This is a genomic window from uncultured Desulfovibrio sp., from assembly GCF_949282365.1.
Classification (GTDB): domain Bacteria; phylum Desulfobacterota; class Desulfovibrionia; order Desulfovibrionales; family Desulfovibrionaceae; genus Desulfovibrio.
The window spans coordinates 1-48,847 of record NZ_CASDOY010000008.1 but is presented as its reverse complement, the minus strand read 5'-3'; the positions used below and the strand labels follow the sequence as shown (position 1 = coordinate 48,847).

General features: G+C 66.8%; 42 protein-coding genes. 17 read left to right on the top strand and 25 right to left on the bottom strand.

The window, feature by feature from the left end; all coding sequences use genetic code 11:
- Positions 1-135: 135 nt before the first annotated feature.
- Positions 136-3,609 (top strand): DNA polymerase III subunit alpha, encoded by a 3,474-nt coding sequence (gene dnaE / locus Q1X76_RS03785; protein WP_300718196.1) that lies wholly within the window; start codon positions 136-138, stop codon positions 3,607-3,609.
- A 155-nt stretch (positions 3,610-3,764) separates the two neighbouring features.
- Positions 3,765-4,169 (top strand): 6-carboxytetrahydropterin synthase, encoded by a 405-nt coding sequence (locus Q1X76_RS03780; RefSeq protein WP_300718195.1) that lies wholly within the window; start codon positions 3,765-3,767, stop codon positions 4,167-4,169.
- 674 nt (positions 4,170-4,843) lie between these two features.
- Here the strand turns inward: Q1X76_RS03780 and Q1X76_RS03775 are convergent.
- The 3 genes from Q1X76_RS03775 to Q1X76_RS03765 all read right to left on the bottom strand — a co-directional run bounded on the left by Q1X76_RS03775 (position 4,844) and on the right by Q1X76_RS03765 (position 8,101).
- Positions 4,844-5,350, bottom strand: coding sequence for a HyaD/HybD family hydrogenase maturation endopeptidase (locus Q1X76_RS03775; RefSeq protein WP_300718194.1), 507 nt, complete (start codon positions 5,348-5,350; stop codon positions 4,844-4,846).
- A gap of 99 nt (positions 5,351-5,449) precedes the next feature.
- Positions 5,450-7,135 carry a nickel-dependent hydrogenase large subunit gene (locus tag Q1X76_RS03770; protein WP_300718193.1) on the bottom strand — a complete coding sequence of 562 codons (1,686 nt, stop codon included), beginning with the start codon at positions 7,133-7,135 and terminating at the stop codon, positions 5,450-5,452.
- Between the two features lie 12 nt (positions 7,136-7,147).
- Complete coding sequence (locus Q1X76_RS03765; protein WP_300718192.1) at positions 7,148-8,101, bottom strand: hydrogenase small subunit; 954 nt, start codon at positions 8,099-8,101, stop codon at positions 7,148-7,150.
- Between the two features lie 925 nt (positions 8,102-9,026).
- On the opposite strand from Q1X76_RS03765, the gene yedF reads away from it, so the two are divergent.
- Positions 9,027-9,635 carry a sulfurtransferase-like selenium metabolism protein YedF gene (gene yedF / locus Q1X76_RS03760; protein WP_300718191.1) on the top strand — a complete coding sequence of 203 codons (609 nt, stop codon included), beginning with the start codon at positions 9,027-9,029 and terminating at the stop codon, positions 9,633-9,635.
- Positions 9,636-10,046: 411 nt separating this feature from the next.
- Here yedF and Q1X76_RS03755 read toward each other — a convergent pair whose 3' ends face one another.
- From Q1X76_RS03755 to Q1X76_RS03720, 8 genes are all read right to left on the bottom strand, one after another.
- A complete protein-coding gene (locus tag Q1X76_RS03755) occupies positions 10,047-11,243 on the bottom strand; it encodes a pyridoxal phosphate-dependent aminotransferase family protein (RefSeq protein WP_300718190.1) in 1,197 nt (398 codons plus the stop codon).
- Positions 11,204-11,683, bottom strand: a complete 480-nt coding sequence (locus Q1X76_RS03750; protein ID WP_300718189.1) for a hypothetical protein — start codon at positions 11,681-11,683, stop codon at positions 11,204-11,206. The genes Q1X76_RS03755 and Q1X76_RS03750 overlap by 40 nt, the downstream gene beginning before the upstream one ends.
- Complete coding sequence (locus Q1X76_RS03745; RefSeq protein WP_300718188.1) at positions 11,680-12,894, bottom strand: beta-ketoacyl-[acyl-carrier-protein] synthase family protein; 1,215 nt, start codon at positions 12,892-12,894, stop codon at positions 11,680-11,682. Before Q1X76_RS03745 ends, Q1X76_RS03750 begins: the two co-directional genes overlap by 4 nt.
- Positions 12,894-13,292: a hypothetical protein gene (locus Q1X76_RS03740; RefSeq protein ID WP_300718187.1), complete on the bottom strand. Its 399-nt coding sequence runs from the start codon at positions 13,290-13,292 to the stop codon at positions 12,894-12,896. Before Q1X76_RS03740 ends, Q1X76_RS03745 begins: the two co-directional genes overlap by 1 nt.
- Positions 13,292-14,020, bottom strand: coding sequence for an SDR family oxidoreductase (locus tag Q1X76_RS03735; protein ID WP_300718186.1), 729 nt, complete (start codon positions 14,018-14,020; stop codon positions 13,292-13,294). Before Q1X76_RS03735 ends, Q1X76_RS03740 begins: the two co-directional genes overlap by 1 nt.
- 299 nt (positions 14,021-14,319) lie before the next feature.
- On the bottom strand, positions 14,320-14,631 hold the full coding sequence (locus tag Q1X76_RS03730; RefSeq protein WP_300718185.1) for a hypothetical protein: 312 nt from the start codon (positions 14,629-14,631) through the stop codon (positions 14,320-14,322).
- Entirely contained in the window at positions 14,631-15,443 is an 813-nt protein-coding gene (locus Q1X76_RS03725; protein ID WP_300718184.1) for a DUF3298 and DUF4163 domain-containing protein, read from the bottom strand. Before Q1X76_RS03725 ends, Q1X76_RS03730 begins: the two co-directional genes overlap by 1 nt.
- 175 nt (positions 15,444-15,618) lie before the next feature.
- Positions 15,619-16,860, bottom strand: coding sequence for a sodium:calcium antiporter (locus Q1X76_RS03720; protein ID WP_300718183.1), 1,242 nt, complete (start codon positions 16,858-16,860; stop codon positions 15,619-15,621).
- Between the two features lie 555 nt (positions 16,861-17,415).
- Between Q1X76_RS03720 and Q1X76_RS03715 the strand changes: the two genes are divergently transcribed.
- The 3 genes from Q1X76_RS03715 (at position 17,416) to Q1X76_RS03705 (ending at position 21,177) form a co-directional block, all read left to right on the top strand.
- Positions 17,416-18,417 (top strand): YIP1 family protein, encoded by a 1,002-nt coding sequence (locus Q1X76_RS03715; protein WP_300718182.1) that lies wholly within the window; start codon positions 17,416-17,418, stop codon positions 18,415-18,417.
- Positions 18,418-18,502: 85 nt separating this feature from the next.
- Positions 18,503-19,630, top strand: coding sequence for an ATP-binding protein (locus Q1X76_RS03710; RefSeq protein WP_300718181.1), 1,128 nt, complete (start codon positions 18,503-18,505; stop codon positions 19,628-19,630).
- Positions 19,612-21,177 carry a sigma-54 dependent transcriptional regulator gene (locus Q1X76_RS03705; RefSeq protein WP_300718180.1) on the top strand — a complete coding sequence of 522 codons (1,566 nt, stop codon included), beginning with the start codon at positions 19,612-19,614 and terminating at the stop codon, positions 21,175-21,177. Before Q1X76_RS03710 ends, Q1X76_RS03705 begins: the two co-directional genes overlap by 19 nt.
- Positions 21,178-21,454: 277 nt before the next feature.
- On the opposite strand, the gene Q1X76_RS03700 is transcribed toward Q1X76_RS03705, so the two are convergent.
- On the bottom strand, positions 21,455-21,967 hold the full coding sequence (locus tag Q1X76_RS03700) for a rubrerythrin family protein (RefSeq protein WP_300718179.1): 513 nt from the start codon (positions 21,965-21,967) through the stop codon (positions 21,455-21,457).
- Between the two features lie 260 nt (positions 21,968-22,227).
- Here Q1X76_RS03700 and Q1X76_RS03695 point away from each other — a divergent pair, with 260 nt between their 5' ends.
- Positions 22,228-22,794 (top strand): cupin domain-containing protein, encoded by a 567-nt coding sequence (locus Q1X76_RS03695; protein ID WP_300718178.1) that lies wholly within the window; start codon positions 22,228-22,230, stop codon positions 22,792-22,794.
- Positions 22,791-23,420, top strand: coding sequence for a YigZ family protein (locus Q1X76_RS03690; protein ID WP_300718177.1), 630 nt, complete (start codon positions 22,791-22,793; stop codon positions 23,418-23,420). The genes Q1X76_RS03695 and Q1X76_RS03690 overlap by 4 nt, the downstream gene beginning before the upstream one ends.
- Before the next feature lie 293 nt (positions 23,421-23,713).
- Here the strand turns inward: Q1X76_RS03690 and Q1X76_RS03685 are convergent, their stop codons facing one another.
- Positions 23,714-24,796: an efflux RND transporter periplasmic adaptor subunit gene (locus tag Q1X76_RS03685; protein ID WP_300718176.1), complete on the bottom strand. Its 1,083-nt coding sequence runs from the start codon at positions 24,794-24,796 to the stop codon at positions 23,714-23,716.
- A gap of 202 nt (positions 24,797-24,998) precedes the next feature.
- Here Q1X76_RS03685 and speA point away from each other — a divergent pair, with 202 nt between their 5' ends.
- On the top strand, positions 24,999-26,933 hold the full coding sequence (gene speA, locus Q1X76_RS03680) for a biosynthetic arginine decarboxylase (protein ID WP_300718175.1): 1,935 nt from the start codon (positions 24,999-25,001) through the stop codon (positions 26,931-26,933).
- Between the two features lie 550 nt (positions 26,934-27,483).
- Here the strand turns inward: speA and Q1X76_RS03675 are convergent.
- The 3 genes from Q1X76_RS03675 to cobT all read right to left on the bottom strand — a co-directional run bounded on the left by Q1X76_RS03675 (position 27,484) and on the right by cobT (position 30,406).
- Complete coding sequence (locus Q1X76_RS03675) at positions 27,484-27,792, bottom strand: hypothetical protein (protein WP_300718174.1); 309 nt, start codon at positions 27,790-27,792, stop codon at positions 27,484-27,486.
- Between the two features lie 536 nt (positions 27,793-28,328).
- Entirely contained in the window at positions 28,329-29,309 is a 981-nt protein-coding gene (locus Q1X76_RS03670) for an oligopeptide/dipeptide ABC transporter ATP-binding protein (RefSeq protein ID WP_300718173.1), read from the bottom strand.
- Positions 29,309-30,406, bottom strand: coding sequence for a nicotinate-nucleotide--dimethylbenzimidazole phosphoribosyltransferase (gene cobT / locus Q1X76_RS03665; protein ID WP_300718172.1), 1,098 nt, complete (start codon positions 30,404-30,406; stop codon positions 29,309-29,311). Before cobT ends, Q1X76_RS03670 begins: the two co-directional genes overlap by 1 nt.
- 531 nt (positions 30,407-30,937) lie before the next feature.
- Between cobT and Q1X76_RS03660 the strand changes: the two genes are divergently transcribed.
- The gene (locus Q1X76_RS03660; RefSeq protein WP_300718171.1) at positions 30,938-32,308 is read left to right on the top strand and encodes a trypsin-like peptidase domain-containing protein; all 1,371 of its coding nucleotides are present in this window, start codon (positions 30,938-30,940) and stop codon (positions 32,306-32,308) included.
- 53 nt (positions 32,309-32,361) lie between these two features.
- Here Q1X76_RS03660 and Q1X76_RS03655 read toward each other — a convergent pair whose 3' ends face one another.
- Positions 32,362-32,943: a DNA N-6-adenine-methyltransferase gene (locus Q1X76_RS03655; protein WP_300718170.1), complete on the bottom strand. Its 582-nt coding sequence runs from the start codon at positions 32,941-32,943 to the stop codon at positions 32,362-32,364.
- A 2-nt stretch (positions 32,944-32,945) separates the two neighbouring features.
- The gene (locus tag Q1X76_RS03650) at positions 32,946-34,049 is read right to left on the bottom strand and encodes a hypothetical protein (RefSeq protein WP_300718169.1); all 1,104 of its coding nucleotides are present in this window, start codon (positions 34,047-34,049) and stop codon (positions 32,946-32,948) included.
- Positions 34,050-34,303: 254 nt separating this feature from the next.
- Here Q1X76_RS03650 and Q1X76_RS03645 point away from each other — a divergent pair, with 254 nt between their 5' ends.
- The 4 genes from Q1X76_RS03645 to Q1X76_RS03630 all read left to right on the top strand — a co-directional run bounded on the left by Q1X76_RS03645 (position 34,304) and on the right by Q1X76_RS03630 (position 36,285).
- Positions 34,304-34,492, top strand: a complete 189-nt coding sequence (locus Q1X76_RS03645) for a ferredoxin (protein ID WP_366140974.1) — start codon at positions 34,304-34,306, stop codon at positions 34,490-34,492.
- A gap of 86 nt (positions 34,493-34,578) precedes the next feature.
- The gene (locus Q1X76_RS03640) at positions 34,579-35,247 is read left to right on the top strand and encodes a YkgJ family cysteine cluster protein (RefSeq protein WP_300718167.1); all 669 of its coding nucleotides are present in this window, start codon (positions 34,579-34,581) and stop codon (positions 35,245-35,247) included.
- A 10-nt stretch (positions 35,248-35,257) separates the two neighbouring features.
- Positions 35,258-35,662 carry a hypothetical protein gene (locus Q1X76_RS03635; RefSeq protein ID WP_300718166.1) on the top strand — a complete coding sequence of 135 codons (405 nt, stop codon included), beginning with the start codon at positions 35,258-35,260 and terminating at the stop codon, positions 35,660-35,662.
- Positions 35,659-36,285 carry a tetratricopeptide repeat protein gene (locus tag Q1X76_RS03630; RefSeq protein ID WP_300718165.1) on the top strand — a complete coding sequence of 209 codons (627 nt, stop codon included), beginning with the start codon at positions 35,659-35,661 and terminating at the stop codon, positions 36,283-36,285. Before Q1X76_RS03635 ends, Q1X76_RS03630 begins: the two co-directional genes overlap by 4 nt.
- 682 nt (positions 36,286-36,967) lie before the next feature.
- On the opposite strand, the gene Q1X76_RS03625 is transcribed toward Q1X76_RS03630, so the two are convergent.
- Positions 36,968-37,759 (bottom strand): tRNA 2-thiocytidine biosynthesis TtcA family protein, encoded by a 792-nt coding sequence (locus Q1X76_RS03625; protein WP_300718164.1) that lies wholly within the window; start codon positions 37,757-37,759, stop codon positions 36,968-36,970.
- A gap of 227 nt (positions 37,760-37,986) precedes the next feature.
- Between Q1X76_RS03625 and rpoZ the strand changes: the two genes are divergently transcribed.
- Entirely contained in the window at positions 37,987-38,226 is a 240-nt protein-coding gene (gene rpoZ / locus Q1X76_RS03620) for a DNA-directed RNA polymerase subunit omega (RefSeq protein WP_006008148.1), read from the top strand.
- 5 nt (positions 38,227-38,231) lie between these two features.
- Positions 38,232-39,353, top strand: a complete 1,122-nt coding sequence (gene dnaJ, locus Q1X76_RS03615; RefSeq protein WP_300718163.1) for a molecular chaperone DnaJ — start codon at positions 38,232-38,234, stop codon at positions 39,351-39,353.
- A 173-nt stretch (positions 39,354-39,526) separates the two neighbouring features.
- On the opposite strand, the gene Q1X76_RS03610 is transcribed toward dnaJ, so the two are convergent.
- The 6 genes from Q1X76_RS03610 to Q1X76_RS03585 form a co-directional block, all read right to left on the bottom strand.
- Positions 39,527-43,696 carry an MFS transporter gene (locus Q1X76_RS03610; RefSeq protein ID WP_300718162.1) on the bottom strand — a complete coding sequence of 1,390 codons (4,170 nt, stop codon included), beginning with the start codon at positions 43,694-43,696 and terminating at the stop codon, positions 39,527-39,529.
- 92 nt (positions 43,697-43,788) lie between these two features.
- Positions 43,789-44,124, bottom strand: coding sequence for a metalloregulator ArsR/SmtB family transcription factor (locus Q1X76_RS03605; protein WP_300718161.1), 336 nt, complete (start codon positions 44,122-44,124; stop codon positions 43,789-43,791).
- Between the two features lie 304 nt (positions 44,125-44,428).
- A complete protein-coding gene (locus tag Q1X76_RS03600) occupies positions 44,429-44,908 on the bottom strand; it encodes a hypothetical protein (RefSeq protein ID WP_300718160.1) in 480 nt (159 codons plus the stop codon).
- Positions 44,905-45,567, bottom strand: coding sequence for a flavodoxin family protein (locus Q1X76_RS03595; protein WP_300718159.1), 663 nt, complete (start codon positions 45,565-45,567; stop codon positions 44,905-44,907). The genes Q1X76_RS03600 and Q1X76_RS03595 overlap by 4 nt, the downstream gene beginning before the upstream one ends.
- 32 nt (positions 45,568-45,599) lie before the next feature.
- Complete coding sequence (locus Q1X76_RS03590) at positions 45,600-46,994, bottom strand: MFS transporter (protein WP_300718158.1); 1,395 nt, start codon at positions 46,992-46,994, stop codon at positions 45,600-45,602.
- Between the two features lie 566 nt (positions 46,995-47,560).
- Positions 47,561-48,433, bottom strand: a complete 873-nt coding sequence (locus Q1X76_RS03585) for a methylenetetrahydrofolate reductase (RefSeq protein WP_300718157.1) — start codon at positions 48,431-48,433, stop codon at positions 47,561-47,563.
- A 155-nt stretch (positions 48,434-48,588) separates the two neighbouring features.
- Between Q1X76_RS03585 and Q1X76_RS03580 the strand changes: the two genes are divergently transcribed.
- The coding region (locus tag Q1X76_RS03580) for a hypothetical protein (protein WP_300718156.1) at positions 48,589-48,847 on the top strand (259 nt) is incomplete at its 3' end.

The window sequence follows — 48,847 nt, the reverse complement described above, 5'->3', positions numbered from 1 at the left end:
CGACGACGCCCGACGGTGGACCGCCGCCCCTCGCGCCGCCGCAGGGCGCCGCCAGATCCCGGGCCCCGTCCTGCCGTCCTGTCCGCGCACGGTTCTTTTCCCCTTCACTGGCCGCCGACGGCCCGGAGTCCCCGCATGTCCGATTTCGTGCATCTGCACTGCCACACCGAATACAGCCTTCTCGACGGCGCCATCCGCGTCAAGGACCTCTGCTCGCGCGCCAAGGATTTCGGCATGCCCGCCTGCGCCATCACCGATCACGGCAACCTGTTCGGAGCGGCCAAATTCTTCCTGACCTGCAAGGACTTCGGCATCAAGCCCATCATCGGCTGCGAGGTCTACGTCTGCCACGACCATCTGGACAAGACCTCCGAGCTGGCCCGCAAGCGCAACCACCTGATCCTGCTCTCGGAGAACATCGAGGGCTACCACAATCTGGTCAAGCTGGTGAGCCGCAGCTATCTGGAGGGCTTCCACTACAAGCCGCGCGTGGACAAGGCCATGCTGCGCCAGTATTCCGAAGGCCTGATCTGCCTTTCGGCCTGCATCGCGGGCGAGATACCGCGCGCCCTCAACGCCGGCGACATGGACGGCGCCCTGGCCCTGGCCCGCGAATACGCCGACATCTACCCGGACCGCTTCTATCTGGAACTGCAGTCCAACAGCCTGCCCGAGCAGGAGGTCGCAAACAAGGGCCTTCTGGAGATCGCCGACCGGCTCAAACTTCCCATCGTGGCCACCAACGACTGCCACTACCTCAACGCCGACGACGCCGACGCCCACGAGGTGCTGCTCTGCATCCAGACCCAGACCACCATGGACGACCCCAAGCGCATGCGCTTCGGCACCCATGACCTCTATTACAAATCCGGCGAGGAGATGGAGGCCGTCTTCGGCCATCTGCCCCAGTCCCTGAGCAATACGGCCGAGATCGCCGAACGCTGCAACGTGGAACTGGACATGGGCCACCATTATTTCCCGGTCTACAAGCTGCCCGAGGGCGCCAGCCTGGATTCCGAGTTCCGCCGTCTGGCCGAGGAAGGCCTGGAACGCCGCCTGGAAAAGCACCCCAACCGCGCCAACATCGACCCGCAGGCCTACCGCGACCGTTTGCAGTACGAGCTCAAGGTCATCCTCGAGATGGGCTTCCCCGGCTATTTCCTCATCGTGCAGGAGTTCATCAACTGGGCCAAGGACCACGGCATCCCCGTGGGCCCGGGCCGCGGTTCGGCCGCCGGTTCGCTGGTGGCCTGGTCCCTGCGCATCACCAACCTGGACCCCCTGCCCTACAATCTGCTCTTCGAGCGCTTCCTCAATGCCGAGCGCGTCTCCCTGCCCGATATCGACGTGGACTTCTGCGAACGCCGCCGCACCGAGGTCATCCAGCATATGGTGGACACCTACGGCAAGGACAGCGTGGCCCAGATCACCACCTTCGGCACCATGAAGGCCAAGGGCGTGGTGCGCGACGTGGGCCGCGCCCTTGGCATGAGCTTTGCCGAGACCGACCGCATCGCCAAGCTGGTGCCCGACGACCTCAAGATGACCATCAACAAGGCCCTGGAAGCCGAGCCCGAGCTCCAGAACCTCTACGACACCGACCCGCAGGTCAAAAAGCTGCTGGATACGGCCCGCCGTCTGGAGGGCCTTTCGCGCCATGCCTCCACCCATGCCGCCGGTCTGGTGGTCTCGCCCCGGCCCATGGACGAGTTCCTGCCCCTCTACACCGGCAAACGCGGCGAACTCGTGACCCAGTTCGACGGCCCCATGACCGAGAAATCCGGTCTGGTGAAGTTCGACTTCCTGGGCCTCAAGACCATGACCCTGATCCAGGACACCCTGGACAACATCGCCCTGCAGGGCAAGACACCGCCCGATCTGGACAACCTGCCCCTCACCGACGCCGCCACCTACGACCTCTACGCCCGCGGCGATACCGACGGCATCTTCCAGGTGGAAAGCTCGGGCATGCGCCAGTACCTGCGCATGCTCCGCCCCTCCTGCTTCGAGGACGTCATCGCCATGCTGGCCCTCTACCGCCCCGGCCCGCTGGGCTCCGGCATGGTGGACGAGTTCATCAAGCGCAAGCACGGCCAGGTGCCCGTGGTCTATCCCCACGACTCCCTCAGCGACTGCCTGCGCGACACCTACGGCGTCATCGTCTATCAGGAACAGGTCATGCAGATCGCCCAGATCATCGCCAGCTACACCCTGGGCGGCGCCGACCTGCTGCGCCGCGCCATGGGCAAGAAAAAGCCCGAAGCCATGGCCAAGGAGCGCGTCAAGTTCGTGGAAGGCGCGCTGAAGAACGGCGTGGACAAGGCCAAGGCCGACGAGATCTTCGACCTGATGGAAAAATTCGCCGAATACGGCTTCAACAAGTCGCATTCCGCCGCCTATGCCCAGATCTCCTATTTCACGGCCTATCTCAAGGTCCACTACACCGTGGAGTTCATGGCCGCCCTGCTCACCTCGGAAATGGGCAATCAGGAAAAGCTGCTCAAGTACATCTCCTGCTGCAAGGACATGGGCATCGACGTGATCCAGCCCTCGGTCAATGCCAGCCAGCGTTCCTTCTCCGCCCGTGAAGGCCGGGTGGTCTTCGGCCTGGGCGGCATCAAGAACGTGGGCGACAGCGCCATCACCGAGATCATGGACGCCCGCAAGGACGGCGAATACGCCTCGCTCTTCGACCTCTGCTGCCGCGTGGACCTGCGCAAAGTCACCAAGCGCGTGCTCGAAGCCCTCATCAAGGGCGGCGCCTGCGACTGCTTCGGCGTCTCGCGCGCGGCCCTGCTGGCCGCCCTGGACATCGTGGTGGCCCGCGCCCAGAAAAAGGCCAAGGAGAAGAACTCCAACCAGATCTCCCTGCTGGCCATGGCCCCGCAGGTGGAAGCCAGGCCCCAGCCCGGCATCGGCTTCGACTGCCCCGAGTCCGGCATCCCGGAGATGGACGAGGACCAGCGCCTCAAGAACGAGAAGGAGGCCCTGGGCTTCTTCCTCACCAGCCATCCCCTGCAGCCCTTCAGCCGCGAGATGCGCCGCCTGCGCCTCACCACGCTGGAAGACGCCCGCGACCTCTTCCCCAAGGCCGAGCTGAGCACCGCCGTGCTGGTGGTCAGCCTCAAGGAAGTCATCACCAAGTCCAAAGGCGAGCGCATGGCCTTCGTGGGCGTGGAAGACCTCACCGGCCATGCCGAGGTCACCTTCTTCCCCCGCGCCTATGCCGAGGCCCGCGAGCTGCTCAGGAGCGAACAGCCCCTCTGCCTGCGCGCCACCGTGGACAGTCAGGTGGACGAGGCCCGCGACAGCGACGAGGACGGCGAAGAGACCGGCCGCGAAGTCAAGCTGCTGGGCCAGAGCGTGACCCTGCTGGCCGAGGCCTGCGGCCAGAGCGATACCCCCATCTGCGTGCAGATACCGGCCCATCGCCTGGGCGAGGAAGACATCCTGGCCCTCAAGGCCATCCTCGAAGCCTACCCCGGTCCCGTGGAAGCCGAAGCCATGGTCCTGCTGGACGGCGTGCGCTGCCACCTCAGCCTGGGGCCGCAGTTCCGCGTCAGCCCCGGCCCCGATCTGGACAGGGCCCTGGCCGCCTGGGCCGGATAGGGAAAAGCCTTCCCCCGGGGGAGGGGGCCCGCTATCCCTCCGCCCCTGCCCGCGGCCCGCGACAGCCCTTGCCGCAGCGCAGGGATGACGGCAGCGGCAAGGATTTTTTCAAGAACACCCCCCTGGCTGACCGCATGGCAGCCAAAGGAAAGCATATGTCCAAAAAAATCTGGCGCCTCACGGTGCGTGACGAGATATCCGCAGGTCACGCCCTGCGCCATTATGAAGGCAAATGCGAACGCCTGCACGGCCACAACTTCGCCGTGGAACTGACCGTGGAAGGCGACAGGCTCACCGAGAACGTGGAACTGCTGCTGGACTTCAAGGTCCTGAAACGCGCCCTCAAGGACGAGCTGGCCGGCCTCGACCACCAGATCATCAACGAGGTGCCGCCCTTCGACCGCCTCAATCCCTCGTCGGAAAACCTTTCCCGCCACATCTTCCAGAACGTGGCCCGCCGTCTGGCCGCTGACGAACATGCCCGCCATGTGCGCGTCCACAGCGTCAGCGTCAGCGAAAAAGGCACGCAGAGCGCCACCTATCTGGAGCTGGACGACTAGCCCCGCAGCGGGGCCGTTCCCGGCCGGAGCGGCAGGACGCCTGATCGTGGCGGCCGCAGGCTTTTTGGACGGGGGAGGCAGGGGCCCCTTTGGGAAAAGGGCGCCCTTCCTCCCCCGCACCCCCTCCTTCCCCCCGAAAACGTTTATCCGGGCCGCCATGGCAGGTCCCCGTCGCTGTCTCACGGACAGGGATCTTGTCCCCTGACCGGGGATGTGACCGGCGAAAGGGAAGGGCAGGCCTTTGCCTTTGCTGGACACTCCTTCCCCCTGACTGGAGATGCGACAGGAGAAAGACAAGGGCCGTCTGGAAGCAGGGACAGGCAGGAGAACAGGACGGACAAGGCTGCGGGCCCGCCCTTCCGCCACCTTCCCACTGTGGACGATATGCGCCTGTCTGCGGCGCGCCTGTCCCTGAACGCAAAAAGCTCCCTTTTTCGGGAGCTTTTTTTCATCTGTGGCCACTTCCGGCCTCCGCAGGGATGGGTGCGCCGCGACCACGCCGTGACTCACATCCGCCCGACAAAGCGCGCGGAGAAGGGATGGAGGGCTGGGAAGGGAAAACTTCTCGCGCGGGCAGCGACCCAAAGGGCGGCCGCAGGCCGTGCCCGTTGCGACGAAGGAAGCTGCGGGCATCGACAGCAGAGATGTAAGGCCCCTTCCGCCGGATGCTCCACTCAGGCCGACTCTCTGCGGCGGGCGACGATGCCGCGCCGGGCCAGCTCGGCCACCACTTTTTCCGCGAAGACGGGCAGCATGGCCTCGGCCTGGGACGAAAGGCCCACCTGCATGGTGCGCCAGTCAAAGGGCTGCAGGCCGAAGGCCAGGCACTGCGGGCGGCAGCCGGCCAGCTCGCAGACCTGCAGGGTCTGGAGCAGATCCGTCTGGTGCATGGATCCCTGGAAGCTCAGGCTGCGGCTCAGATCCTCGTTTTCCAGCAGATAGACCGTGCCCGGCTCCTTGCCGCCCAGCACCACGTCCAGCACCACCAGCAGATCGCAGTCTTCCAGCTCGGACATGAGCAAAAGGCCCTGGGTGGCCCCTTCCTGCAGGCGCACGTTTTCCGGCCACTGATAGCTGTCCGCAAGATACTGCACAGCAGCCACGCCGAAGCCCTCGTCACGCAGCAGGATATTGCCCACCCCCAGGATCAGCACCCGGGGGGCACTTGCGCTCTCGCTCATGGAGCCTCCTTGTCTTGAGGGACCCGCGCCGGTGACAGGCGCAGAAAAAAGGGGAAGGGCCCCCTCGCGGACAGCCCTTCCCCTGATGTACGAACGGGATTACAGGACCTTGAACTCGTGCACCTGATTGCTTTCGCCGTCGATGACGTGTACGGCGCAGGCGATGCAGGGGTCAAAGGAATGGATGGTGCGCAGGATCTCCACCGGGCGCTTGGGATCGGCCACAGGCGTGCCGATCAGGGCCTGTTCGGCGGCGCTCATCACATGCTTGGCGTCCCGCGGGCCCAGGTTCCAGGTGGTGGGCACCACCAGCTGGAAGTTGCCGATCTTGCCGTCTTCGATGCGCAGCCAGTGCGACAGGCCGCCGCGCGGCGCATTGACGAAGCCCGCGCCGCGCCCTTCCTTGGGCACGGAACATTCCATGGCGATCTTCTTGTCGCCGCCGGCGATGTTGGCTTCGTACGCGGCCAGCCACTTTTCCACCTGCTGGGCGATGACCAGGGTCTCGATACCGCGGGCGGCGGTACGGCCCAGGGTGGAGAACAGGGCTTCCGGTCCCACGCCCAGGGCGGACAGGACCGTGTCCACCACGGGCTTCACGGCCGCATGTCCCTGGGCATAGGCCACCAGCACCTGGGCCAGCGGGCCGGTTTCCACGACCAGGCCGTCGTAGCGCGGGGCCTTGAGCCAGGAGTAACGGTCCGTATCGCCCAGGCGGGTGAAGGCGGGCTTGGTCTCGCCGTCGTAGGGGGCGCGGGCCTTGTCGCCTTCATACCAGCTGTGGCGCACATGTTCGGCGATCTTGGCGGGATCGAAGGGCAGGGGCTTGTCGAGCTTGCCGTCCAGCAGCACGCCGGGCTTGAGCCAGCGTTTGGTCAGGTCGCGTTCGCCGCCCACTTCGGGGAATTCGCCGAAGGCCATGAAGTTGCGGCAACCGCAGCCCAGACCGGCCCAGTCCTTGTAGGCGCCGGCCACCAGCAGCAGGTCGGGGATGTAGACTTCTTCGATGAATTTGCGGGCCTGCAGGTACAGGTCACGGAATTCCTTGATGCGCGCCGGCGTCAGGGACTCGTAACAGGTCACGCCGCCGGGGATCAGGAACTGCGGGTGCGGGTTCTTGGCGCCGAACACGGCCATGGCCTTGGCGGCGTTGACCTGCACGCGCAGGGCTTCCAGGTAGTGGGCGGTGGCCACCAGGTTGGCTTCGGGATCCAGATAGTACGCCGGATGGCCGCCCAGGAAGTAGGCGTTGGTGAAGGGGCCCAGCTGGCCGCTGTCCACAAAGGCTTTCAGGCGGGCCTGCACGGCCTTGAAATCATCGGCGCTGGCCTTGCGCGGCGACACGGACGACGCCAGGGCCGCGGCCTTGGCCGGATCGGCCTTGAGGGCGGCGGTCACGTCCACGAAGTCCAGGGCATGCAGATGGTAGAAATGCACCATGTGGTCGTGCATGAACTGCAGGCCCAGCACCAGGTTGCGGATGTAGGTGGCGTTGGCGGGCAGGTTCAGGCCCATGGCGTCTTCCAGCGCACGGGTGGAGGCCAGGGCGTGGGTATAGGTGCACACGCCGCAGGTACGCTGGGTGAAGTGCTGGGCATCGCGGGGGTCGCGGCCCTTGAGGATCACTTCCAGGCCACGGTACAGGGTGCCGCAGCTGCGGGCGTCCTTGATGCGGCCGCCTTCCACTTCCACTTCGATGCGCAGGTGGCCTTCGATACGGGTCAGCGGGTCAACGACAATGGGACCGGAGAAATTGCTCTGGGGCGTTTTCTTGACTTGGCTCATGCTGGCAGCTCCCTAGTTCTGGTAAAAAGGCGACAGGTCATCCCAGAAACCGGGCTCACTGCAACCGATGCAGGGATGTCCGGCCCGCACGGGCCAGTTGGTCTCGTTGAACAGGGCCTTGGGGCAGTTGTTGAAGGTGCTGGGACCCTTGCAGCCCAGGTCGTACAGGCACCAGCCCTTGCGCGCTTCCTCGGAATCGAAGGAAGGCGCGAACTCGCCCGCGTCGAAATGGGCGCGGCGTTCGCACAGGTCGTGCACGGACTGGCCGTAGAACATGAGCGGCCGCCCCTGTTCGTCCAGCTTGATCTCCTTGTTCTGCAGGAAAGCCACCAGCGTGCCCACCAGATTGAGCGGGTTGGGCGGGCAGCCGGGGATGTTGATGGCCTTGACGTTCATGCCCAGATCGGCAAAGCAGGCATTGACGCCCTTGGCGGCGGTGGGATTGGGTTTGGCGGCCTGCACGCCGCCGTAGGCGGCACAGGTGCCCATGGTGACCACGGCCTTGGCCTTGGGCAGCACGCGCTTGCAGAGATCCAGCATGGTGTGCCCGCCCACATAGCCGTACTTGCCGTCCAGCGCCGTGGGGATGGCGCCTTCCACCACGCAGACGAAGCCGTCAGGATTGTTGATGGCCTGTTCCAGCGCGGCCTCGGCGGCCTCGCCGGCGGCGGCCATGATGGTTTCATGGTAATCCAGGGAGATGGTGTCCAGGATCAGACTGTCGATGAAGGGTTTGCAGGTGCGCAGCAGGGCTTCGGAACAGCCCGTGCACTCAGCGCAGTGCAGATAGACCACGGAAGCGCGGCGCCCGGTCAGCGCGGCAGCCACTTCCGAGGCCATGGAAGGCCCGAGGCCCATGGTCACGGCCACGGCCGTACAGAATTTCAGAAAATCACGACGGCTGACGCCATGCTGCGCCAGACGTTCCTCCCCACCTTTCTTGCCCAGACCAACGGCAATACGCATACGCGCCTCCTGTCTGCAGGATGAGATAAAACACGATCGCATGAGAGGAAATGGAAGGCTCCAGCCACGGAGCCTTCCCCCGACTGCCGTCCACTGCTGATGAGGTGCATGCCACAGCAAGGGACGACCAAGGCCATGCATGGTCGAATGGGGGGAGTTTGCGACGGAGGGAAGGATGGGTGGGATTATGCGAGGGCATGCCATCCATTGCCCTGCGCCGCAACCAGGAAAAAACGCGAACCCGCGTCGTTACCTGGCTACCTCACAAACGGACAATGAACATGATGCCTCCTTACGGCGGAAAATTCCGCCTTGAGGACTACTCTATCCTGCCGCGCGCATCAGGTCAACTGCCCCGGCTGATTTTCGGCAATGGACCCGCCCCCGCCAGCGCATGAAGGCCCGTCGCCACAGGAAAAAATTTTTTCTCCGCCCGGCCCGGCCCGGCGCGATCCCGCACGCTTCCCTGCCTGTCCGGTCCTGCTTTGCCCGCCTCCCGTCCCACCTGCCGCGCCCGTGCTGACCCTGCGCGCCGCCTCCTGTCCTGCCGGCCGGTCTGCCCGGGCATGCCGCCGGATGTCCCCGGGCGCTTTGCCCCGCCCCTCTCCGCCCTCTCCCGCGCCCTTTGCCTCGCCCCTCCGCCTGTCCGCGCCTTTCCCATGCCTTGTCCGCGGGCTCCCCGCAGGGAACAGGCGCTCCCGTTTTCCCGCATGAGGTGGTGAGCGGAGCGTCAGGCGAGTAGGCCCCTATGCCGGATGCCGCGCCGCAGGCGGCCTTCCGTCGAGCCCTGTTTCACGCCGTCCTGCCCGGAGCCGGGACGGTTCCCCTGTTTTGCTCCGCGTGAAGGCCCTCGACCCTGCCTGCCGCATCTGGCATACTGGGGCCGCCGGCATGTCGCCGGAGCGAAACCGCAAGGAGAAGACGGATGAAGACTCTGGATTGCCGGGGCCTGGCCTGCCCCCAGCCTGTGATGCGCACCCGTGACGCACTGGAACAGGAACATCCCCAGGAACTGCTGGTGCAGGTGGACAATGCCGCCGCCAGCGAGAACGTGAGCCGTTTCCTGCGCCGCAGCGGCTTTGAGGTCAGCGTCAGCCGGCCCGGGGACGCGCTGTGGGAAGTGCGCGGGCTGGCCCAGGGGGCCGCGCCCCAGGCCCCGGACGGCGAACAGGCCCCCGCGGCGGCGACGGAACAGGCGCGCAAGACCCTGGTGCTCATCACCACCGAGACCCTGGGCCGCGGCGACGACGAACTGGGCGCCCGCCTGATGGAAAACTTCCTGGCCAGCCTGCCCGAACTGGGCCCGTCCCTGTGGCGCATCGTGCTGCTCAACGGCGGCGTCAGGCTGGCCTCCCTGCCCGGCAAGTGCCTGGATACCCTGAAGCAGCTGGAAAGCAACGGCGTCAGCATCCTGGTCTGCGGCACCTGCCTCAACTTCTTCAACCTGCTGGAAGCCAGGCAGGTGGGCGAGACCACCAACATGATGGACGTGGTGACCAGCCTGGCGCTGGCCGACAAGGTCATCCGGCCCTGACCGCAACGCCTGCGGGCCGTGCGGGAAAGCACCTTTCCCTGCCCGCGCATGAGGCATGAAAAAAGAGGGACGCTCCACAGCGTTCCTCTTTTTTATGTCCTGCGTTCTGTCACTGCAGGACAGCCGGGACCTTCCCGGTCCCGCCGTCCTTTTCCCGCTCATGGCACGGGACTCCGCTCCTTTCCGTCCGCCTGCCGGTATCCCGGGGTGCAGGGAACGCAGCACCGTCCCCCCCCAGACGCCTCGCCCCCCTGAAGTCCATGCCCGCCAGTCCGGGCGAGAGGGCCCTGCCCGTGGTGCAAGGCCGGAGGCCCGCCGCCAGACCGGAGCAAAAGTTTCCGGCGGCATGGAGGGGGACGCTGAGGCAGGGGCCCCACCCCAACGGGGTCCTCCGCCTCCCCGTCCGTCTTCCTATCCTTCCCACAGCCCGGCCAGCACAGCGGCCGTGCGGGCCAGCAGATCTTCCGTATGCCGGACGGTGAGGCCGAAGCGCAGCAGGGCCTGACCACGCGGCACGGTGGGCCAGCGCGCGCCCAGCACCAGCACGCCGCTCCCGGCCAGACGGGCGGCCAGACGGTGGCAGCGCTCCTCATCGCCCACCGGCACGGACAGGATATGGGCATCGCCCATGACCGGCAGGCCCCGTTCCGTGAGCGCCTGACGGAAAAAGGCCACGCGCGCGGCCAGCGTGCGGCGGCGCGCCTCAAGGTGCGGCAGTTCCTCCACCAGCGCCAGCAGGCAGGCCGCATGGGCGGGCGGCAGGGCCGTGCTGTGCATGACGGCCGAGGCCAGATGCTCGAACAGGGGCGTGAAGCCTGCGGGCAGGAGCAAAAAAGCGCCCCACAGGCCCAGGGATTTGCCCAGCGTGCCCACCACCAGATCGGCCGGGGCCGCACCGCCGTCCCGTGCCGCCTGCGCGGCGCACAGGCCGCGCCCGCCGGGGCCCAGGGCCCCCAGAGCGTGGGCCTCGTCCACGCACAGGAAAAAGCCGTATTCCCGGCGCAGGGCCGCCATGCGGGAAAGATCGAGGGCCGCCCCGTCCATGCTGTACAGGGATTCGGCCATGACCACCGGCTGCGGCGCTTCCGGCGGCAGAGAGGCCAGCAGGCGTTCCAGATGTCCGTAATCCAGATGGTTCCAGGCGCGGACGCGCGCCCCGGCCAGCGGCAGGGCCCGCATGACGCTGGCATGGCAGCGGCGGTCCACGAAGGCTTCCTGCCCCTGCTGGAGCAGGGCCGTCACGCAGGCCAGATTGGCCTGGTAGCCGCTGGGCAGGAAAAGGCATTCCGCAAAGCCGAAATACCCGGCCACGGCCCGGCAGGCCCGGTCCACCAGCTCGCTGCGGCCCCCGGCCAAACGCGAGGCCGAAGCCGACGGCGCATGGGCGGCGAAGCAGGCGGCCACCCGCGCCTGCCACTGCGCGTCGGCGGCCAGGCCCAGCCCGTCATTGCTCATGAAGGAGATGTATTCCCGGCCATCCCGGCGCACCAGCGGTCCGGCGGCCCCGCCGGCCAGGGCGGCGCTGCTGCGGGCAAGGCCCAGACGGGCATCGGCCCGGACACGGCCGTTCAGACAGTCAAAAAGGCTTCGGCGTTGCGGGACAGGCATCGGTACAGCTCCCTGTAGCGGCGTTCCAGCAGCTCACGGGAAAAAGAAGCGTCATAGGGCAGCAGGCCCACGCGCAGTTCCAGCTCCAGCGGCGGCAGCGCCCCTTCAGGCCCGGCCAGCCCACGCACACGCACCAGCGAGGCCGCCACCCCGCTCCCCTGCGCCATGACGCGCACCTCCAGACAGGCCGTGCCGGACAAGGGGCCCGCGCACCACGGAGCGCGCTCCACGGACAGCAGGAAGGCATGGCAGGCAAAATCCCGCGCCACGCGCTGTTGCAGGGCCGCGGCCTGCGCGGCGGCCTCCAGCACCTGCCAGAAAGGCGCGGCCGCGCAGCGACGCCAGGCCACGAGGTGCGGCCCATCCGCTCCGGTCATGGTACGGGCCGCATCCAGCAGCACGAAGGGCGCGGGCGCCTCAAGGAGAAAATCACAGTTCATGGGCGCAGATCCACCACCAGCGCCGCGTTCTGGCCGCCGAAACCGAAGTTTTCCAGCAGGCCGGGGCCGGAAGGGAAAGGACGAGGCGCGCGCACGAAGTCCAGACGTGCGGAACAGGGCCGCTCCAGATGCCGGACGGGCGGCATCCGGCCGTCGCGCCAGGCCGCCAGCGCGCAGCACAGTTCCAGCGCGCCGCAGGCCGAGGAGCCGTGCCCCAGCCAGGATTTGAAGGCCATGACGGCCGGGCCGCCGGGACGATCCGCCAGCAGGCGTTCCCAGAGCAGGCTCTCGGCCTGGTCGTTGAGCTGCGTGCCCGTGCCGTGGGCCGAGAGCCAGCCCAGCTCCCCGGCGTCGAGCCCCGCTTCCCCGAGGGCGGCCCGCACGGCCAGCTCGGCCCAGGTGCCCCGGGCTTCGGGCGCGGTCAGGCTCCCGGCGTCCACGGACGCGCCGTAGCCCAGGATCCGCGCATGCACATGCGCCCCACGGGCCTGCGCCGAGGCCAGGCTCTCCAGCACGAAGGCCGCACCGCCCTCGCCGGGCACGAAGCCGTCCCGGCTGCCGTCAAAGGGACGCGGGCCCGCGCTGGGTGCGCACAGACTGAGGGCACGGGCCTTGTGATAGCCCAGCAGGCCGCCCAGGGACAGGCGGCTGTCCCCGGCCGTGACCAGCACGGCGTCGGCCAGGCCAAAACGTATGCGCCGCCAGCCTTCGCCCAGGGCCTGCAGGGCCGAGGCGCAGGCGGCATTGACGGTCAGGACCTCGCCGTGGCAGCCGCAGAAACGGGCCAGCGCCCCGGCGGCGGTATTGGGCAGCCAGCGCAGCAGCCAGAGGGCCGCCAGCGGCATGCTGTCCTGCGGCGGCAGGCCCGGTTCACCGCTGACGTCCAGCATGGGCCCCATGGCCGCAATGATCTGGCTGCGCGCGGGCAGGCCCTGTTCCAGTCCGGCATCCCGCACGGCGCGCAGGCCGGAAAGCACGGCCATCTGGCCGGCCCGGTTCAGGTAGTGGCGATGCCGCCAGCCCTCGAAGCGCTGCCGGGCCTCGTCCCGGCCCCAGTCCTGCACCGGACAGACGGCAAGGCCTTCCAGGGCCCCGGAGGCCCGGAAAGCGTCCCGTCCGTCGCGCAGGTTGCGGGCCATGCCGTCCAGGTCATGGCCCAGAGCCGTGCAGCAGCCCACGCCGCTGATGACCACCGTCGGCGACGCGGACATCAGGCCCCCTGCCGCGTGGCCCTGACGGCCTGTTCCACCCAGCGGGCGATATCGCCCAGGGTCAGGGGCGAGCGCAGCGTCGCGGCGTCGCCGCCGGCATAGAACTCGAGCAGCTGCCGCCGCCGGGCCTCGTCCAGATGGCCGTAATGCTCGCGCAGCAGGGCCGCCGCATCCGGGGCCTCCGCCAGCTGGTAGCGCAGGGAACGCAAAAAGGCGCGCTCCTCATCCACGAAGACATGGAAGGTGGCGCCCAGCTGCACGCTCACTTCCAGCAGGTCGATGGATTCGCAGGGCAGGTCCTGCATCAGCAGGGTCGCGTCGCTCAGGCTCGCGGGGTCGCGCTCGAACAGACGGGCCACGATCTCGCGGACCCTGAGGCTGATCTCGTCGTATGTCATCACAGCTCCGGGAGTTTGAGGGCCCCCAGGCCCCCGTCGAGGGTCACCACGCTGCCGTTGATGGCCGCAGCCTCCGCCGACAGCAAAAAACACAGGCCCGGCAGTACGTCGGCAACGTCCAGACAGCGCCCGGCGGGCATGGCGCGGGCCGCCTGTCCGTGGCCGGACAAAAATCCATGGCCGCGCCCGGCATCCAGCCAGCTCAGGCGCGCCGAACAGGCGCTGAGGCCGCGCCCGGCCAGTTCCACGCCCAGACTGCGGTACAGGGCCTCCCCTGCCAGTTTGGCCGCGGCGTACCAGCCCTGACCGGGAGAGGGGCGCTGGGCGGCGCTGGACGAGACGAAGACGCAGCGCCCGAAACGGCGGGCCAGCATGGCCCGGCTCACGGCGCGCAGGCAGCGGGCGCGCAGGACCAGGTCATTGTCCGCCCAGGCCCCGATGGCCTGCGGCGCGGCCATGCCCACCAGGCATTCGAAACGGGAGTGCAGCAGATCGGCCAGATGGCCCACAGGCAGGCCCAGCAGGGCCTCGCAGCGGGTGGGCAGGCTTTCGGGCTCGCCGAGCACGAGAGCGGGCAGGCCGTCCCGCGTGCAACGCGCGCAGCCCACGTCGTCACGGCAGACGCAGCAGACCTGGGCCCCCTCGGCCCGCAGGGCCAGGGCCAGGGCGCGGCCCAGCTCGCTGCTGCCGCCAAGGATGAGAACGGAACCGGAGAAGGTCAATCGCATGGCCGCATAGTGAAAAAAAAGCGGCCCGCATGCAAGAGGGGGCGCCACGCGCGGCAGCAGACCTGATCCCGCCGGGACCTGCGGACAGGTGACTGGCGGCGCATCAGGAGGCGCGACAGGGAGCATGAGAAAGGTGTTGCGGGAAAGCGGGACGCCGGGGGAGGAAGAAGGGCCATTTTTGCCCACGCGCCCTTTCTTTCCCCGCTGTCCGGGCCGGCCCGAAACGTCAGGCCCGGCAGGACCGCCCGGCAAGCTCCGGCCGGAAAGAGCCGGCCCGGGCCATCAGGCCCGCAGCCACCTCATGCCAGGACGAACACCGCCTCCGCCGCGCAGTCGTCCCCGCACAGCAGGCGGCAGCGCAGTTCCGCCGGCGCGGCCCCGTCGCTGTCATCGGTGCTGATGCGGCACAGCAGGGCCTCGTCCGGCAGGACGAAACGACGGAAACGCGCACGGCGCACGGCACGGACACGGCACGGCGCAAAGGCCTCCTCCACGCTCCGGCGCATGGCTTCCAGCAGGCAGGAACCGGGCACGCGGGGCGCGCCGGGGAAGTGATCGGCCAGCAGGGCCGCTCCGCCGGGAAAGCGCAGAGGCACGTCCCGCTGCGGCATCAGTCTTCCCAGAGCAGGCGCAGGGGACCGGCTTCGGCCAGTTCCTCCAGCGAGATGAAGACGCGCTGCGTACCGGCGGCCCAGGGGGCCACCTGATAGGGCTGGAAATAGACGCGCACCCCGCCGGGCACCAGGGCCAGGGCCGAGAAATTGTCGGTCACGGGCTCCGTGCCTTCCAGGATCATGCTGTCCACCCGGCCGCCGCCCAGGCGCACGGCCAGTTCCCGCCGTGATTTGGACGACATGATCTCCAGGGCCTTGTCCACATTCTCAAAGATGTCCACCAGTCCCAGGCGCTGGCCGGAGAGCAGGCTGTAATTGAGCGGGATGACATCCAGATTGCCGTGGGCGCCGCCGGTATAGGTCCAGATCTCGAAGACCAGGCTCAGGGCCCTGGCCGAGGGGCGCGTCAGGGTATAGGAGCCCATGAGTTCGCAGGGGGGGCGTTCCTCCTCCTGGAACTGCAGGGAAAGGGGGGCCAGTTCGGTCTCGAAGGTGGAGGCGATGCGTTCCACCCAGCCGGCCACGTCGCGGTCCACATCCTTGCGGCCCAGCATGGGATAGCTGATGGTGATGTCGGGCATGCCCGGGCGGGAGACGCGGCGCAGCTGGCAGTCCGTCACGGAGATGGGGGATGGGGACGGCCTGGAATGCGAGTCGGCCAGCATGGAGCCCTGGCCGTGTGCGGCACTGGCCGGAGAGCACAGCTCCGGCGCCAGCGAAAGGTACGAGAGCAGGGCCGCCAGCGCCAGCAGGCGACCGCTGTGGCAGCAGGCCCCCGACAGGTGGCGGAGATTCCCAAACCTGAACATTTTTCCCCCCGGCAACAAAAAAAGAGATGGCGGCGTGGCGCCGCAAGCTGGTTGTAGAGGGCTCCCGCGGCCCTGTCAAGACTTGCGGGACAAATAACAGACCGGCCTTCCCGGCCTGCACGGGCAGGGGGAAGACCGGTCGTGCGCAGCGTCGCCCGCGCAGGGGCGGAAGGGCCTAATGGTGCGAGATGTCCCGGACCCTGACGTGGAAGCCGTAGCGCAGTTCCGCCACCAGCCGCCAGTGGCGCAGCAGGAGCAAAGCGGCCAGGATGAGATAGGTCCAGGCATAGAAGTCGTGCAGGCGCAGCGGGTCATGGGGCAGGCCCAGCAGGGCTTCCAGCTGCGCGTCATAGAAGGGCGAGAGCAGCTGGGCCAGGAAGAGCACCAGCAGGGCCGCGGCCTCGCGCAGGCCCAGGCGCAGGTCCAGCAGCAGGGCCACGGCGAAGATGGACTGCCCCGCGGTCAGGAAGATCTCCTGGAACTGGTGCGCATCGAGGTTGATGGGCGCGCTGCCGCCGGAAGACACGGCGTAGACGCCGGGGATCATGCCCACCAGCAGGGTCCACTGGTTGAGCTTGGAGGACAGCAGGCTGCCCAGGGCCAGACCGGCATTGCCACGGAAGGCGAACATCAGGGCCACGATGAATTCGGGCGCTTCGGAAGCGATGGGCGCCAGCCACTGCACCAGCAAGAATTCGTTGATGCCCAGCAGCTTGCCGCTGGCCACCAGACTTTCGCTGAAGGGCTCGGCATTGAACAGGATCACCAGGGCCGCGAAGAGGAACAGGCCGGCCACGGAACGCATGCGGGCCGGGCGCGAGAGCCGCGCCAGGGCGGCCGCCGGGCCTTCGGGCTCTTCCTCCTCGCAGGGACGGCGGGCGATGATGCACATGTACGCCACATAGATGCCCAGAAAGATTACGCCGTCCAGCAGGGTCAGGGAGCCCTTGAGCGGGATCAGCAGGGCATAGAGCGTCGCCAGGCCGAGAAAGAGGACATCGGTGCGCTTTTCCTCGTGCAGGGCCACATAGTCGTGGAAGCGTCCGGCGAAGATCAACACGATGGCCGTCCAGCCCACGCCGATGAGCAGCCGGTTGGCGCCGGTCATGTTGGCGATGGCATAGTGGGAGTAGGCGCTTTCGGGGTGCTGGCCCGCCATCCAGGTGAAATACATGTCCACGGCGTATTCGGGCAGCACGGCGATGAAGGCCACCACGGCCACGGCCACGGCCTGGGGGATGTCGAGCTGGGCCACTTCACAGGCCCAGGTCAGCAGGAAGGATGCCCCCAGGATGGCCAGACCGGCCAGCACGGCCACCAGCATGGGCGAGACATCCGCCGGGGCCAGACGCAGGGCAAGGCCCGGCAGGGTCATGAGGACGGCCAGAAGATAGGGACGCAGATCGCGCAACGACATGTGGCTCTCCTTGGCAGGGATGCGAGGTTTGACAAATAAAAAAAGACCCCGGCTGCATGCAGTCATGCGGCCAAGGTCTCACTTGTCGGCAGGGCCAACGGCAGCACCAGACGTAACGTCAGGCTGTTGATGCTGCCCGGGTCTCAGGGACCCAGTTACTCCCCTCAGGTGCCAATCAAAATAGCCGCTCCGCAGGGGCCTGTCAAGCCTGACCGGCCCCGCGCGACGGCGCAGCCTTTTTGACGCCGCCGAGGGCCTCGCGCCCATGCTGACCGCCCCGCGCGACGGCGCAGGCCCCGGGCCGGCTGCCGGCGGGAAAGGACACAGCCTGCGGTCCGGGGGAGACCGGAAATGCCTCCGGCCTGCGCCGGAAAGGGACGGGGGACGTCCGCGCCGGGGACGGCCCTGCGCAGACAGCGGGACGGCAGCTTCCGCCCGGTCACGGGGAACCGGACAGGCCAAGGCGGCATGAGAGGATCAGGCCCCTGTCCGGGACAGCGGGAGGCCCGCCCTGCCCGATTGCAGCCCGGGGGGCTCTCTGCTATGAGTAAGCCCATGAACATCATCTGCCCCCAATGCGGTTTCAGCCGCCCCTTCCCTCCCGACCGCGCCCCGGCGCATTCGGTGATCGCCACCTGCCCCCAGTGTTCCTGCCGCTTCCGCTTCCATCCCCAGGACGGGAGCAGCGAGCTGCTGGATCCTGTCCGCCCCCAGGCCGCTCCCGCGTCCACGGACCTGCCCCCCGGCGCCGTCATCCCCGGCGGGGAGGACGAGGAACGCGGCGCGCCCTGCCGCCGCGAGTCCTGCCGTGACGAGCCCCGCGAGGAGCTGCCGCCCTTCCGGCCCCGCGACAGCCGGGACACGGATGAGCAGGACGAGGGCCCCGGACCGGACCGGGAAGAAGACGACCTCGCGGACGAGGCGCAGGAAGACGGGGACCGTCCCGGCCTGCCGTCGGGCAATCCCTGGGAGATGGCCCCCGCGCCCTCGGGCTGGCTGGTGGCCTTTTACCGCACGAGCATGCGCATCATGTTCGGCGCGCCGGCCTTCTTCACCTGCCTGCGGCCGCACCGCCGCTCGCTGCGCGCCCTGGGCTTCTACCTGATCGTCAGCATCGTCTTTTCCGCGGTGCAGCTGCTCTGGCTGCGCGGCATGACCAACGTGCTGGTGGAGGGCGGCCTGGACCCGCAGATGCAGCAGATGCTGCTCAACAACCCGCTCATCAACGAGAGCATGTTCCTGTTCATGCTCAAGCAGGTGGCCTTCGTGACCCTGCAGCTCTACGCCCAGAGCGCCCTGCTCTACCTCATGTTCCGGCTCATCTTGCGCGACAAGCCGGAATTCGACCTCATCTTCCAGGTCAGCGCCTATGGTTCGGCGCCCATCCTGCTCTGCGTCATCCCGGTGCTGGGCTCGCTCACCGGCATCGTCTGGAGCCTGGCCTGCAGCCTCATCGGCTACAAGACCGTGCTGCGCCTCGACTGGGGCCAGACCCTGCTGGGCTATGCGCCGGTCTTCCTGCTGGAGTTCTTCCTGCTCCTGCAGATGATACGATGACCAGGGCCGCAAGTGTCCGTCCGGGGCCCGCTGCCGCTGCCGGCGCGGGTCCCTTCCCCCCTGCTCCAGACCGCCCTGTCCAGCCATGAACGAGACCCCTTCCCCGTCCGCCCGGGACGCCGTCACGCCGCCGGAAAAACACGACTTCGACAGCACCCGCCTACTGCTGCCCGGCGCCCTCGCCCTCGCCCTCTGCCTGCTGCTCTGCATCTGGCTGTGCATCGACATCTTCAGCTGGCCGCTGGAGGCGCGCCAGCGCATCCTCATGTGCCTGCTGCTGTTCTGCCTGCTCCTGCTGCTGGGCCTGGCGGGCTGCCTGTGGCGCGGCGTCTACCTGCCCCTGCTCGGGGCCCTGCGCGAACTGGGCCCCGACGCCGACGGCCGCATGCCGCAGGGCTCGCCCGTGCCCGCCATCACCAGCCGCATCCGCCGCATGCACGAGAACATGCAGCGCACCCGCCTGGCCCTGGAGGAAAGCCACGAGAACCTGCGCCAGAACCTGCGCCAGACGGAAAAGATGGCCCTGGTGGGCAAACTGGCCGCGGGCGTGGCCCACTCCATCCGCAACCCGCTGACCGGCCTCAAGCTGCGCCTGTTCTCCTTCACGCGCGGCATGGCCCTTTCCCCGGCCCAGCAGGAGGACGTGCAGGCCATGGACGAGGCCGTGCGGCATATGGAAGCCATCACCAGCAATTTTCTGGAATTTTCCCGCCGCCCCCATCTGAGCAAGGAACCGCTGGACATGAGCGAGGTGCTGGACCGCACCCTGATCCTGCTGCAGCCGCGCATGGAAGCCTACAAGGTGACCCTGCGCCGCACGCGCCACGCGCCCCTGCCGCGCGTGGACGGCGATGCCGAGCAGCTGCGCGAGGCCCTGGCCAACCTCATCATCAATGCCTGCGAGGCGGCCGGCACCGACGGCGAGGTCCGCATCAGCGAGGAACGCGGCCGCCTGGCCCCGCTGGGCCCGGTGGTGGTCATCCGCATCGAGGACAGCGGCCCCGGCGTGCCCGAAGAACTGCGCGAGGTCATCTTCCAGCCCTTCATGAGCACCAAGGTGGAAGGCACGGGCCTGGGCCTGCCCATCGCGCGCCGCATTTTCGAGGAACACGGCGGCTGGCTGCACCTGCACAACGCACCGGGGCACGGGGCCAGCTTCGTCATGGTGCTGCCTGTCCGCAAGGGGGACGACGTATGGCTGAGATCCTCATAGTCGACGACGACCACCATTTGCGCCAGGGCTTCCAGCGCCTGCTGGACGCCGAAGGCTATGCCACGCGCACGGCCGCCTCGGCGGAAGAGGCCCTGCACCTCATGCGGGAGCGGATGCCGGATTGCGTGGTCATGGACGTGCGCATGCCCGGCATGGACGGCCTGGAGGCCCTCAAGCGCATGCGGGCCCTGGACGGCTGCCCGCCCGTGCTCATCATGACGGCCTATTCCACCACCGAGACCGCCATCGAGGCCACCCGCCTGGGCGCGTTCGACTACATGCTCAAGCCCTTCGACATCCCGCAGGTGCTGGAACTGCTGCAGCGGGCCCTGGCCGCGGGCGAGAGCCAGCGCCGCCACGAGGCCAGGCCCGAAGCCGACGAGCCCGGCGACGAGGACGACCTGCGCCTGGTGGGCCATACCCAGCCCATGCAGGAGCTGTACAAGGCCATCGGCCGCGTGGCCCCCACCGACGCCCTGGTGCTGATCCGGGGCGAATCCGGCACGGGCAAGGAGCTGGTGGCCAATGCCATCTGGCGCTACAGCCCGCGCTCGCGGCGCCCCTTCTCGGTCATCAACTGCGTGGCCATCCCCGACACCCTGCTGGAAAGCGAGCTCTTCGGTTACGAGCGCGGCGCCTTCACCGGCGCGCAGCACCGGCGCATCGGCCGCATCGAACAGGCCGCCGGCGGGACCATCTTCCTGGACGAGATCGGCGACATGCCCCTGAGCATCCAGGCCAAGCTGCTGCGCCTGCTGCAGGAAAAACAGATCCAGCGCCTGGGCGGCCGCGACTCCATCGACGTGGACGTGCGCATCATCGCCGCCACCAATGCCGATCTGGAACAGGCCGTGGCGGACGGGCGCTTCCGCGAGGACCTCTACTACCGGCTCAAGGTGGTGACCCTCTGGACGCCGCCCCTGCGCGAGCGCCGCGAGGACATCCCCGCCCTGGCGGCCTTCCTGCTGCACCGCCAGGCGGTCGAACTGCACCGCCCCGATCCGGGACTGGAAGAAAGCGCCCTCTGCTATCTGGCCGGGCTGGCCTGGCCCGGCAATGTGCGCGAACTGTCCAATGCCCTGCAGAAAGCCCTGGTCTTCAACAACGGTGCGCCCCTGAGCATCCGTGACCTGCAGCAGGTGCTGGACGCTCCGGCGGTACGGCAGCACGGCCCCCTGGCCGCCGAGACGGCCCCCTCCGGCCCCGGGGCGCATCCCCCGGCCGCCGCCCCCAACGGGAACGCGGGCGCGGAACCTCCGCAGCCCGGGCCCGAAACGCCCCCCGCCGCCGGCGATCCCGTCGCGACCCACGGCGAGGAACGGCGCAGCCTGGCCGGCATCGTCGCGGACTGCCTCCGCTCCGGGGACGCCTCGCCCTTCGAGACCTGCATGGACATCATGGGCCGCGCCGTGGTGCGCGAGGCACTGCGCCAGTGCCACGGCAACCGCTCGCAGGCGGCCCGGCTGCTGGGCCTCTCCCGTCCCACCCTGCTGGCGCGCATGGAAAAATACGGCCTGAAGATCGAGACCCGCATCAGCGACGAGTGAGACGGCCCGGGACACGGGGCACGGGACAGCGGCCGCTCCGGCGCCTTCCGGGCCCGCCGGGCAGCCGCATGGTCTGCAGGCAACGGAGCTGACGCCAGAGGCCCGGCCCGCGCACGGCTTGCCTGCGTCGTGCCTTCCCCCCGGCGACGCACGCAAGGCAGCGCACCCGCGACGCGGGTGTTTTTTGTCTCGCACCCCGGCGCCCGACCGGCCAAAGCCCATAAAAAAAAGGCGCCGCCCCGAAAGGCAGCGCCCCAAAGATCCTTGTGCGCGGAACTTACTTGTTCAGGCAGCAGGCGTCGTCCACCTTGAAGAAGGCGGCAGCCTTGGCACCGCACACGGGGCAGGTGTCACAGGGGCCTTCGTGGGTGTAGCCACAGACCTTGCAGACATAGAAGTCCACGTTGTCGAACGCGTGGTTGTCGGCAGCGGCCTTCTTGTACAGGTTGGCGTGCACTTCTTCCACCTTGTTCACCATGTCCATGTACTTGGCCACGGCGGTCTGGCCTTCGGCTTCGGCGTCCTTGATCATTTCGGGATACATCTTGGTGAATTCGTAGGTCTCGCCGCCGATGGCGTCCTGCAGGTTGGCGGCGGTGTCGCCGATCTTGCCGGCATTCTTGAGGTGGGTGTGGGCGTGGATGGTCTCGGCGGCGGCAGCGGCGCGGAACACCTTGGCCACACCGGACAGGCCTTCCTTGTCGGCGGCCTGGGCGTAGGCGAGATACTTGCGGTTGGCCTGGGATTCACCGGCGAAAGCGGCCATCAGGTTTTCGAGAGTTTTGCTCATGGTGGTTCTCCTTGGGGGGTGTATGTTCAAAAAATCTTGTCTCAATCAGTAACGATTCCTGTTTACAGAAAAGAGCTGCCCTTGTAAAGCACTTTTTTGCCTTTTTCCGCAGATCGTCTTCCCCTAAATAAGACCGTCCCCGCCGGCGTCAATGGTCCGCGATGATTTTCCGCCTGTTCTGCCGCGCCGGACGCGGACGACGCCCCGGCCTCCCGTCCGCGACGCTTGCGGCCTTGTCCAAGGCAGGCTAAAAAAATAGCATGACAGCGACGCAATCCCCCCCATCCGCCCTTTCGGCCCAGGACATCATCCGTCATTACGGCCTGACCCCTCATGTGGAGGGCGGCCATTACCGGCGCATCTGGTGCAGCCAGCAGGACCTGCAGCCCGACAGCCTGCCCTGCGGCATCTACGGCAGCCGCCCCTGCAGCACGAGCATCCTCTACTTGCTGCAGGCCGGCGAACGCTCCCGGCTGCACCGCATCCGCCAGGACGAACTCTGGCATTTCCATCTGGGGGGCCCCCTGCGCCTCTACTGCCTGACGCCCGACGGGCAGGAGCTGGATCGCGTGCTGGGCACGGACATCCTCGCCGGGCAGCATCTGCTGCTGGCCATGCCCGGCGGCTGCTGGTTCGGCGCCGAACCCTGTCCGGGGACGGATTTTTCCCTGGTCTCCTGTACCGTGGCGCCGGGCTTCACCTTCCATGATTTCGAGCTGGCCCGGGCCGGCTGTCTGGTGCGCCGCTATCCCGCAGCGCGGGAACGGATCGAGCATTTCTGCCAGCCCGCCGCAGGGGCCGCCGCCGAAGGGGGCAGCCCCGCATGAGCCGCTTCGCCATCCCGGCCGCCACGGCCGAGGCCCCCTTCCAGAGCGAGCTCGTCATCCGGCGCAGCCGCTTCCTGACCCATTGCGCCCATACGCCCGGCATGGAGGCGGCCCGCGCCTTCGTGGAACGGATCCGCACCCGTCATGCCGATGCCACCCACAACTGCTGGGCCTTTGTGGCCGGAGCCCCCGGGCACAGCGGCCAGGTGGGCTTTTCCGACGACGGCGAACCGCACGGCACGGCCGGACGCCCCATGCTGCAGGTGCTGCTGCACTGCGGCGTGGGCGAGATCGCCATGGTGGTCACGCGCTGGTTCGGCGGCGTCAAGCTGGGCACCGGCGGTCTGGTGCGGGCCTATCAGGATTCGGTGCGCGAGAATCTGGCCGCCCTGCCGCTGACGGAAAAAGTGCCCACCCTGGAACTGGACGTGCAGCTGGATTACGCCCATCTGGACCGCCTGCACCGCCTGCTGCCCGCTTTCGAGGCCCGGGTCTGCGCCGAGGCCTACGATCAGGCCGCGCGGGTGCGCATCCGCCTGCCCGAGGCCCTGCGCGGCCCCTTCGAGGAGGCCCTGGCCGGTCGCACCGACGGCCGCGCGCGCTGCACGCCGGTGGAAAAGGCCTGACACGGCCCGGACAGGTACGGACAGCCCCGGACGACACGGACGACACGCGGACGAGGAGCCCCGGGCCGGATGCCCATGAGCCCCACGGGGAACGGGCACGGCCCCGCGGCCACCGGCTGCCGTGCGCTCGCCGTCCGCTCACCATCTGGCCGCGCCCGCGCGGCAGGGATCCCCTTCATCGCCCCTTGCCACCGCTCTTTCCCCGTTCTGCGCGCTTTTTCAACGACGACGCCCCGCCTGCCACACGCAGACGGGGCGTCCGTTCAGCTCTGTCATCACTGATCGCGTTGCACCTACTCGATCACCTTCACCGGCACGTCGGGCGCCAGGCGGACCAGGCCGTCGATGATGACCCGCTCCCCGCCCTTGAGTTCGCCGCCCACCACGCTGGTGTCCCCGGCTTCAAAGAGGATGTCCACCTTGCGGTACGAGGCCTTGCCGTCGGTACCGGCCACATAGATGTAATTCTCCTCGCGGCCGCTCTGCACCGCGCGGCTGGGGATGGCCAGCGCCTGCCGGGCCACGCCCAGGGGCAGCTCCACGGTCACGAACTGGCCGGGCCAGAGGCGGCGGTCCTCATTGGTGAAGGTGGCCCGCAGCTGGATGGTGCCGGTGGTGGTGTCCACGCTGTTCTCCACCAGGGTCAGCAGGCCCTTTTCGGCCTGCCCGCCCACCGGGGTCACGTCCACTTCCACCGGGCCGGCGTGCATGCGTTCGAGGATCAGGGAAAGGTGCCGTTCCGGCACCGAAAACGTCACATAGATGGGCGAAAGGGTCACGATGCTGACGATGGGCGTGGTGTCCGAACTGCGCACCATATTGCCCTTGTCCACCTTGAGCCCGCCCACGCGGCCGCTGATGGGCGCGCGCAGGGTGCAGTAGGAAAGGTCCAGGGCGGCGCTTTCCACGGCGGCCTTATCGGCCTGCACCGTGGCGCGCAGGGCCGCGGCCTCGGTGGCGGTCTGTTCGTAGGCCTCGCGGCTCACATAGCCGTTGCCCACCAGCTTGCCGTACCGGCCCTTGTCGTTGGTGGCCTTTTGCAGCTGGGCTTCGGACTTGGCCAGCTGGCCCTGCTTTTCGCGCAAGATGGCCTCGAAGGGACGCGTGTCGATGGTCAGCAGCACATCGCCTTCGTCCACATGCTGGCCTTCCGTGAAATGGACCTTTTCGATCTCGCCGGTCACGCGCGGGGTCAGCCCCACGCTGGCGGAAGCCTTGACATTGCCCACGGCCCCGAGCACGCGCGGCACGTCCTGCGGCTGCACCGTCATCACATGCACGGGGGCGGCCTGTTTGCCGCCCTGCCCGTCCTTGTCGCCGGAACAGGAGGCCAGCACGGGGACGATCAGGAGCAGGAAGATGGCAAGATGTTTCATGACAGCCCTCACGATATTCTGGATGATGCCTCAAAAATGTTGCACGCCAGACACATCGCGTCAAGAAAACAAATGGACGGCCCCCGCGCCATCGGCAGGCCGCGCCACCCCCGGCAGGAGGGCAGGACAATTGACTTTACCCCCTGCGCAGGCATAATAATCCCGCGGCAGGCGAGGCCGCAGGACGCATCCGAAAATTCCCATGCTGGAGGCACAAGAATTGGCAAAAAACCGCGCATTGCAGCAGTGGCGGGTGGAAGATTCCATCGAGCTTTACGGTATCCGCAACTGGGGAGCCGGCTTCTTCAATATTTCCGAGGCGGGGGACGTGGTCGTCTGCCCGCAGGGCCCCAAGGGGCCGCAGGTCTCCATCCCGGAGATCATCTCCGGCCTGCGTGAGCGCGGTTATGACATGCCGGTGCTGCTGCGTGTGGAAAACATCCTCGACTCCCGTATCGCCAGCCTGCACGAGTCCTTCCGCAAGGCCATCAAGAACCTGAACTACAAGGGCGAATATCGCGGGGTCTTCCCCATCAAGGTCAACCAGCAGCAGCAGGTGGTGGAAAAGATCGCCCAGTTCGGCGCCCGCTACCATCACGGGCTGGAGGTGGGCTCCAAGGCGGAACTCATCGCCGCCGTCTCCCTGATGCGCGACACCGAGGCCTGCATCATCTGCAACGGCTACAAGGACGAGGAATTCATCGACCTGGGCCTGCAGGCCCAGCGCCTGGGCCTCAACCTCTTCTTCGTGCTGGAGATGCCCAGCGAACTGGACGTGCTGCTGGCCCGCAGCCGCGAGCTGGGCATCCGGCCCAACATCGGCGTGCGCGCCAAGCTGGCGGTCAAGGCCAGCGGCCACTGGACCGACTCCGGCGGCGAGCGCTCCACCTTCGGCCTTTCCCCGGCCCAGATCGTGGACGTGGTGGACAAGCTCAAGGCCTGCGACATGCTGGACTGCTTCCGCCTGCTGCATTACCACCTGGGTTCGCAGGTCTCCAATATCCGCGACATCCGCACCGGCGTCATGGAAGGCGCGCGCCTCTATGTGGGCCTGGTGCAGGAGGGCGCGCCCATGGGCTACCTCGACCTGGGCGGCGGCCTGGCCGTGGACTATGACGGCTCGCACACCAACTACATCTCGTCGCGCAACTACAATCTGGACGAGTACAGCGCCGACATCGTGGAAGCCATCATGAGCATCCTCGACGAGCAGCAGGTGGCGCATCCGCACATCATCACCGAATCGGGCCGCGCCACGGTGGCCTATTATTCCGTGCTGCTGTTCAACGTGCTGGACGTGAGCGCCGTGGAAGAGGCCCAGCTGCCCGCCGAACTGCCCGAAGACACGCCCGAGCCCGTGCTCAACATGCGCGAGGTCTACGGCAACATCAGCCTGCGCAACCTGCAGGAATGCTACAACGACGCCATCTATTACCGCGACGAGATGCGCAAGCTCTTTTCCACGGGCCGCGTGAACCTGCGCCAGCGCACGCTTTCCGAGCGCTTCTTCTGGGCCATCATCATGCGCATCGCCCAGGAGAAGGTGAAGCTCAAGACCGTGCCCCGCGACCTGCGGGACATCGACGTCAGCCTGGCCGACATCTATTACGGCAACTTCAGCGTCTTCCAGTCCCTGCCCGACAGCTGGGCCATCGACCAGCTCTTCCCGGTGATGCCGGTGCACCGCCTCAATGAATTCCCCTCGCGCCAGGGCATCATCTCGGACATCACCTGCGATTCCGACGGCCGCATCGACCACTTCATCGACCCCCAGGGCCTCAAGTCCACCCTGGACCTGCACCCCCTGCAGGACGGCGAGGAATACTATCTGGGTGTGTTCCTGGTGGGCGCCTATCAGGAGACCCTGGGCGACCTGCACAACCTCATGGGCGACACCAACGTGGTCTCCATCCGCGTCGATGCCGACGGCGGTTACGAATATGTGCGCGAGATACGCGGCGACTCCGTGGCCGACATCCTGAGCTATGTGGAATACGATCCGCGCCGCATCCTGGACGACCTGCGCTCCACGGCCGAACGCGCCGTGCGGGCCGGCCGCCTGACGCCCAGCGACCGCTTCGCCATGCTGCAGGCATTTGAAGACGGCCTGCGCGGCTATACCTATTTCGAACGCTAGGAAGGAGGGTGGCAGGGGAGAAGGACCGCTTGCTGGCGCCCGCAGGTCCCTTCGCCCCGCCCCATCTCCAAAAACACCTGCTTCCGGGGATGGGCGGAGCGCCGCACGCACGCCCCTGGTCGTCACCTCCTCCGGCGCCATGAAAAAGCCAGGCGGCTCTTCCTGCCTTCCGTCCTGTCTGGACACAAGGCGCACAGGGATGACCGCCCTTCCACTGCTGGAACATCGAACGCCCGGCCTCTCCTGCCGGGCGTCTTCGCTTTCAGGGCCCCGTCACAGGCCGGGCTGCCGTCGGGGACCGCCGGCAAGGACGACCGGAGGGCGGCGCCCCGCCGCCTGCACGGAACCACCCGCCGCCCAAACAGGCCGCCGTCCGGGGCCCCGTATGCTCCCGCCCGCGCGGGACGTCGCAGGCCATGCAGGCATACGGACGCCAGGAAGCGGGAAGCGGCAGCCAGCGCCCGTGCGGGCCATGCGTAACGCACATCTTTCCCGCGACCAGGATGGGAGGCATCCCGCCGTCCGCGCGACGGGATGCCGGACCTGCGGCTCAACCCCTAAGGCCGCGCTTGGAAGCCTTGAGGGGATTGATCTTCTTCTTGACGTCGCCTTCATAGCTGGGGATGCGGTGGGCATTGGCCTCGGCCAGACGGACGGGGTCAAGATCCAGGGCCAGCAGGCGGGCTTTGGTGGTCGCCCTGCTGCCGGAATAACGGTGCGGATCGGCCAGATTCTTGTCCAGATAGCGGGCGCTGGTCAGATACAGGCCACGTTCGTCGATGGCCAGGCAGAGTTCCTGCCCGTTCTCCACCACGGTCTGGATGACCATGCCGGAAGTGGTGCCGAAGCGATTGTCCATACGATCGTCTCCTTGGGGATGTTTGGTCCGATTTTATAGAAAAAGAATTTCATTTTCAATAAAAAACATCCCTGTCCCTGCTGACGGCCCGACCATCCCCTCCTGAGGACCGGCGCGTCCTTCGGCGCCGGCCGGACGCACAAAAGGAAACGACGCAGGCAAGGTGAGGCAGATAGGTCTCCCAGCGCAGATGGCGGCAGCCCGCACCGCCGCTGCCGGGCCCCGGATCTTGCCCCTGTCTCGCCCGCCCCGTCCTGCTCCCGCCCCTGATCCCGGCCCCGTCCGCACCGGGCAGGACCACGGGGGATGGCTGGCGCGCTCCGGTGCGCCTCCCCGTACCAGCGGCGGCCGGCAGGCTTGGCTACCGTGTCACGGGAGCGCATGGCGGGATAGCGCCTTTGGGGAGGAAGGGACATCCGGGGAAGCACGCTCCCTCCGGCGCGGAGAAGGGGCCAGGGCGCAGGCCTGGCAGCCCGGACCATCGGCAGGCTCCTGCGGCGGGGGAAGGCCTGCCCGGCGGCCCGGCTCCCTCCCGGTCAGGCATAGAGATGGCAACGTACCCGCCAGCCCGGCTCCAGCTCCTGCCAGAGCGGGTCTTCCCGGCGGCAGCGTTCCGTGGCCTGCGGACAGCGGGGATGGAAGCGGCAGCCCGACGGCGGATCCAGCGGGCTCGGCAGCTCGCCCCTGATGGTCTGCAGGGGAGCACGCCCGCCGCCCTGTCCGCCGCGCAGGGCTTCGAAGGAAGGCACCGAGGCCAGCAGGGCCCGGGTATAGGGATGGGCCGGTTCGCGCAGCAGGCGTTCGCGCGGGCCCTCCTCCACCAGCCTGCCCAGATACATAACCATGATGCGCGGGCACATGAAGCCCACCACGGCCAGATCATGGGAGATGAACAGGTAGGCGGGGCCGAAGTCCTCCTGCATCTGCCGCAGCAGGTTGAGGATCTGGGCCTGCACCGAGGCATCCAGGGCCGAGACCGGCTCGTCGCAGACGATGACGTCGGGACGGGTCATGAGCGCCCGGGCCACGGCGATGCGCTGGCGCTGCCCGCCGGAGAACTCGTGTGGATAACGCTTTTCCAGACCGGCCAGGCCCACGGTGGCGAACATCTCGCGCACCCGCTCCCGCCGTTCTTTCCGCAGCAGTTCCCGGCCGGGGATCAGGCTCTCTTCCACCGAGCTCCCCACGGTGCAGCGCGGGTCCAGGGAGGAAAAAGGATCCTGGAAGACCATCTGGATGCGTCCGGCGGCCCGGCTGTCCGCTCCGGCCGGGGGCAGGGGCTCCCCCCGGAACAGGATGCTGCCGCCGGTGGGGCGCTGCAGGCCGCAGGCCAGACGCCCCAGCGTGGACTTGCCGCAGCCGGATTCGCCCACCAGCCCGAGGCTCTGGCCCGGCCGCAGGCTGAAGCTCACACCGTCCACGGCCCGCAGCCGGCGCACTTCGCCCAGCAGGCTCTGCCGCACCGGGAAATGGCAGCACACGTCCTCCAGCCGGAGCAGGGATTGTCCGCTTTCCATCACAGGCCTTCGTCCACCTTCGCCTCGGCAAAGGTGGCCATTTCATTGAATATGTTTACAGCGCAACGCAGCAGGTGATAGGCCACGGCACCGCCGGTGCCCTCGCCCAGACGCATGCCCAGATGCAGCAGGGGCGTGCCGCTGTCCAGGGCCCCCAGGGCGGGCACATGGCCGGGCTCGGCCGAGGCATGGGACAGGATGGCGTACTGGGCCACCAGCGGGCAGATGCGTACCGCCGCGGCATAGGCGGCGCTGCAGATGAAGCCGTCCACCAGCACGGGCAGACCACGGGATGCGGCCCCCAGCATGATGCCGGCCATGATCGTCAGCTCGAAGCCGCCCAGCGCGGCCAGGATGTCCACGGCGTCGCCCCTGAGGGCCGCGGCGTTGACTTCCAGCGCCCGGCGCACCACGGCCGCCTTGTGGCGCACCCGTTCGGGGTCCGAGCCCGCGCCCGGGCCCGTGGCCTCGTCGGGATCGAAACCGAAGAGCGCGCAGTTGATGGCCGTGGCCGGTGTGGAATTGCCGATGCCCATCTCTCCGGTGCCGAAACAGCGGTAGCCCTTGTCCGCGAACTCCTCCACCAGCCCGATACCGTGCCGCAGGCCCCGCAGGCTGGTCTCGCGGCTCATGGCCGGGCCCTGGCTGATGTCGGCGGTGCCGTCGCCCAGACGGCGGTCGATGAGCAGCGGGTGGGGCTCGTAGGGCCCGCCGGCGCAACCGGCGTCCACCACGCGCAAGTCCATGCCGCTGCTGCGGCACAGCACATTGACGCCCGCGCCGCCATTGAGGAAATTGAGCGTCATCTGGCGGGTCACGGCCTGCGGCATGGGCGAGACGCCCCGGGCCGCCACCCCGTGATCCCCGGCCACGGTCAGCATCAGGGCCGGGCTCACGTCCAGCGGCGTCACGCCGCCGGCCATGGCGTACAGCCGCCGCGCCAGCTCTTCCAGGCGCCCCAGACTGCCGCGCGGTTTGGTCAGATCGTCCAGATGGGCCTGGGCCCGCTCCAGCAGGGCGCTTTCCACGGGACGGATAAAGAGGCCCGGCAGGGCGGGCACTTCCACAGCCTCACGATGTACAGGAACTTGCTTCATGCCTCCCTGTGTAACGTCTTGTCCGGCCTGCTGCAAGCGCGGCCCTTTCCCGTGCGGACAGGGACAGGCCATTCCCGCCTCCCACAGCGCGTGGGGGCAAGTTTTTCCCCGTGCGCGCTGGAGCCGGTCGCAAGGGCACCTTCCGGCCAAGCTTCCCCCTGCTCTTCCTCCGTGCGCACGGGAGCCGGGCTGTTGCGGGCCGCCTTTACCTGCGGGGGCGCCTGTATTACAAGGGGCGGGTCCCGGGAGCCGCAGCAGCGCGCCGGGCCTTCCCGGCCCACAGGCCACCTGACCGGACGGGCCGCCGGACGCACTGCCCACCGGATCGCTGCGGGCCATTGACCGCCCGGCCGGCCGTCCCCTGCGCCGCGGGCATCCGGCAACAGCCGCCCCGGCGCTCCGTGGCGGACGCCCGGTCCATGCCGGTCAGGCCGCAGCAGCACGCCGCCGGGATACCGTCCCCGCCTCCCCCGCGGGCAACGCCTGTCCGCCGCTCCCGCCTTGCCAACCCGTAACACTCACGGAGTGACCATGCATCCGTTCTTCCCCCTGCTTTCCCGCCTGCGCCGCCCTGCCGCGGCCCTCGCGCCCCTCGCCGTCCTGACCTGTCTGGCCTGTCTGGCCCTGCCCGGCATGGTCCCGGCGGCCGCGCCGGATCCCAGCCCGCGCATGACCCCGGTGGTGCGCGCCGTGCAGGCCACGGCCCCCGCGGTGGTCAACATCACCAGCACCCATGTGATGGAGCGCCAGCGCATCTCGCCCATAGAGCAGTTCTTCGGCTTCGGCCCTGGCTTCGACCAGCCCCGCCGGCAAAAGCGCGTGAGCCTCGGTTCCGGCGTCATCGTGGACGGCAAACGCGGCCTGGTGCTGACCAACGCCCATGTCATCGCCGGCGGCGACGAAGTCATGGTGAACCTGCAGGACGGCCGCCAGTTCCCCGCCGTGGTCAAGGGCGCGGAACCGGATTTCGACCTGGCCGTGCTGGAGATCCAGGGCGCGCACGACCTGCCCGCCGTGCCGCTGGGCGATTCCGCCGACCTCATGCCCGGCGAGACCGTCATCGCCATCGGCAATCCCTTCGGCTTCAACCATACCGTCACCACCGGCGTCGTCTCGGCCCTGGGCCGCACCATCCGCAGCGAGAGCGGCGTGTTCACCGATCTGGTCCAGACCGACGCCGCCATCAATCCCGGCAACAGCGGCGGCCCCCTGCTCGATCTCGAGGGCCGTCTGGTGGGCATCAACACCGCCGTCCATGCCCGCGGCGAAGGCATCGGCTTCGCCATCCCGGTCAACAAGGCCCGGCGCGTCATGGACGACCTCATGGGCCAGGGCCGGGTGGCCCCCCTGTGGCTGGGCCTGACCGCCGACGATGTGGACCAGCGCATGGCCATGGCCCTGGGCCTGCGCGAAGCGCGCGGCATCATCGTCACCAGCCTCTACCGCGACAGCCCGGCGCTCAAGGCCGGCATCGAGCCCGGCGACATCATCGAGAGCATCAACGATTCCCCGGTGCGCGACCGCCGCGACTATGTGAACATCCTGCGCAACCAGGTGCCCGGCGCCGAGCTGGTCCTGGGCGTGCTGCGCGGGGAGCGCCCGGAAAAGATCCGCGTCAGGCCCGTGCCCTTCGACGACGCCACGGCCCTCGGGATCATGCAGTCGAGCTGGGGCCTGAGCGTGCGCGAGGACGAAGGCCGTGTGCTGGTGCGCGAGACGCGCCGCTCCAGCCCCACGGATTTCCTGCGGCCCGGCGATGTCATCGCGGCCATCGGCGGCATGCGCATCCGCACCACCGCCGACCTGCTCAACGCCTTCCGCCGGGAACGTCTGGCCCGTCAGGTGCTGATGCAGGTCATCCGCGACGGACGTCCGTACTACGCGCGCATGCTGCTGCAATAATGAATCATCTATACTAAGAGCAAAAATTTATTTGGTATGCAGGGAGAACGAGTTTATAATAATTTAAACTGATTATTTTCACTTCCAAACGACATACCAACACTGGGTGTTAAATCTAATGCTGCACCAAACTTAGAAAAAATATATATAAACTTTTTTACATTTTTACCCCAATATACAATTGCACAGGACATAGGAGCCCCTTTATCATCACATTGACCATTAATCCAAAATTTTAGTCGTGTATCATATAGAAAACAAATTCCACTTGCCTTTCCAAAAATGTACTCTTTCCAATGTCGCGTATTTGTTGCTACAGGTATAAGTGCAATAACTTCTGCATGATATCGTCTATTTGCCTCCTCACATTTAGCAATCCAATTCTTAATAGTCGTACCCCGTTCTTTGTCAGCACCATATGGTGGATTAACAAAAATTGTTTTAAATTTCCATTCCTTTTGCAAACCATCTTCTGGAAGTATATAGCGGACCTTTGAATTAACTAAAGAGTATTTATTAGAACAAGGATCAAGATCAATGCCTGCACTAAAAAATTTTTCTAGTGCCTCAACATATTTAGGGGGAGTACACCAACTAGTTGATTTTTGATTAATATTTGTCCTACCTGCAGTCATTTTTATTCTCCACCCAATTTATTCAATTGAGCCTTCAATAAGTCCATTGTCCCTGAACAAGGTGATAATACATTAAACCAGCTTAATATAAAAGCTTGATTATCATTAAAATATTTTGTTAGCTCTCTATCTGCCTCACAACTTATTTGAGATTTTGTAAATATATTTATATTTTTCTTACCTGTACTATCATCAATTGAGTATGAATGAGAAAAAGCCTTCTTACATTCAGAATTTTGCAATATAAATCTAATAAATGATGTTAGTCCTTCATCTGACAGAAACAAAAGCCAATCATAAGATTGGCATAACACCTCAAGTTCTTTATTTTTATTATCTGCCGTAAACCAGTTACCGTGATTGCTGACCACACCTACAGTCAATATAAATTTTTTAATATCCTCCGATAGGGCTCCATTAATTATTTTATCTAAAAGTTCATAATAATCTCCACAAACTATATCTCCCTGAGTGTTAAAGAAAACACCTAATTGCTCACCTGTTTCTTTTTTTACTTTTTGCAATGCTGATACAGTTCTAGCAACATACGCACCTTGTTTAGCCTTTTCAATTGTCTGTGGGCCTTTCGAGTCCCCTTCTTTCCCAACTCGCTTACATTCGACCATAGCAAATGGCTGATTGACTAATTTTGAGTAAAAACATATTTTACGCATAGTGTCCACATATGATACATAAAAATAATTATCATCTCGCCCAAGAAGAGCTCCATTCTTAATCACAGAGCTACCTTTGCAATAAACTTTTTTTGAGCTAGCCTTAATAAATCCAGCATTATTTAGACTAAAATTTTTAATAATAGCTGAAGTTGTCAATTTAGATAAATTGGAAATATCTACACTAGCACACCCTTCACTTTTATGAAGTGTAAATTCTACATTATGTGTTAAAGAGGGGACACCATATTCAGGAAGTTGAGTCTCTATTGACATATTTTGGTGAAATCCCCATGATTTTAATAAATAATATGTTATTATTTCAATAAAAGTTCCAAGAGCTCTTCCCGAGGCTTTTTTTGAATCATTTGTTCTATTAAAAAAAGATGAGGCCAAATAATTTTGAATTTCATCTATAGATAAATATGACATACATTCTCCTTATTTTATGACTGATGAACATTTTTTAGTTCAAATCTAAGAAAAAATCAACAAGCTATAAATTCAATCAGAAAAATATGTATTTTATAAAATATAAAAATGCTACCATACCTTCTCTGTCAAGTGAACCAGCAGAAATCTTCCCTTGACAGCCCAAGGGGGGGGACGCTATGCATTCCTTTGGGTGGGAGCGCCTTCCCCCCAAGGACTACAAGAAACGTACGTTTCAACATCTGGAGGACACAATGGGCTACAATGTGAATGTCGATACCGACAAGTGCGTGGGCTGTGGCGAATGCGTGGATGTTTGCCCCGTGGAAGTTTACGAAATCAAAGACGGCAAGTCTGATCCCGTGAACTCCGAAGAGTGCCTGGGCTGCGAATCCTGTGTGGAAGTCTGTGAAACCAGCGCCATCACCGTCGAAGAAGCCTAAGCCCTAAGGGTGCCCAGCACCTGCAAATCAAAGTGCCGCCGGGCGTTTCGTCTGGCGGCACTTTCATAACCAGCGGAACGACCCCAATGATTCCTGATCTTCAGCCCATTTTTGCCGAATACGAAAAGCTGCGCGCCGGTTGCGACGCCATCTTCGAACGTATCCGGCATGACCATGCCCAGTGCGTCACCTGCAAGGAAGGCTGCAGCGACTGCTGCCATGCCCTGTTCGACCTTTCCCTGGTGGAGGCCATGTACATCAACCGGGCCTTCCAGCAGGCGTTTGATTACGGCCCGCAGCGTTCGGCCATCCTGACCCGGGCCGCCGAGACCGACCGCCACCTGACCCGCCTCAAGCGCGAGCTCTTCCGGGAAGAAAAGTCCGGCAAGAGCCCCGAAGCCATCATGGAAGAAGCCGCGCGCCTCAAGTGCCGCTGCCCCCTGCTGGGCGATGACGACCGCTGCCTGCTCTACGAGGCCCGCCCCATCACCTGTCGCCTCTACGGCGTGCCCACGGCCATCGCCGGCCAGGGCCACGTCTGCGGCTTCGCCGCTTTCGAAAAGGGCAAGGCCTATCCCACGGTCTATCTGGACAAGATCCAGAGCCGCCTGGAAGACCTGAGCCGCGAGATCGGCCGCGCCGTCAACAGCCGCTTCCGCGAGCTGCACGAAGTCTATGTGCCGCTTTCCATGGCGCTCATCACCAATTACGACGAGGCTTATCTGGGCATCGGCCCGGCCAGGCCCGAAAAATAGGGGGCGCACCATGCCTTCCGAACTCAGTTCCATTCCCGCCACCCTGTTCCGCGACGGCACGCCCCAAAAGCTCAACGCCGAACAGGAACAGCTCAAGCGCGAGATCTACGAGCGCATGAACCCGCGCCGCCGCAAATTCGTGGACCGCATCGGCTATGACAACTGGGACCCCTTCCAGAAGCCCAACGACCCGCTGGACGTGCGCATGGACGTGACCAAACGCACCACCCAGCAGCTGGTGCGCGAGTTCCTCCAGCTCAAGGCCGCCAGGAACGAACAGTACAGCAACGACTACGGCCGCGGCGTGCTGGAATGCGCTCTGGGCATTGTGAACCGTGACGAAAAATACCAGGGCATCACCGATTTCTGCCTCTGGTACCATGATCTGCTGAAAAAAGAGGGCCATATCCTATGAAACAGCGTTACGATGATATCGACGAATATATTGCCGACCTCAAAATGGAGATCGCGGCCAACGAGCAGTGCGCCAACCACCACTACAATCTCGGTCTGGCCCTGCTGAGCAAGCGCGATTTCGTGGGCGCCGAAGAAGCCCTGCTCAACGCCGTGCGCAACTCGCCCCATCTGGCCGAAGCCTATGTGCAGCTCGGCGGCATCTGTCTGGAACGCGGCGACCTGGAAGGCTGCCTGCGCTACAACGAGGAAGCCGCCCAGTGCCGCGCCAAGTTCCCCGTGCCGTGGAGCAACATCGCCTTCGTGCACCTGCAGCGCGGCGAACCGGACAAGGCCGTCACGGCCCTGAAAAAAGCCCTGAAATGGGACCCCGACTTCATCCAGGCCAAGAACGCCCTGACCACCGCCTACTACATGCAGGGCGATTTCGACGCCTGCGAGAAACTCTGCAAGGAGATCCTGGAAAAGGAACCCTCCTTCGCCCCCGCCTGGAACAACATGGCCCTCGCCCAGTTCGACCTGGGCAAGTACGCCGAAGCCCGCCAGTCCGCCAGCAAGGCCGCCGAACTGGGCTTCGACGTGCCCGAGGGCTTCCTGGAAGAACTCAAGGCCAAGGGCGTCTAGCACGCCACGCGTCCGCGCTGCCGTTCGGGGCAGTGTTTTTTTGATGAGGGGGAGAGGAGACCTTTTTGCAAAAAGGTCTCCTCTCCCCCTCATGCTCTCCCACGCATCCCAAAAACCTTTCTTTCGGTCCGGCCGGGCAGTCCCCGCCTTCGGGCAACGGGCAGACCATCCTGCCGTGAACGGGTACCCTGGCCGCCCTGCGGCCGTCAGCACGATCCCTGTCCTCTGGGGCGGCCCTTGCAGGACCGCTCTGGACAGGCGCCCCGTGACGACACCGCCCTTGCCCGTCGCAGGGCACAAAAAAAGGGCGGCCGGCTGCCCTTTCCTGCGCCATGGCTCCCCCACACGGCAGGGAGGCAGCAGCAGGCCATCCTCCCCGGCCGCGCCGCCCAATCACACGGCCCTACCCAACGCGCTTGGGGAAGGACAGGAGGCCCGGCGGAAGCCCCCCCTTGCGTCGCAGGCTGCGCCCGTGGCTCCCCCCGCCGCAACGGGCACGGCCCGCGGCCGCCATCCGGCCGCTGCTCGCGCCAGAGGGCGTTCCCATCCCCGCACCCCCCCTTTCCCCAGCGCGCTTTTTCAGATGGGCACGGGAGCATGCGGCAAGCATCCTTCGCCGGGCATGCGCAGCCGATATGTCATCGTTGTTGGAAATAAATTGTAAAAGTTGTGTCAACACGCCCTAGCGCGGGAAGGTGTCCCCTTCCCCCTGATCATCTTCCGGCTCCGGCACGTCGGGCAGGCTGTTCTTTTCCAGCTGCCAGCGGCTCAGGCCGTTGAGGATGCAGCGGCGGGAGTCCTTCGCCACGCCGTAGAGGGCCTTGAGGGTCTCGTCCATGTCGCTGCGGGCGGTATTGCCGGCCGAGGGGCAGGCATTGGCCCACAGGGGCAGCTCCCACTGTTTGGCGGCCTTGATGATGTATTTCTTCTCCACCAGCAGCAGCGGTCGGATCAGATGCAGCTTGCCGCCGAAGAAGGGCTCGTTCATGCTCATGCCGTCCACGCGGCCATTACGGCAGAGGTTCATGAAAAAGGTGGCGACCAGATCCTCGGCATTGTGGCCCAGGGCCAGATGGGTCAGCCTGTACTGCGAACAGAGCTCGAACAGGCGCTTACGCCGCAGCCAGGCGCAGCGGAAGCAGGGGGAGCGGCGCCGGTTTTCGACCGAATGGGCATGCGGGCCGAAGTCCGTCACCTCCAGATGCGAGGGGATGCCGTGCCGCGACAGCCAGGCCGCCAGCGGCATGTGGCTCTGCGGGTCGAAACCGGGATTGAGGTGGATGGCCATGATCTCGAAACGGAAGGGCACGATGCCCTGCCGGATATGCAGGGTCTTGAGCAGCACGAAGCTGTCCACCCCGCCGGAAACGGCCACGCCGACCCGGCAGCCGGGCCAGAGCATACCGGCCTGCTGCATGGCCTTGCCCGCGCCCTTGACGCAGACCTCCTGCGCATAGGAGCGTTTTTCACGCATACGTCCTCCTGCCCCTCGGGGCATGCAATGCTGTCTTCCTGCACGGCGGAGCGGACAGGAAGGATTTTTCAGGCCGTCGCCCTTGACAGCCGCAGCAAAGACCAATAGCATAACTCGCTTGGGCAGGCAAAGAGTTCTGTCCCTGTTGCGCCGCGCCCGCTGCTGCCGGGTACGGCGGCATTCATTTATACACTCCGCCCGCGCGCCGCGGGCAAGCCGGAGGAACTATGGCCCGCATTACCGTGGAAGATTGCCAGGAACGTGTGAACAACCGCTTTTTGCTGGTCCAGATGGCCATCAAGCGCGTGCGCCAGTACCGCGAAGGCTATGAGCCCCTCATCGAAAGCCGCAACAAGGAAGCCGTGACCGCGCTGCGCGAGATCGCCGCCGGCAAGGTGCTGCCTGACGACATGAGCCTGTACAATCCCCTGCCCGAAGGTCAGGAGCCCGCCAAGAACGAAGGCTAGAGGCCATGGCACAGCGAGACTATTACGAAGTTCTGGGCGTGGAGCGCAACGCCAGCGAGGCCGAGATCAAAAAGGCCTACCGCAAGCTGGCCATGCGCTACCATCCCGACCACAACCCCGGTGACGCCGAAGCCGAACAAAAGTTCAAGGAAGCCGCCGAGGCCTACGACGTGCTGCGCGACGCCGAAAAGCGCGAACGCTATGACCGCTTCGGTCATGCCGGCGTGCAGGGCGGCATGGGCGGCGCGGGCTTCACCAGCAACGAAGACATCTTCGCCCATTTCAGCGATATTTTCGGCGATCTTTTCGGCTTCGCCTCCGCCGGCGGCGCGCGCGGTCCCCGGCCCATGCAGGGCGCTGACCTGCGCTACAACCTCAAGGTCTCCTTCGAGCAGGCCGCCACGGGCGACGAGATCCCCCTGACCCTGCCCAAGCACATGACCTGCCCCGACTGCTCCGGCAGCGGCGCCGCGCCGGGCAGCAAGCCCGAACCCTGCCCCCAGTGCCACGGCACCGGCCAGGTGCGCCACTCCCAGGGCTTTTTCCAGATCGCCATGCCCTGCTCCGCCTGTCAGGGCACCGGCCAGGTCATCAAGAAGCCCTGCCCCCGCTGCAAGGGCCAGGGCATCGTGGAGGAACGCCGCGAGATCGTGGTGCGCGTCCCCGCCGGTGTGGATACCGGCACCCGCCTGCGCGTGCGCGGCGAGGGGGAACCCGGCGAGCACGGGGGGCCCCCGGGGGACCTCTATGTGGTCCTGCATGTGGAGCCCAGCAAAAAATACGAACGCCAGGGCCAGGACCTCATCTATACCTGCGAGATCAGCTTCGTGCAGGCCGCCCTGGGCTACCGGGTGGAAGTGCCCGGCCTCAAGGGTCCCCTGCCCCTGGACATCCCCAAGGGCATCCAGAGCGGCACCCTGCTGCGCCTCAAGGGCGAAGGCATGCCCTATCCCGGCCGCAGCGATCGCGGCGACCTGCTGGTGGAAGTCCGGGTGCTGACCCCCACCCGCATCTCGGACAAGCAGGCCGAGCTGCTGCGTGAATTCGAACGTCTGGAGAGCGAAAGCCCGCTGGACAAGGTCAAGAAGCTGGGCAAGAAGCTGGGCAAGAAAATGGGCTTGGACTAGACGTCCCGATCGCGGGCCGCGGGCAGGGCCCCGGCCGCCCCGCAAAGGCCCTTCCCCAACGCGCCTTATCAAAAAGGGTGACAGTCATGGAGACTGTCACCCTTTTTCTGTAGGGGCCTCCGGGCGGCCCCCCTGTTTGCCGTGATGTACGGGAAGCGCCCGCCCCGGCGTGCCTAGGGCCAGGCCGCGGCATCCCCGCCGTCCGGCTCCCGGCTGCCGTCTGCTGCCTCGCCGCTCCCGTCCTCCGGCCGCGGCGGCTGTCCGTCCCCGCCCTCCCGCGCGGCCAGGGCCCGCAGCGTCCGGTGATCCACCTTGCCCGAACCCAGCAGCGGCAAGGCCGCCAGCCGCCGTACACGGCGCAGCATATGCAGGCCGGAAAGCCCCTCTTCCCGCAGCACGGCATTGGCCCGGGCGCAGTCCAGCGGCAGGGTCGTGAACAGGGTGAGCACGGGCTGGCCGCCTTCCTCCGGGGCGTCCACGGCCAGCACGGGGCCTTCCTGCCCCGCCGGCGCGGGAAAATGGCGCCCCAGCACGGCCTCCAGCTGCGGCAGGGAGATCATCTCCCCGCCCAGCTTGACGAAGCGTTCCTGCCGTCCCGCGAAGGTCATGTGCCCGCCGCTGTCCGCCCGCACCAGATCGCCGGTGCAGTACCAGTCCTGCCCGTCCAGACGCAGAAAGGGCGAGGCCGGGCCGTCCGCGCTGCCCTGCCCCAGATAGCCGGTGAAGACATTGGGCCCGCGCACCAGCAGCAGGCCGGTCTCGCCGGGAGGCAGGCGGCGGTGCGGGGCCTGCGGCGTCACGATGGCCGTCCGCACCGAAGGCAGGGCCATCCCGATGGTGCCGATGCGCTCCGCGCCCGGCAGGTTGAGGCTGATGACCGGCGCGCACTCGGTGACGCCATAGCCTTCGCAGAGCCGGCCGCCGCCGGAAAGGCGCACGAAGGCGTCGTGCACAGACTGCGGACAGGCTTCCGCCCCCACGAAGGCCAGACGCAGGGATCCCAGATCCCCGGGCCGGGCCTGACGCAGCATGCCGTCCAGGAAGGTGGGGGGCGAAGCCAGCAGGGTCGGCCGCCAGACGCGGCAAAGGGCCGCCAGACGCGCCCCTTCCGTGGGATTGGCATGGAAGACCGCGGGCATGCCGAAGCAGAGCGGCAGGACGATGTTGCCCGTCAGGCCCAGGGAATGGAAGGGCGGCAGCATGGCCAGCATGACATCATGGCTGTCCAGGGCCAGCACTTCGGCCACGTCCCGGCAGTTGGCGAGGATGTTGGCATGACTGAGCGGTACGCCCTTGGGCGCTGCCGACGAGCCGGAAGTGAACAGGATGGCGGCCAGGGGCGACAGCCGGCGGGGCACGGCGCAACCTGTCCAGCCCGCCAGGGACAGCAGGGAACGGACAAGGGCCTCCAGCCGCAGACCGGGCGACATGGCGGCCGGGACGTCTTCCAGCGGCAGCCAGGCGGCCCCGGCGGCGGTGACGGCCTCGCGCAGGCCGTTGCCCTCAAGGCGCTGCAACAGGGCCCGGGCACTGAGGATGCGGCGCACGCCCGCCAGCTCCAGACAATGGCGCAGGTTGCGCGCTCCGGTGGTCCAGTTCAGCATGACCGGCGTCTGCCCGGCCAGCAGCACGGCCAGCCAGGCCAGACAGGCGGCCGGCGAGGCGGGCAGCATGATGCCCAGCCGCGACTCCGTGCCGTGATGGCGGCGCAGGTACAGGGCCAGGGCCACGGCCCGCGTCCAGAAGGCCCGGGCCGTGAGCGTCCGCCCGCCGTCGGCCAGCAGGGGCCGGCAAGGGGCGCGCCGCAACTGGCGCAGGATGACCACGGGCAGCTCGTCCGCCGCGGGCAGGGCCAGGGCACGGGCCGGACGCTGGTGCAGGGCCTCCTGCCAGCGCTGCGAGGCCTTCCGGGCCGCCGCTTCCGCCGCCGGATCGGGCGTCACCTGTCCGGCGACCGCCAGCAGGCAGTCATTGACCGTCCGCAGCTGCTCCAGACTGTCCGGGGCCCGGCCGAAACGCTCCTCCAGCCGCAGGGCCAGCTCGGTCAGGGCCAGGCTGTCCAGGCCCAGGTCCGTGTCCAGCCGCTGCTCCGGCCCGAGGCTGTCCCAGGCCGGATCCAGGGGCGAAGCCTCCGCCAGCAGGCGCAGGACGGCTTCGCGCTCGGCATCCGGCAGGGCGGCCGCCGACGGGGCCGTGGCGGCAGGCGACGGCGCGACCGGCGGCAGCGGACGCCAGCGGTACAGGGGCACCGCCCGCAAACTGTCCTCTTGGGCGGCGTAGAAGGCTTCCAGCGCGGCATTGAGCGGCCGCACCCCCGCTTCCGGGGCAGGCAGGTCCTCCGGCAAGGCGAAACGGATGCGCACCTCCCGGCGGGGCAGGAAGAAGATGCCGTTGGCCAGCAAGGCCCCCAGCCCGCGCAGCAGGGCGCGTCCCAGCGAAGGTTCGCCCCAGGCCCAGCTGAAGGAGGAGCCCCAGAGGCCGTGCGTGTGCACCAGGACCGGGACGCAGCCGGGCACGGCTCGCAGCAGCCGGTACACGCCGCTGTTGCCGCCAAGGTGCGTGTGCCCGTCGCGGCTCAGGCCGCCGGAGGGATAGAGCAGGACGTTCTCGCCCCGCTCCAGGGCGGCGGCGCAGGCGTCCAGGGCCTGCCGGACCCGGTCCCGGGCGGACAGGCCGTCGCGGCGCAGATCCGGCAGGGAGATGCAGCCCACCAGGGCGGCCAGGGGCCGCAGCCACGGCCTGCTGATCTGATGTCTGTCCGCCAGCGGGCGCAGTTCCAGCGCCGCCAGATGCGTACAGAGCAGGGCGGGATCCACGAAGGCGGGATGGTTGGGCAGCACCAGCAGGCCCCGGCCCTGACGCCGTGCCCGTGCACAGGCCTGCCGCAGACTGTCCAGGCCTTCCAGCCGGACCCGGTAGCGCAGGGCCAGCAGGCCGCGGATCGCGCCCAGCAGCGGGCGGGCCAGCAGCCGCGCGAGACGGGAACGGGGAGCCCCCGGCGCGGCAGCCGTGCCCACAGCCGTGTCCGGCAGGGCCTGTCCGGCCCCGGCCGCGGGAGCGGGACCGCCGTCCGGCCCCTGCGCGGACGGCTGCGGTCCCCCGTGACCTTCCGTCAGGTCCAGGGCCCGCAGGCGCCGGCCCAGGCAGAGCGCCCAGACAAGGGCCAGCGCCCCCAGCAGCAGATGCCCCACCGAGGGCGGCAGGAAGGACAGCAGGGCGTAGGCCGGTCCGGCCAGGGCCATGCCCGAAAAGGAAAAGAAGTTGCTGGTACCGAGGATGCGCCCCTTTTCGTCAGCCGCGGGGCGCAGCTGGATCTGGCTGGATACCGGCACGATGTACAGGCTGCCGCAGGCCCCCGCCGCCACATAACAGACCACGAGCAGGCCGAAGCGCCAGCCTTCGGGAGCCAGGGGCACGCAACCGGCGGCCAGCAGCCAGAGGCCGATGCCGGCGCAGGCGCGGGGCACCGAGGCGCGCCAGTCGCCCCGGACATGTCGGGCGGCCAGGGCCGCGCCCGCGCAGATGCCCAGCATCAGGCCGCCGGGCAGCAGGCTGGCCGTGGTGGCCCCCAGGCCCAGCTGCGCCACGCCGTAGGCATTGATCTCCAGCAGGATCAGGGTCGAAAGGCTGTAGAAGAAGGCGTCGGCGCAAAGGCAGCAGAAGATGTCCCTGCGGGCGCGCAGACGCCACAGGTCGCGGGCGGAATCCAGCGCGCCCAGCCAGGGGAAGGGCGGCAGGGCTTCCCTGCGGGCGGCCGCTGGCCGGTAGGGGATGAAGGCCACGGAGCCCAGGCCCAGCACGGCCACGGCCACGACGGTGACGGCCACCAGCCAGCGCCCGAAGGGGATGGCCGTGTCCAGCCACTGGCGTTCCAGAGCCCCGCCGGCCAGGGCGATGCCCAGCAGGATGGAGGCCGTGGTGGCCAGCTTGAACAGGGCGTTGACGCGCGGCACGTCCCCGCGCGGGAAGAGTTCCGGCAGCGAACCGTTGAGCGCCGGGCTGAACAGGGTGGCGCTGGCCCCCATGCAGAAGAGCATGACCAGCATGCCGCTCCAGTGCAGCTGGAGCAGGCCCCAGCCCCCGGCCAGCATGGCGCACAGTTCCAGGCTCTTGGCCGCCAGCACCAGACGGCGCTTGGGATGGCGGTCCGCCAGCCAGCCGGCCCAGGCGGAAAAGAGCACGAAGGGCAGCGAGAAGAGCACCGTGCCCCAGGCCTGCACGGCGGTGTGGCCCATGCCCACGGCCAGCAGCAGGACGGCCTGCTTGAAGAAATTGTCGTTGAAGGTGCCGAGGGTGTAGCTCACTCCCAGCGAGACGGTCTGTCGCAAAAATCCCCTGCTCATGCGCACTCCTTGCAGCAGCGGCGCATGGCGGCGAGCCCCGGCGGAAAGCGCCCATGCCGCAAGGCGGCGTGCGCGTCCCGGTCAGGCCGGGATCAGGGACGGCCGTCCTTTTCCGCGGCCAGCTCCGCCAGCGCATACTCCCGTACCCGGTCGAGCATCTCCACGGTGAAGGGCAGGTCGCGCCGGTAATGCACTTCCTTGCCCTGACGCCGGGGGACCAGCAGGCCGGCCCGCACCAGGACGTTCACATGGTGGCTCACGGCCGTGCGGCTCAGACCGACAGTGGCCACGAGGCTGCTGAGGCTGATGCTCTCCCCGGGCTCGAACAGCAGGAGGATCTTCTGGCGGGTGGCGTCGCCCATGGCGGAAAAGACCTGTGCCACGCGCTCCCAGTCGTCCGGCAGGGCGGTGATATAACGGGAATTCATGCCCCTTGTGTAGACGCCGGGAAAGTGTGCTGTCAACTTCAAACTACAAAAGTAGTCTTATCGTGTCAACTAAAAAACTAATTTTATAGTTTTATACAGGCATACCCATGAAACCGCCGCGAGCGGGAAGCGGCCGCCGTGTCCTGCGACGGACGCCCGGCGGCGTGCCATCCTCCTGCGGACGGCCGTGCCTGCCCCTCCGGCCCATGACACGGCCCTTCCCGGCAGGCAGGTGAACGGCCCGGTCAGCACGACAACACCTGCCCGAAGTCAGGGGGCAGGTACAGCGGCGTGCCCGTCCCGGTCAGCGCAGCACGGCGGCCGCCGCCCGCGCCATGTCCAGGCGCTCCGGCAGCCGCTGCGGCAGGGAAAGGCGCAACGCAAGCCCGCTGTCCAGCGCCACGGCCAGCACGCCGCAGATGCGCAGCTGCGCCTGTTCCGGCATCTCGGGCACGGCCCCCAGACAGAGGAAAAAGGCCAGCCCCTCCGCTCCGGCCCCGCCCAGCAGGGCCTGCCCGGCAGGGCCCAGACCCAAGGGCGCGGCACAGCCCAGGGCGCAGATCTCGCCCAGCAGCAGGCCCTCCTGCGGCCGTTGCTCAGGATGCAGCACGCCGAGGGCGCTTTCCGGCGCCCTGCGCCAAAGGCGGAAGACCTCCTGCCCGGCAAAGCCCTCCAGACCGTCCGGGAAGCGCCACAGCTCCGGGAGCGCGTCCCCAGCCGGGGGCACGGGCCGGAGCAGCAGGACGGCGCCCTCCCGATCCGGCGCGCCCTCCCCCGCGCTCATGCCCCGGCCTCCGCGATCTTCCGGGCCATGTCCCGTCCCAGCCCGAAGGCCCGGCGGCAATCCTGCGGGAACAGCTCCTCGCGGCTGCGGCGCTTGTCCGCCACGGAAAAGCGCTCGGCCCGGTACTTGCCATAATCGTCGAACTGCCAGGTATCGTTCACATACAGCACGTCCGGCCGGCTGAAGATGCGCTCCAGACAGCCTTCCATGAGCGCGAGGGTCTGCGGATAGCCCAGCTGGCGCATGGTGGCCGCATCCACGTTCATGGTATAGATGCAGGCCGTGGCCAGCCGGCGGGGGGCGATGGTGCTGCGCTGCCGGTCATAGACCAGATAGGGGAAGCAGAGGCGCTCCTGGAACGAGCGCATGACGCCCGTCACGTTGCCGAAATAGACGGGACTGCCCAGCACCAGCCCGTCGGCCTGCTCCAGCGCCGCCAGAAGGGGCGACCAGCCGTCCTTGACGGCGCAATGACCGTAGGAAGGCCCGCCCAGACGCTTGCAGGCGAAGCAGCTGCGGCAGCCGGAACCCTGCAGGGCGTACAGCTGGACCAGCTCCGTGGCCGCGCCCGCGCTGCGGGCCCCTTCCAGGAAATGCTCCAGCACCGTGGCCGTATTGCCCCCGGGACGAGGGCTGCCGTTGACGGCAAAGATCTTCATGCTCTCCTCCGTATCTCGCGGCGCCGGCCGTCTCACGAGGCCGCCCGCGCGCCGTCGCTGCGGTTGCGGGCCAGGGTGCAGCCCACGGCCAGCAGGCTCAGGACGCCGAACAGCACCATGTCCACCTGCATGCAGTGCAGGAAACTCGTGATATTGTCCCGGCCCACGGGCTCGTGGCCCAGGAAAAAGCTCAGGGTCAGGGTGATGATGGTCAGATTGCCCAGCATGCCCGCCGTGCGCACCGTGCCCACCAGACCGGAGGCCTGCCCCACCCGCTGCGGCCCGGCCGCCTCCAGGATGATGGTCGTATTGGGCAGGGCGAAGATGCTGGCCCCGGCGCCGATGAAGCACTGGGACGCCACGATGATCCAGAGCGAGGAATCCATGTCGAGGAAGGCGGCGCTCAGCAGGCCCAGACCGCAGAGGCAGGTCCCGGCCGTGCTGACCAGGCCCTGGTCGTAGCGGTCGCAGAGGCGTGCGGCCACCGGGCTGGCCAGGGACTGCACCGCGGCCTGCAGCGCCAAGGTCAGGCCGGCTTCCTGCACCGTGAAGCCCCGGCCCACCTGCAGGTAGAGGCTGAAAAAGAAGATCATGCCGAAAAAGGAACAGTAGTTGACGAAGGCCGCCACCAGCGACAGGCTGAGGACCCTGTTGCTGCGCAGCAGGCGCACGTCCACCATGGGGAAGGGGCTGCGCAGCTCATGCCGGACGAAAAAGGCCAGCAGCGCCAGGCAGAGCGCGAAGAGCAGCCCGCCCGCCAGCATATCGTCCGCGATGGTGGACGCACCGGAGGTCAGGGCCGCCATGGAAGCGCCGTAGAGCAGACAGCCGCGCACGTCGAAGGCCTGCTTGCCGGCCACGCGCCATTCCCGGGGCACCCGGAAGATCATGATGCACATGGCCGCCAGCGCCGCGATGCCCGTACCCCAGAACAGCCAGCGCCAGCCCAGCCAGCCCGCCACCAGCCCGCCCACCGGCGGACCGCAGGCGATGCCCGCATAGACGGCCACCCCGCTGAGGCCCAGATAGCTGGCCCGCAGCTCCTTGGGCGCGGCCGAGGCCAGCAGGGCCAGGCTGGCCGAACTCAGCATGGCGGCCCCCATGCCCTGGAACAGGCGCAGGCCGATGAACAGATCGATATACGGGATGAAGCCCAGCACCAGCGCCAGCACGCTGAACAGACTCAGGCCGCACAGGAAGATGCGGCGGCGGCCGTAGATGTCGCCCAAGGTCCCGCCGGCCAGCTGGAAGACCACCAGCCCCAGGGTATAGACGGCGCCCAGCAGGCTGAGTTCGCGCGCGCTGGCGCCCAGGCTCTCGCCCAGCGGCGGCAGCACGGCATTGACCCCGGCCACCATGAAGGGCATGAAGAACTGCGCCGCACACACGGCCAGCAACAACCAGCGATGTTCTTTTGCGATACTCATGCGCCAGCCTAAGACCGAAAGGCCGGGACGGTCAACCGGACGCAAATTTGTGAAAAAAAGAACCTTCCGGCGCAGGCTCCCGCGGGCAAAGGCCCGCGCATCGGGGATGCCCGGCCTTCGGGCCGCCGCCGGGCGCGGCGGGCCTGCGCCATCCCGGCGGATGTCCCGGGCTGTGCCACAGACCGCCCGCCGGGCGCGCCCAGCCTGCGCGGGCACGGGCCTGTCCCAGCAGTCCCGGCCCTTCTTGCACAGGATGCACAGCCCCAGCATGGGCAAGGACCACCTGTTCGCACAGCCCGGCCAGGTCCCGCACGGCCTCACGCAGCTCCTGCGCGGGCGGGAGCCGGCTTCCTTTACCCCTCAAAACGAAACGTGATGCACGCAGCCCCTGCGCGGACGGGAGCCTGTCGTCCCGTCCCGGCCGGACCGGGCCGGACGTCCATGCCGTCTCCCCGGCTGGTGTCCGTCTGTTCCCGGACAGATCGCACATTGGGACGCGACACGGGCCGGACACGAAAAACGGGAAGGAGCCCCTCCTTCCCGTCATCCTTGCCGTGCCGCGCCGTCTACAGGCCCGCTTCTTCGGCCAGACGCAGACACATCTCGGACTTGTTCAGGCTGTACAGATGGATGCCCGGCGCGCCGCAATCCAGCAGCCGGCGAATCTGGCGGGCGGCAAAGCGCAGGCCGGCCTCGCGCACGGCTTCCACGCCGCCCGCGTTGTGGGCCGCCTCAAGATCGAGGTAGAGCTTGCCCGGGATGTTGGCCCCGCACAGCGACAGCACCCGGCGCAGGGAGTCGAAGCTCTGGATGGGCAGGATGCCCGGGATGACGGGCTGCTCCAGCCCGGCGGCCCGCAGGGAGCTGACCAGGGACTCGTATTCGCGCACGTCGAAAAAGAGCTGGGTGATGACGAAATCCGCGCCGGCACGCAGCTTGTCCGCCAGATAGGCGCGGTCGGAGGCAAAGGTGGCGGCATCGGGATGCGGCGCGGGATAGCCCGCCACACCGATGCCCAGATCGGCATGCTCCGTGCGCAGGTAGCGCACCAGGTCGCGGGCATTGCGGAAGTGCCCGGCGTTCCAGTCCCAGTGCTCCACGTCGCGTGGCGCGTCGCCGCGCAGGGCCAGCACGTTGTGCACCCCGGCCCGGCGCAGCCTGCCCACGAAATCGCTGATGGCCTGCGGCTCGGCCCCCACACAGGTCAGATGCGCCATGACGGTGAAGCCCCGCCGCGCCAGCTCGGCCGTGACGTTGAGGGTGTTCTGCTGCTTGCCGCCACCCGCGCCGTAGGTCACGGACAGGAACAGGGGATCGAGCGCCCGCAGGCGTTCCACCGTGGCGTAGAACTCGGGCAGCTGACTTTCCGCTGCGGGGGGGAAGAATTCCAGGGAAACGAAGGGCTTGCTTGTCTGGCGCAGGGCCTGGGCGATATACATGACGCAACTCCTCGGGCGGTATCGGAAAAAGGCTTTCGTATCTGGCCACAGACTATATCAATATAACTTGATAAGTCAATATAGATTCCTGCACCGCCCTCCTCCCGGCGGCCCTTGCCAAAAGCACGGGCGCGCTCTATTCAACAGACATGGACATGCTCGTCACGCACCTTTCCCCGCCGTCCGGCGGCCGCCTGCCGGAAGGCAGGGACCGGCCCGCCCGGAGGCGGCGCGCCCACGACCACGGATTGCGGACCTGTCGGGGCCTTTCCTGCCTGCTGCTGGCCTGCCTGCTGCTCTGGCCCGCGGCCGCCCGGGCGGCCGACAGCGGCGCGGCGGCCCCGGATGCCTCCCTCAACCGCGAACTGGAGCAGCTGGACCTTTCCGCCCTGCCCGTCCTGCCGCCCCTGCCCG

Excerpts from the sequence above, each read along its gene's own strand:
- Q1X76_RS03645 (WP_366140974.1), top strand. The coding sequence starts at position 34,304 with ATGGGCTACAATGTGAATGTCGATACCGACAAGTGCGTGGGCTGTGGC.
- Q1X76_RS03750 (WP_300718189.1), bottom strand. The coding sequence starts at position 11,683 with ATGAACTGTGATTTTCTCCTTGAGGCGCCCGCGCCCTTCGTGCTGCTG.
- Q1X76_RS03715 (WP_300718182.1), top strand. The coding sequence starts at position 17,416 with ATGAACATCATCTGCCCCCAATGCGGTTTCAGCCGCCCCTTCCCTCCC.
- Q1X76_RS03640 (WP_300718167.1), top strand. The coding sequence starts at position 34,579 with ATGATTCCTGATCTTCAGCCCATTTTTGCCGAATACGAAAAGCTGCGC.
- yedF (WP_300718191.1), top strand. The coding sequence starts at position 9,027 with ATGAAGACTCTGGATTGCCGGGGCCTGGCCTGCCCCCAGCCTGTGATG.
- Q1X76_RS03695 (WP_300718178.1), top strand. The coding sequence starts at position 22,228 with ATGACAGCGACGCAATCCCCCCCATCCGCCCTTTCGGCCCAGGACATC.
- Q1X76_RS03725 (WP_300718184.1), bottom strand. The coding sequence starts at position 15,443 with ATGTTCAGGTTTGGGAATCTCCGCCACCTGTCGGGGGCCTGCTGCCAC.
- Q1X76_RS03625 (WP_300718164.1), bottom strand. The coding sequence starts at position 37,759 with ATGCGTGAAAAACGCTCCTATGCGCAGGAGGTCTGCGTCAAGGGCGCG.
- Q1X76_RS03700 (WP_300718179.1), bottom strand. The coding sequence starts at position 21,967 with ATGAGCAAAACTCTCGAAAACCTGATGGCCGCTTTCGCCGGTGAATCC.
- Q1X76_RS03745 (WP_300718188.1), bottom strand. The coding sequence starts at position 12,894 with ATGTCCGCGTCGCCGACGGTGGTCATCAGCGGCGTGGGCTGCTGCACG.
- Q1X76_RS03600 (WP_300718160.1), bottom strand. The coding sequence starts at position 44,908 with ATGAGCGCGGGGGAGGGCGCGCCGGATCGGGAGGGCGCCGTCCTGCTG.
- Q1X76_RS03630 (WP_300718165.1), top strand. The coding sequence starts at position 35,659 with ATGAAACAGCGTTACGATGATATCGACGAATATATTGCCGACCTCAAA.
- Q1X76_RS03675 (WP_300718174.1), bottom strand. The coding sequence starts at position 27,792 with ATGGACAATCGCTTCGGCACCACTTCCGGCATGGTCATCCAGACCGTG.
- Q1X76_RS03710 (WP_300718181.1), top strand. The coding sequence starts at position 18,503 with ATGAACGAGACCCCTTCCCCGTCCGCCCGGGACGCCGTCACGCCGCCG.
- Q1X76_RS03585 (WP_300718157.1), bottom strand. The coding sequence starts at position 48,433 with ATGTATATCGCCCAGGCCCTGCGCCAGACAAGCAAGCCCTTCGTTTCC.
- Q1X76_RS03635 (WP_300718166.1), top strand. The coding sequence starts at position 35,258 with ATGCCTTCCGAACTCAGTTCCATTCCCGCCACCCTGTTCCGCGACGGC.
- Q1X76_RS03780 (WP_300718195.1), top strand. The coding sequence starts at position 3,765 with ATGTCCAAAAAAATCTGGCGCCTCACGGTGCGTGACGAGATATCCGCA.
- Q1X76_RS03765 (WP_300718192.1), bottom strand. The coding sequence starts at position 8,101 with ATGCGTATTGCCGTTGGTCTGGGCAAGAAAGGTGGGGAGGAACGTCTG.
- Q1X76_RS03690 (WP_300718177.1), top strand. The coding sequence starts at position 22,791 with ATGAGCCGCTTCGCCATCCCGGCCGCCACGGCCGAGGCCCCCTTCCAG.
- Q1X76_RS03705 (WP_300718180.1), top strand. The coding sequence starts at position 19,612 with ATGGCTGAGATCCTCATAGTCGACGACGACCACCATTTGCGCCAGGGC.
- Q1X76_RS03590 (WP_300718158.1), bottom strand. The coding sequence starts at position 46,994 with ATGAGTATCGCAAAAGAACATCGCTGGTTGTTGCTGGCCGTGTGTGCG.
- Q1X76_RS03770 (WP_300718193.1), bottom strand. The coding sequence starts at position 7,135 with ATGAGCCAAGTCAAGAAAACGCCCCAGAGCAATTTCTCCGGTCCCATT.
- cobT (WP_300718172.1), bottom strand. The coding sequence starts at position 30,406 with ATGAAGCAAGTTCCTGTACATCGTGAGGCTGTGGAAGTGCCCGCCCTG.
- Q1X76_RS03650 (WP_300718169.1), bottom strand. The coding sequence starts at position 34,049 with ATGTCATATTTATCTATAGATGAAATTCAAAATTATTTGGCCTCATCT.
- Q1X76_RS03755 (WP_300718190.1), bottom strand. The coding sequence starts at position 11,243 with ATGCCTGTCCCGCAACGCCGAAGCCTTTTTGACTGTCTGAACGGCCGT.
- dnaE (WP_300718196.1), top strand. The coding sequence starts at position 136 with ATGTCCGATTTCGTGCATCTGCACTGCCACACCGAATACAGCCTTCTC.
- Q1X76_RS03775 (WP_300718194.1), bottom strand. The coding sequence starts at position 5,350 with ATGAGCGAGAGCGCAAGTGCCCCCCGGGTGCTGATCCTGGGGGTGGGC.
- speA (WP_300718175.1), top strand. The coding sequence starts at position 24,999 with ATGCTGGAGGCACAAGAATTGGCAAAAAACCGCGCATTGCAGCAGTGG.
- Q1X76_RS03685 (WP_300718176.1), bottom strand. The coding sequence starts at position 24,796 with ATGAAACATCTTGCCATCTTCCTGCTCCTGATCGTCCCCGTGCTGGCC.
- Q1X76_RS03595 (WP_300718159.1), bottom strand. The coding sequence starts at position 45,567 with ATGAAGATCTTTGCCGTCAACGGCAGCCCTCGTCCCGGGGGCAATACG.
- Q1X76_RS03660 (WP_300718171.1), top strand. The coding sequence starts at position 30,938 with ATGCATCCGTTCTTCCCCCTGCTTTCCCGCCTGCGCCGCCCTGCCGCG.
- Q1X76_RS03740 (WP_300718187.1), bottom strand. The coding sequence starts at position 13,292 with ATGACATACGACGAGATCAGCCTCAGGGTCCGCGAGATCGTGGCCCGT.
- Q1X76_RS03720 (WP_300718183.1), bottom strand. The coding sequence starts at position 16,860 with ATGTCGTTGCGCGATCTGCGTCCCTATCTTCTGGCCGTCCTCATGACC.
- dnaJ (WP_300718163.1), top strand. The coding sequence starts at position 38,232 with ATGGCACAGCGAGACTATTACGAAGTTCTGGGCGTGGAGCGCAACGCC.
- Q1X76_RS03670 (WP_300718173.1), bottom strand. The coding sequence starts at position 29,309 with ATGGAAAGCGGACAATCCCTGCTCCGGCTGGAGGACGTGTGCTGCCAT.
- Q1X76_RS03610 (WP_300718162.1), bottom strand. The coding sequence starts at position 43,696 with ATGAGCAGGGGATTTTTGCGACAGACCGTCTCGCTGGGAGTGAGCTAC.
- rpoZ (WP_006008148.1), top strand. The coding sequence starts at position 37,987 with ATGGCCCGCATTACCGTGGAAGATTGCCAGGAACGTGTGAACAACCGC.
- Q1X76_RS03735 (WP_300718186.1), bottom strand. The coding sequence starts at position 14,020 with ATGCGATTGACCTTCTCCGGTTCCGTTCTCATCCTTGGCGGCAGCAGC.
- Q1X76_RS03605 (WP_300718161.1), bottom strand. The coding sequence starts at position 44,124 with ATGAATTCCCGTTATATCACCGCCCTGCCGGACGACTGGGAGCGCGTG.
- Q1X76_RS03730 (WP_300718185.1), bottom strand. The coding sequence starts at position 14,631 with ATGCCGCAGCGGGACGTGCCTCTGCGCTTTCCCGGCGGAGCGGCCCTG.
- Q1X76_RS03655 (WP_300718170.1), bottom strand. The coding sequence starts at position 32,943 with ATGACTGCAGGTAGGACAAATATTAATCAAAAATCAACTAGTTGGTGT.